The sequence below is a fragment of the Arenibaculum pallidiluteum genome, assembly GCF_017355985.1.
GTDB classification, from domain to species: Bacteria; Pseudomonadota; Alphaproteobacteria; order Azospirillales; family Azospirillaceae; genus Arenibaculum; species Arenibaculum pallidiluteum.
Window position 1 is genome coordinate 113,625 of the sequence record NZ_JAFIQU010000013.1, and the last position, 54,185, is coordinate 167,809.

Annotated in this window: 49 protein-coding genes (1 of these 49 only partly in view); 32 read left to right on the forward strand and 17 right to left on the reverse strand. The window is 69.4% G+C overall.

The features are described from left to right. Window positions 1-155 carry the 5' portion of a MarR family winged helix-turn-helix transcriptional regulator gene (locus JUB13_RS22085; protein ID WP_236025133.1) on the reverse strand. 232 nt of this gene lie to the left of the window's left edge, so only the first 155 of its 387 coding nucleotides appear in the window; its start codon is at window positions 153-155; the stop codon falls past the left edge of the window. Window positions 156-533: 378 nt separating this feature from the next. Between JUB13_RS22085 and pflB the strand changes: the two genes are divergently transcribed. The 10 genes from pflB to JUB13_RS22135 all read left to right on the forward strand — a co-directional run bounded on the left by pflB (window position 534) and on the right by JUB13_RS22135 (window position 13,888). Next, window positions 534-2,819 (forward strand): formate C-acetyltransferase, encoded by a 2,286-nt coding sequence (gene pflB / locus JUB13_RS22090; protein ID WP_207482810.1) that lies wholly within the window; start codon window positions 534-536, stop codon window positions 2,817-2,819. Further along, window positions 2,806-3,642 (forward strand): pyruvate formate-lyase-activating protein, encoded by an 837-nt coding sequence (gene pflA, locus JUB13_RS22095; RefSeq protein ID WP_207482710.1) that lies wholly within the window; start codon window positions 2,806-2,808, stop codon window positions 3,640-3,642. The genes pflB and pflA overlap by 14 nt, the downstream gene beginning before the upstream one ends. Window positions 3,643-3,837: 195 nt before the next feature. Next, window positions 3,838-4,719, forward strand: a complete 882-nt coding sequence (locus JUB13_RS22100) for a helix-turn-helix domain-containing protein (RefSeq protein ID WP_236025134.1) — start codon at window positions 3,838-3,840, stop codon at window positions 4,717-4,719. Between the two features lie 220 nt (window positions 4,720-4,939). Continuing rightward, window positions 4,940-7,033 carry a TonB-dependent siderophore receptor gene (locus JUB13_RS22105; protein ID WP_236025135.1) on the forward strand — a complete coding sequence of 698 codons (2,094 nt, stop codon included), beginning with the start codon at window positions 4,940-4,942 and terminating at the stop codon, window positions 7,031-7,033. Further along, on the forward strand, window positions 7,006-7,845 hold the full coding sequence (locus JUB13_RS22110) for an ABC transporter ATP-binding protein (protein WP_207482714.1): 840 nt from the start codon (window positions 7,006-7,008) through the stop codon (window positions 7,843-7,845). Before JUB13_RS22105 ends, JUB13_RS22110 begins: the two co-directional genes overlap by 28 nt. Then, window positions 7,842-8,768, forward strand: coding sequence for an iron-siderophore ABC transporter substrate-binding protein (locus tag JUB13_RS22115; protein ID WP_207482716.1), 927 nt, complete (start codon window positions 7,842-7,844; stop codon window positions 8,766-8,768). The genes JUB13_RS22110 and JUB13_RS22115 overlap by 4 nt, the downstream gene beginning before the upstream one ends. Next, on the forward strand, window positions 8,761-10,752 hold the full coding sequence (gene fhuB, locus JUB13_RS22120; RefSeq protein ID WP_236025136.1) for a Fe(3+)-hydroxamate ABC transporter permease FhuB: 1,992 nt from the start codon (window positions 8,761-8,763) through the stop codon (window positions 10,750-10,752). The genes JUB13_RS22115 and fhuB overlap by 8 nt, the downstream gene beginning before the upstream one ends. 48 nt (window positions 10,753-10,800) lie before the next feature. After that, a complete protein-coding gene (locus JUB13_RS22125) occupies window positions 10,801-12,486 on the forward strand; it encodes an ABC transporter ATP-binding protein (RefSeq protein ID WP_207482718.1) in 1,686 nt (561 codons plus the stop codon). 167 nt (window positions 12,487-12,653) lie between these two features. Next, window positions 12,654-13,466, forward strand: coding sequence for a cyclase family protein (locus JUB13_RS22130; RefSeq protein ID WP_207482720.1), 813 nt, complete (start codon window positions 12,654-12,656; stop codon window positions 13,464-13,466). A gap of 29 nt (window positions 13,467-13,495) precedes the next feature. Continuing rightward, window positions 13,496-13,888, forward strand: a complete 393-nt coding sequence (locus JUB13_RS22135; protein ID WP_207482722.1) for a carboxymuconolactone decarboxylase family protein — start codon at window positions 13,496-13,498, stop codon at window positions 13,886-13,888. A 63-nt stretch (window positions 13,889-13,951) separates the two neighbouring features. Here the strand turns inward: JUB13_RS22135 and JUB13_RS22140 are convergent, their stop codons facing one another. From JUB13_RS22140 to JUB13_RS22150, 3 genes are all read right to left on the reverse strand, one after another. Continuing rightward, a complete protein-coding gene (locus JUB13_RS22140) occupies window positions 13,952-15,289 on the reverse strand; it encodes a right-handed parallel beta-helix repeat-containing protein (RefSeq protein WP_207482724.1) in 1,338 nt (445 codons plus the stop codon). Between the two features lie 447 nt (window positions 15,290-15,736). Continuing rightward, a complete protein-coding gene (locus JUB13_RS22145; protein ID WP_207482726.1) occupies window positions 15,737-16,825 on the reverse strand; it encodes a WD40 repeat domain-containing protein in 1,089 nt (362 codons plus the stop codon). Next, window positions 16,809-17,765: a CobW family GTP-binding protein gene (locus tag JUB13_RS22150; RefSeq protein WP_207482727.1), complete on the reverse strand. Its 957-nt coding sequence runs from the start codon at window positions 17,763-17,765 to the stop codon at window positions 16,809-16,811. The genes JUB13_RS22145 and JUB13_RS22150 overlap by 17 nt, the downstream gene beginning before the upstream one ends. A 279-nt stretch (window positions 17,766-18,044) precedes the next feature. Between JUB13_RS22150 and JUB13_RS22155 the strand changes: the two genes are divergently transcribed. Together JUB13_RS22155 and JUB13_RS22160 are read left to right on the forward strand one after the other, a co-directional pair. Continuing rightward, window positions 18,045-20,117, forward strand: a complete 2,073-nt coding sequence (locus JUB13_RS22155) for a carbon starvation CstA family protein (RefSeq protein WP_207482729.1) — start codon at window positions 18,045-18,047, stop codon at window positions 20,115-20,117. A gap of 13 nt (window positions 20,118-20,130) precedes the next feature. Then, the gene (locus JUB13_RS22160) at window positions 20,131-20,310 is read left to right on the forward strand and encodes a CstA-like transporter-associated (seleno)protein (protein ID WP_207482731.1); all 180 of its coding nucleotides are present in this window, start codon (window positions 20,131-20,133) and stop codon (window positions 20,308-20,310) included. A gap of 67 nt (window positions 20,311-20,377) precedes the next feature. Here the strand turns inward: JUB13_RS22160 and JUB13_RS22165 are convergent, their stop codons facing one another. The 7 genes from JUB13_RS22165 to JUB13_RS22195 all read right to left on the reverse strand — a co-directional run bounded on the left by JUB13_RS22165 (window position 20,378) and on the right by JUB13_RS22195 (window position 27,644). Further along, on the reverse strand, window positions 20,378-21,379 hold the full coding sequence (locus JUB13_RS22165) for a Gfo/Idh/MocA family protein (RefSeq protein WP_207482734.1): 1,002 nt from the start codon (window positions 21,377-21,379) through the stop codon (window positions 20,378-20,380). A 54-nt stretch (window positions 21,380-21,433) separates the two neighbouring features. Beyond that, window positions 21,434-22,609, reverse strand: a complete 1,176-nt coding sequence (locus JUB13_RS22170; RefSeq protein ID WP_207482736.1) for a Gfo/Idh/MocA family protein — start codon at window positions 22,607-22,609, stop codon at window positions 21,434-21,436. 3 nt (window positions 22,610-22,612) lie between these two features. Continuing rightward, window positions 22,613-23,380: a sugar phosphate isomerase/epimerase family protein gene (locus tag JUB13_RS22175; RefSeq protein ID WP_207482738.1), complete on the reverse strand. Its 768-nt coding sequence runs from the start codon at window positions 23,378-23,380 to the stop codon at window positions 22,613-22,615. Between the two features lie 70 nt (window positions 23,381-23,450). Then, window positions 23,451-24,530 carry an ABC transporter ATP-binding protein gene (locus tag JUB13_RS22180; RefSeq protein WP_207482740.1) on the reverse strand — a complete coding sequence of 360 codons (1,080 nt, stop codon included), beginning with the start codon at window positions 24,528-24,530 and terminating at the stop codon, window positions 23,451-23,453. A gap of 3 nt (window positions 24,531-24,533) precedes the next feature. Beyond that, on the reverse strand, window positions 24,534-25,433 hold the full coding sequence (locus JUB13_RS22185; RefSeq protein WP_211115615.1) for a carbohydrate ABC transporter permease: 900 nt from the start codon (window positions 25,431-25,433) through the stop codon (window positions 24,534-24,536). Then, window positions 25,430-26,365: a carbohydrate ABC transporter permease gene (locus tag JUB13_RS22190; RefSeq protein ID WP_211115616.1), complete on the reverse strand. Its 936-nt coding sequence runs from the start codon at window positions 26,363-26,365 to the stop codon at window positions 25,430-25,432. Before JUB13_RS22190 ends, JUB13_RS22185 begins: the two co-directional genes overlap by 4 nt. 43 nt (window positions 26,366-26,408) lie before the next feature. Continuing rightward, window positions 26,409-27,644, reverse strand: a complete 1,236-nt coding sequence (locus tag JUB13_RS22195; RefSeq protein WP_207482742.1) for an ABC transporter substrate-binding protein — start codon at window positions 27,642-27,644, stop codon at window positions 26,409-26,411. Between the two features lie 156 nt (window positions 27,645-27,800). Here JUB13_RS22195 and JUB13_RS22200 point away from each other — a divergent pair, with 156 nt between their 5' ends. The 16 genes from JUB13_RS22200 (at window position 27,801) to JUB13_RS22275 (ending at window position 44,653) form a co-directional block, all read left to right on the forward strand. Beyond that, window positions 27,801-28,895 (forward strand): LacI family DNA-binding transcriptional regulator, encoded by a 1,095-nt coding sequence (locus tag JUB13_RS22200; RefSeq protein WP_207482746.1) that lies wholly within the window; start codon window positions 27,801-27,803, stop codon window positions 28,893-28,895. Window positions 28,896-29,033: 138 nt separating this feature from the next. Beyond that, window positions 29,034-30,245 (forward strand): amino acid ABC transporter substrate-binding protein, encoded by a 1,212-nt coding sequence (locus JUB13_RS22205; protein ID WP_207482748.1) that lies wholly within the window; start codon window positions 29,034-29,036, stop codon window positions 30,243-30,245. 25 nt (window positions 30,246-30,270) lie between these two features. Next, complete coding sequence (locus JUB13_RS22210) at window positions 30,271-31,134, forward strand: branched-chain amino acid ABC transporter permease (RefSeq protein ID WP_207482750.1); 864 nt, start codon at window positions 30,271-30,273, stop codon at window positions 31,132-31,134. After that, window positions 31,134-32,096, forward strand: coding sequence for a branched-chain amino acid ABC transporter permease (locus tag JUB13_RS22215; RefSeq protein WP_207482752.1), 963 nt, complete (start codon window positions 31,134-31,136; stop codon window positions 32,094-32,096). Before JUB13_RS22210 ends, JUB13_RS22215 begins: the two co-directional genes overlap by 1 nt. Continuing rightward, the gene (locus JUB13_RS22220; protein WP_207482754.1) at window positions 32,093-32,902 is read left to right on the forward strand and encodes an ABC transporter ATP-binding protein; all 810 of its coding nucleotides are present in this window, start codon (window positions 32,093-32,095) and stop codon (window positions 32,900-32,902) included. The genes JUB13_RS22215 and JUB13_RS22220 overlap by 4 nt, the downstream gene beginning before the upstream one ends. Then, the gene (locus JUB13_RS22225; RefSeq protein WP_207482756.1) at window positions 32,899-33,621 is read left to right on the forward strand and encodes an ABC transporter ATP-binding protein; all 723 of its coding nucleotides are present in this window, start codon (window positions 32,899-32,901) and stop codon (window positions 33,619-33,621) included. Before JUB13_RS22220 ends, JUB13_RS22225 begins: the two co-directional genes overlap by 4 nt. Window positions 33,622-33,662: 41 nt before the next feature. Further along, window positions 33,663-34,322, forward strand: coding sequence for a 2-hydroxychromene-2-carboxylate isomerase (locus JUB13_RS22230; RefSeq protein WP_207482758.1), 660 nt, complete (start codon window positions 33,663-33,665; stop codon window positions 34,320-34,322). 125 nt (window positions 34,323-34,447) lie between these two features. Then, window positions 34,448-35,416: an NAD(P)-dependent oxidoreductase gene (locus tag JUB13_RS22235; protein ID WP_268914402.1), complete on the forward strand. Its 969-nt coding sequence runs from the start codon at window positions 34,448-34,450 to the stop codon at window positions 35,414-35,416. 94 nt (window positions 35,417-35,510) lie between these two features. Beyond that, window positions 35,511-36,905, forward strand: a complete 1,395-nt coding sequence (locus JUB13_RS22240) for an MmgE/PrpD family protein (protein WP_207482762.1) — start codon at window positions 35,511-35,513, stop codon at window positions 36,903-36,905. Between the two features lie 152 nt (window positions 36,906-37,057). Then, window positions 37,058-38,017 carry a branched-chain amino acid ABC transporter permease gene (locus JUB13_RS22245; RefSeq protein WP_207482764.1) on the forward strand — a complete coding sequence of 320 codons (960 nt, stop codon included), beginning with the start codon at window positions 37,058-37,060 and terminating at the stop codon, window positions 38,015-38,017. Between the two features lie 2 nt (window positions 38,018-38,019). Beyond that, on the forward strand, window positions 38,020-39,810 hold the full coding sequence (locus JUB13_RS22250) for a branched-chain amino acid ABC transporter ATP-binding protein/permease (protein ID WP_207482766.1): 1,791 nt from the start codon (window positions 38,020-38,022) through the stop codon (window positions 39,808-39,810). Further along, window positions 39,803-40,510: an ABC transporter ATP-binding protein gene (locus JUB13_RS22255; RefSeq protein WP_207482768.1), complete on the forward strand. Its 708-nt coding sequence runs from the start codon at window positions 39,803-39,805 to the stop codon at window positions 40,508-40,510. Before JUB13_RS22250 ends, JUB13_RS22255 begins: the two co-directional genes overlap by 8 nt. A gap of 63 nt (window positions 40,511-40,573) precedes the next feature. Next, window positions 40,574-41,824 carry an ABC transporter substrate-binding protein gene (locus JUB13_RS22260; protein WP_207482770.1) on the forward strand — a complete coding sequence of 417 codons (1,251 nt, stop codon included), beginning with the start codon at window positions 40,574-40,576 and terminating at the stop codon, window positions 41,822-41,824. 73 nt (window positions 41,825-41,897) lie between these two features. Beyond that, complete coding sequence (locus JUB13_RS22265) at window positions 41,898-42,275, forward strand: carboxymuconolactone decarboxylase family protein (protein WP_207482772.1); 378 nt, start codon at window positions 41,898-41,900, stop codon at window positions 42,273-42,275. A gap of 85 nt (window positions 42,276-42,360) precedes the next feature. Continuing rightward, window positions 42,361-43,839, forward strand: a complete 1,479-nt coding sequence (locus JUB13_RS22270) for an aldehyde dehydrogenase (protein WP_207482774.1) — start codon at window positions 42,361-42,363, stop codon at window positions 43,837-43,839. Between the two features lie 13 nt (window positions 43,840-43,852). Further along, window positions 43,853-44,653, forward strand: coding sequence for an N-acyl homoserine lactonase family protein (locus tag JUB13_RS22275; protein WP_207482776.1), 801 nt, complete (start codon window positions 43,853-43,855; stop codon window positions 44,651-44,653). Window positions 44,654-44,702: 49 nt separating this feature from the next. Here JUB13_RS22275 and JUB13_RS22280 read toward each other — a convergent pair whose 3' ends face one another. Next, window positions 44,703-45,440, reverse strand: a complete 738-nt coding sequence (locus JUB13_RS22280; protein ID WP_207482778.1) for an SDR family oxidoreductase — start codon at window positions 45,438-45,440, stop codon at window positions 44,703-44,705. Between the two features lie 156 nt (window positions 45,441-45,596). Here JUB13_RS22280 and JUB13_RS22285 point away from each other — a divergent pair, with 156 nt between their 5' ends. Next, window positions 45,597-46,607 (forward strand): LysR substrate-binding domain-containing protein, encoded by a 1,011-nt coding sequence (locus JUB13_RS22285; RefSeq protein WP_207482780.1) that lies wholly within the window; start codon window positions 45,597-45,599, stop codon window positions 46,605-46,607. Between the two features lie 62 nt (window positions 46,608-46,669). Here the strand turns inward: JUB13_RS22285 and JUB13_RS22290 are convergent, their stop codons facing one another. The 4 genes from JUB13_RS22290 to JUB13_RS22305 are packed head-to-tail and all read right to left on the reverse strand — an operon-like array spanning window position 46,670 to window position 50,872. After that, window positions 46,670-47,620, reverse strand: a complete 951-nt coding sequence (locus JUB13_RS22290; protein ID WP_207482782.1) for a LysR family transcriptional regulator — start codon at window positions 47,618-47,620, stop codon at window positions 46,670-46,672. A 53-nt stretch (window positions 47,621-47,673) separates the two neighbouring features. Then, window positions 47,674-48,783 carry an alpha/beta fold hydrolase gene (locus JUB13_RS22295; protein ID WP_207482784.1) on the reverse strand — a complete coding sequence of 370 codons (1,110 nt, stop codon included), beginning with the start codon at window positions 48,781-48,783 and terminating at the stop codon, window positions 47,674-47,676. Next, window positions 48,780-49,865, reverse strand: a complete 1,086-nt coding sequence (locus tag JUB13_RS22300) for an ankyrin repeat domain-containing protein (protein ID WP_207482786.1) — start codon at window positions 49,863-49,865, stop codon at window positions 48,780-48,782. Before JUB13_RS22300 ends, JUB13_RS22295 begins: the two co-directional genes overlap by 4 nt. Beyond that, window positions 49,865-50,872, reverse strand: a complete 1,008-nt coding sequence (locus JUB13_RS22305) for a hypothetical protein (protein ID WP_207482788.1) — start codon at window positions 50,870-50,872, stop codon at window positions 49,865-49,867. Before JUB13_RS22305 ends, JUB13_RS22300 begins: the two co-directional genes overlap by 1 nt. A gap of 85 nt (window positions 50,873-50,957) precedes the next feature. Between JUB13_RS22305 and JUB13_RS22310 the strand changes: the two genes are divergently transcribed. The 3 genes from JUB13_RS22310 to JUB13_RS22320 all read left to right on the forward strand — a co-directional run bounded on the left by JUB13_RS22310 (window position 50,958) and on the right by JUB13_RS22320 (window position 53,805). Beyond that, window positions 50,958-51,575: a TetR/AcrR family transcriptional regulator gene (locus tag JUB13_RS22310; RefSeq protein WP_207482790.1), complete on the forward strand. Its 618-nt coding sequence runs from the start codon at window positions 50,958-50,960 to the stop codon at window positions 51,573-51,575. 240 nt (window positions 51,576-51,815) lie between these two features. After that, complete coding sequence (locus JUB13_RS22315) at window positions 51,816-52,751, forward strand: MBL fold metallo-hydrolase (protein WP_207482792.1); 936 nt, start codon at window positions 51,816-51,818, stop codon at window positions 52,749-52,751. 16 nt (window positions 52,752-52,767) lie between these two features. Then, window positions 52,768-53,805 carry an alpha/beta hydrolase gene (locus tag JUB13_RS22320; RefSeq protein ID WP_207482794.1) on the forward strand — a complete coding sequence of 346 codons (1,038 nt, stop codon included), beginning with the start codon at window positions 52,768-52,770 and terminating at the stop codon, window positions 53,803-53,805. Between the two features lie 33 nt (window positions 53,806-53,838). Here the strand turns inward: JUB13_RS22320 and JUB13_RS22325 are convergent. Continuing rightward, the coding region (locus tag JUB13_RS22325; RefSeq protein ID WP_207482796.1) for an SIS domain-containing protein at window positions 53,839-54,185 on the reverse strand (347 nt) is incomplete at its 5' end.

Here is a 54,185-nt window from a genome sequence, read left to right on the forward strand (position 1 = left end):
TCCAGCCCATCCAGCAGGCGCACGAGCGTCGGCCCCTCGATTTCCAGCGCCTCGGCCAGTTCACGCTGCGTCATCCCGTCGCGCGCGGCGAGATGAAAGAGCGTGCGCGCCCGCGCCAGGGTCAGCCCGTTCGCACGCACCCTTGCATCGAACAAGGTCCGCAACTTCCGGCTGACTTTTGACAGTTCTTCCGAGAACTCCCGGCGAACTGTGCCTGCGCGTGCTTTCGATGATGTCATTTGACACAATCATGTCTTTATAGCTTTCCGTATAGTCTCCCGCTGCGCAAGTTTGCAAGCCTCTCGCTTGCCATAGACGGCACTCCGCAACCGCCTCCGGACCATCCGCAGGCGCCACCGCAGGTCCGGATCGCGGCGGCGGAGGAGAACCGTTGATCTCGGTCAAGGCGCCCCCGCGAAAAGCGGCGCAAGAAGAGACAAAGAAACGGCCAGGACCCGAGGCACGTTCCGCCGAAGCCGCGATCGCGGCGGGATCCGGAGCGGGCTTCCTCCCCCCTTGCGAAAGGCATGACCATGGACACCCTGTCGACGCAGAAGGTCGCCGAACCGCCGGTGCGGACGGCGACGCCCGAGCCGTGGCGAGGCTTCGCCGCCGGCCCCTGGCGGCGCGAGGTCGACGTCCGGGACTTCATCCTGCGCAACTTGCGTCCCTACGAGGGCGACGCCGCCTTCCTAGCCGGTCCCAGCGAGCGCACGAAGGCCCTGTGGACCCGCGTCGCCGACCTGCTGAAGCAGGAGCGCGCGTCCAAGGGCGGCGTGCTCGAGGCCGATACCGAGGTCATCTCCTCGATCACCTCCCACCCGCCGGGCTATATCGACCGCGCGCTGGAGGTGATCGTCGGGCTGCAGACCGACCGGCCCCTGAAGCGCTCCATCATGCCCTTCGGCGGATGGCGCATGGTCAAGTCCGGGCTGGAGGCCTACGGCTTCACCCCGTCGCCGCGCATCGAGGAGACGTTCCCCAAGCTGCGCAAGACGCACAATGACGGCGTCTTCGACGTCTACACCGACGAGATGCTGCGCTGCCGCAGGTCAGGCGTCATCACGGGCCTTCCGGACGCCTACGGCCGCGGCCGCATCATCGGCGACTACCGCAGGCTGGCGCTCTATGGCGCCGATTTCCTGATCGCCGACAAGAAGGCGCAGCTCGCCTCGCTCGAGCTCGACCGCATGGACGAGGAGACGATCCGCCTGCGCGAGGAGATCGCGGACCAGATCGCGGCGCTTGGCGACTTGGTCGCCATGGCCGGGACCTACGGGTTCGACGTGACCCGTCCCGCGGCCACGGCCCAGGAGGCCGTGCAGTGGACCTATCTCGCCTATCTCGCCGCCGTGAAGGAGGCGAACGGCGCCGCCATGTCGCTGGGCCGCGTGTCCACCTTCCTGGACATCTATCTGGAGCGCGACCTGCGCGAGGGACGCATCGACGAGGCGGCGGCGCAGGAGCTGATCGACCAGCTCGTGATCAAGCTGCGGCTGGTCCGCTTCCTGCGCACCCCCGAATACGACCAGCTCTTCTCGGGCGACCCGACCTGGGTGACAGAGTGCCTCGGCGGCATGGCCTTGGACGGGAGGACGCTCGTCACCAGAAGCAGCTTCCGCCTGCTGCAGACGCTGCGCAACCTGGGGCCCGCGCCCGAGCCGAACCTCACCGTCCTGTGGTCCGAGCGCCTTCCCGAGGGGTTTAAGACCTTCTGCGCCGAGACCTCGATCGGCACCTGCTCGATCCAGTACGAGAACGACGACCTCATGCGGCCCTTCTGGGGCGACGACTACGGCATCGCCTGCTGCGTCTCGGCCATGCGGATCGGCAAGCAGATGCAGTTCTTCGGCGCGCGCGCCAACCTTGCCAAGACGCTGCTCTACGCCATCAACGGCGGGCGCGACGAGGTCTCCGGCGAGCAGGTCGGCCCGGCCCTCGCACCGATCACGGGCGAGGTCCTGGACTACGAGGAGGTGAAGGCCCGATTCGTGCCCATGATGGAGTGGCTGGCGCGCGCCTACATGAACACGCTGAACGCCATCCACTACATGCACGACAAGTACATGTACGAGCGGCTGGAGATGGCGCTGCACGACCGCGACGTGCTGCGCACCATGGCCTGCGGCATTGCCGGGCTGAGCGTGGTCGCGGACAGCCTGTCGGCGATCAGGCATGCCCGGGTGAGGGTGGTCCGCGACGCATCGGGTCTCGCAACGGATTTCGTGATCGAGGGCGAATATCCGGCCTTCGGCAACAACGACGACCGCGTGGATTCGATCGCCGTGTGGATCGTCGAGACCTTCATGGCCATGCTGCGCAAGCAGAAGGCCTATCGCGGGGCGGTCCCGACCCAGTCGGTCCTGACCATCACCTCCAACGTGGTCTACGGCAAGAAGACCGGCAACACGCCGGACGGCCGCAAGGCGGGCGAACCCTTCGCGCCCGGCGCGAACCCGATGCATCGCCGTGACCTCAAGGGGGCCCTGGCCTCCATGGCATCGGTCGCGAAGCTGCCCTACGTCCATGCCCAGGACGGCATCTCCTACACCTTCACCATCGTCCCGAGCGCACTCGGGCGCGGCGAGGACGAGCGGGCGCCGAACCTCGTCGGCATGCTGGACGGCTACTTCGCCCAGGGCGGCCACCACATCAACGTCAACGTCTTCGACCGGCAGACGCTGCTGCACGCCATGGATCATCCGGAGCTGTACCCGCAGCTCACGATCCGGGTGTCCGGCTATGCCGTGAACTTCATCAAGCTCACGCGCGAGCAGCAGCTCGACGTAATCTCGCGGACCTTCCATGGCCAGCATTGATCCAAGACACCGCGTCGTCCCGGCCGCTCCGGAAGGAGCGGCCGGGTGCGCCGCCCCCACCACGCACCCGGCCGCGCAGCACGCATGCCATGACGGGCGCGAGGGCTGGGTGCACTCGGTCGAGACCGGCAGCACGGTGGACGGGCCGGGACTGCGTTACGTGCTGTTCCTGTCCGGCTGCCCGCTGCGCTGCCTCTACTGCCACAACCCCGACACCCGCCACATGCATGACGGCACCTGCACCCCGGCGGCCTCGATCCTGGCGGAGATCGAGTTGCTGTCGGGCTTCCTGCGGCACGGCCATGGCGGCGTGACGCTGAGCGGCGGCGAGCCGCTGGTGCAGCCGGCCTTCTGCGCCCGGATCTTCCGGGGCTGCAAGGAGCTCGGGCTGCACACCGCGCTCGACACCTCGGGCTTCCTCGGCAGCCATGCCGACGACGCCCTGCTGGCGGACACAGACCTGGTGCTGCTGGACATCAAGGCCTTCAGGGAGGCGACCTACCGCACGCTGACCGGCGCGACGCTGCGCCCGACGCTCGAATTCGCGGAGCGGCTGTCGCTGATGGGAAAGCCGATCTGGCTGCGCTACGTTCTCGTGCCCGGCCTGACCGACAACGCCGACGAGATCGCCGGCTTGGCCGAGTTCGCGGCGGGACTGGGCAATGTGGAGCGCGTGGACGTTCTGCCCTTCCACAAGATGGGCGAGCCGAAATGGCGCGCCCTGGGCCTGCCTTATCGGCTGGGGGACACGCAGCCCCCCTCCGCGGATCTGACCGAACGGGTCTACGGCATGTTCCGCGCCGCCGGGCTGAAGACGCTCTGACACCCGGAATCCGGGACCCGGATTCCGGGAGACGCGGCGCATGGCGTCACGCATGCCGTGCCGCATCAATGCGACTTGTTCGCATTCTCAGACTACCGTATACGGGAGACGCGTCGCAGGTTGCCGGCAGCGGGCCGGCCGCCGCGACCATCCCGTGACGGGGCGGCGGAGCATCGGGGGACAGGAAGCGGTTCGATGGCGACGTTCCATCCCAGAATGCAGAGCGCGATCGAAGGCATCACCGTCCTGGGCGAGCTCCGCTGGCGCGCCTGGGACGGCGTCATCGCCGATGTCTGGGACGTTGCCTGCGCGCCCGGCGCACGTGGCGAGTATGTCTCCGAAGCGCCGCGCCTGGTCGTGGTGCTGGACCAGGACGGGCCCGGCGGCATCCGCGTCGCGGACTCGCCGCCGTGCAGCTCGGCCCCGCTGGATCGCGCGCCGCTGACCTATGTTCCGGCGGGGCTGCGGGTCTGGGCGCGGGTCGAGGAGATCCAGCGCCTCCGTCATCTCGACCTGCATATCGACGTGGCAGCGCTCCACGGCCGGCTTTCCGACGAGATCGATGCCGAGGCCCTCGAGACCCCACGGCTGAAATTCGCGGACGAGCGCCTGTCCACCCTGGCCCGCCTGGTCGCCGCGGAATGCGTCGAGCCCGGCAGCCTCCACGATCTCTACGGCGACAGCCTGATCTCGGCGATGCTGGTGGCGCTCCTGCGCGTCGGACCGCTGACGCGCCGCCGGCGCGGCCGCCTTCCGCCACGCCAGCTCAAGCGCGCGATCGAGTACATCGAGGACAACTGCAGCCGGACGATCCGGCTGCAGGAACTGGCCGAGCTGACCGGGCTGTCCCAGTCCTACTTCTGCTCCGCCTTCAAGGCCTCCACCGGCATGCCCCCGCACAAGTGGCAGATGCGGGCGCGAATCGACCGGACCAAGGCGTTGCTGGAGAAGCCCGAAATGACCCTCGCCGCGGCGGCGGCGGCGGCCGGCTTCTCCGATCAGGCGCATCTGACGCGCGTCTTCCGGCAGGTGGTCGGGACGACGCCGGCGGCCTGGCAGCGCAACCGGGCCGCGTGAGTGCAGGCGCCCACAATGTACAAAGATCATCCAAGGAAGCGAAAAACGGTTCAATCCACCATTTGAAAGTTATGTTAGCTAACAGCCCTCGTCCGGAGAAGTCCGGCCTGATCATCAACAGTCAATCCCGTCCCAAGGGATGAACAGCCAGCACGGGGGCAAGGACATGGCGGTTAGTCGCCGAAGCGTTCGCGCATCGATCCTTCTGGGCAGCACCGCCATGGCCGCGCTTTGGTCTGCCGCGTCTTATGCGCAGAACGCGAACGGACCGGTCGTTCTTGACCGGCTTGTGGTCGGCACCACCGGGGCCGGCGAAACCGCGACCAGCCCGGTCCAGGGATACGTTGCCAAGCGCACCGCGACGGGCACCAAGACCGACGCGCCCATCGACGCAGTTCCCCAGTCCGTTTCGGTGGTTGGACGCGAGGAGATGGACAACCGGGGCGCGCGCAAGACGGACGAGGCGCTGCGCTATACCGCCGGCGTCTTCGCCCAGCCCTTCGGTCCCGACAGTGACACCAACTGGCTGTTCATCCGCGGCTTCCAGGCGACGCAGACCGGCATCTTCCAGGACGGGCTGCCGCTCTACAGCTACGGCTTCGGCGGGATGTTCGTGGACAGCTATACGCTGGAACGGATCGAGGTGCTGCGCGGCGCGTCCTCGGTTCTCTACGGCGGCAGCAACCCCGGCGGGCTCGTCAACTACGTCAGCAAGCGCCCTGACGGTACGCGCCTGCGCCGCGTCGAGACCGGCGTGAACTCCAACGGCACGGGCGAGCTCGGCTTCGACGTCGGCGACAAGGCGACGGACAACCTGTCCTACCGGCTCACCGGCCGGATCGCCGGCGGCGACGGCTACACCGATTTCGAAGACGGCTTCCGCGGCACGATCTCGCCGAGCCTGAACTGGTCGAACGGCAGCACCAGCTTCACCTTCCTCTCGAACTTCACCTCGATCGACGAGACGCACAACGGCGGCGCCTTCCTTCCCTATGTCGGGACGGTCGTCGACGCGCCGTTCGGCCGCATCGAGCGCGACGCCAACTTCACCGAGCCCGACCTCGACGACTACGAGCGCCGGCAGGCCTCGGTCGGCTACGAGATCGAGCATGTCTTCGAGAACGGGCTGACGGTGCGCCAGAACGCCCGCTACGGCTACTCCGACGTGCACGAGGTTAACCTCTATCCCTTCGGCTATGCCGGCTTCTCGCCCGTTCCGACCGATCCGGACAACCTGCTGTCGCGGATCAACTTCGAGCACGAGACCACGGTCAACACCTTCCTGATCGACAACCAGGTGCAGGCCAAGATCCAGACCGGCCCCGTCGAGCACACGGCGCTGGTCGGCATCGATTACAAGTTCTTCGACATGGACCAGGTCCAGCTCTCCGGCACGGCGACGCCGATCAGCGCGACCAATCCCGTCTACGGCGCACCGCAGGGCGTGCGCTCGGCCTATATCGACCAGACCCTGCGCATGCATCAGGTCGGCATCTACGCGCAGGACCAGCTCCGCTTCGGCCAGGGCTGGCTGGTCACGCTGAACGGCCGCTACGACCGCGCCTCGACCAGCGCCGAGGGCAACCCGGCCTACGACGGGACCGACGGCAAGTGGAGCGGCCGCGCCGGGCTCGCCTACGAGTTCGCCAACGGCCTGACCCCCTATGCCAGCACCTCGACCTTCTTCAATCCCACGCTCGGATCGTCGCTGGTGGCCGGCGTCTACAAGCCGGAGACCGGCAAGCAGTACGAGGTGGGCGTGAAGTACCGGCCGACATGGCTGGACGCGCTGTTCACCTTCGCAGCCTTCGACCTGACCCGGAAGAACGTGGTGACCGGCCCGTTCCTCGCCGAGACCCAGATTGGCGAGGTCAATTCGCGCGGCGTCGAGTTCGAGGCGAAGGCGAACGTCACCCGCAACCTGCTGGCGACCGCCGCCTTCACGGCCTTCGACCTGGAGATCACCGAGGACGCGAATCCCAGCCTGATCGGCAACACCCCCTTCATCGTGCCCGAGCGCCAGGCCTCGCTGTCGCTCGACTACACCTTCCGCGACCCGATGCTCGACGGCGTGGTGGTCGGCGGCGGCGTGCGCCATGTCGGCTCGTCCTGGGTCGACAACGAGAACACGCTGAAGGTGCCGTCCGCGACGGTGTTCGACGCCCGGCTGGGCTACCAGAAGGAGGGATGGGGCGTCGACCTGACCGTCGACAACCTGTTCGACAAGGAGTACGTGGCGAGCTGCCAGACGCAGTTCTCCTGCGGCTATGCCGAAGGGCGGACAGCATGGCTCAAGGCCTACATGACGTGGTAAGCGGCACCGTGGCCGGGGTCGGGGCGTCCGGCCCGACCCCGGCCCTTTACGAGCTCGACGGGGTAGCCTTCGCCATCGGGCGGCAGACCATCCTGCCGGGCCTGTCGCTGCGCCTGGAACAGGGGCGCATCTACGGGCTCGTCGGCCCCAACGGGTCCGGCAAGAGCACGCTGGTACGAATCCTCGCCCGCCAGCAGCCGCCAAGCGCCGGCAGCATCCGCTTCCTGGGACAGAACCTGGCAGGCTTTGGCGCACGGCCGCTCGCGCGCGCCGTCGCCTACATGCCGCAATTCACGCCACCCGCCGAAGGCATGACCGTGCGCGAGCTCGTGACGCTCGGACGCTTTCCCTGGCATGGCGCGCTCGGCCGCTTTGGGGAGCACGACGCCGCCAAGGTGGCCGAGGCCCTGGCCGAGACCGGGCTCGAGCGCTTCGCCGACCGGCTTGTGGACACCCTTTCCGGCGGCGAGCGTCAGCGCGCATGGCTCGCCATGATGCTGGCGCAGGATACGCGCTGCCTGCTCCTGGACGAGCCGACCTCCGCCCTCGACATCGCTCACCAGGCCGAGATGCTGGACCTCGTGCGCGCGCTGAGCCGGGCGCGCGGGATCGGCGCCGTCATCGTCCTGCACGACATCAACATGGCCGCGCGCCTGTGCGACGAAATCCTGGCGCTGCGCGGCGGCAGCCTGGTCGCCCGGGGCGCCCCGGAGGCGATCATGAGGCCGGATGTGCTCTCGGACCTCTACGGCATCGCCATGGGCATCGTGCCCCACCCGGCAACGGGCGAGCCCATCGGCTTCCTGCAATGAGCGCGCGGCCATCCGTCGCGCTATCGCCGCCCCCCCCGTCGCGACGTCCCCTGTCGCGGCGGCAGGCGCTGGGGCTGGCGGCCGCGGTGATGGCGCTGCCCGCGCGGGCGCGGGCCGGCCAGCCGCGAATTGCCGCGATCGACTGGGCCGCGCTGGAGACCGCGCTGGCGATCGGCGTCGTGCCCGTCGCCGCGACGGAGCTGATCCAGTTCCGCCGCATCGCGGTGGAACCCGAGGTGCCGGACGCGGTCATGGATATCGGGCTGCGCGGCACACCGAACTACGAGGCGCTGCGCCTCGCGGAGCCGGACCTGATCCTGATCTCCGACTTTTACGAGCGCCAGCGCGCCGCACTGGAACGCATTGCCCCGCTGCTGTCCCTGACCGTGTACAGGCCCGGCGTCCCACCCTATGCGCGCGCGGCCGAGGCGACGCTCACCCTCGCTCGCGCGCTGGACCGGGACGCCCAGGCGCAGGACGCCATCGCCCGCGCCGACCGCGAGATCGCGCGCATCCGGGCGGCGCTGGAAGGCGTCCCGCGCCGCCCGGTCTTCGTGATCAACATCGGCGATGCGCGTCACTTCCGGGCCTTCGGCACCGACAGCATGTTCGGGGACGTGCTCGGGCGGCTCGGCTTCGAGAACGCCTGGACGACGAGCACCAGCTACGCGGCGGCGGCCCCGCTCGGCGTCGAACATCTGGCGGGGGTGCCGGATGCCGGCGTCCTGGTGGTCGGCCCCGTCCCCCCCGAGGCACGTCGGACGCTGTTCGACGGCGCCCTCTGGAACGCGCTGCCGATGGTCCGCGACGGCCGGGTGAGCGTGATCGAGCCCATCAATCATTTCGGCGGCCTGCCAGCCGCGACACGATTCGCGCGACTTGCGGCCGACGCCCTGCGCCTGATCGGACAAGGCCATGGCTGAGCGCGGGGTGCCGATGCCGCGGCGGCTTCTCCTCTGGGGCGGGCTGACGCTGGCCGCCGCCTGCCTTTCGGCCCTGCGCATCGCGGACCCGGTGGCCGGGGCATCGGGGACCTGGGCGCAGGCGGAAGCGCTGGAGCAGGTAATCCTGTTTCACAGCGTGCTGCCGCGCATGGCTATGGCGATCGTCTGCGGCGCGGCACTGGGTCTCGCGGGGGCGCTCCTTCAGCGCGTGCTGCGCAATCCCGTTGCCGAGCCATCGACCCTCGGCGTCTCCGCCGGCGCGCAGCTCGCACTGACGGTCGCGACGCTCCACGCGCCCGGCCTGATGGAGGCTGCGCGCGAGGGCGTGGCGCTCGCCGGCGGGCTGGGAGCGGTCGGCCTGATCCTGGCGCTGACCTGGCGCCGCGGGCTGGAGCCGGTAGCCGTGGCGCTGGCCGGCATGATGGTGGCGCTGACCGCCACGACGGCGAGCGCGGCTCTCATCCTCGCCAATGGCGAGTACATGTTCTCGCTCTTCATCTGGGGCGGCGGCTCGCTGGCCCAGCAGAGCTGGGGTCCGTGCATCGCGATCGCCGGACGGCTGGCGCTCGGTTTCGCGGCGGCCCTGCTCCTGCTGCGGCCGCTCGCCATCCTGGGTCTCGACGATTCGCGCGCGCGCAGCCTGGGCGTCGCGACCGTCGCGACCCGGCTCGCAGTGATCGGCATCGCGGTCTGGCTGGCGGCCAGCGTGACCGCCGAGGTCGGCGTGATCGGCTTCGTCGGCCTGGCGGCGCCGGCGCTGGCCTCCCTGGGCGGGGTGCGCAGGCTGGGCGCGAAGCTGGTCGCCGCCCCGCTGGTCGGCGCGCTTCTGCTGTGGCTGACGGATGGGCTCGTCCAGCTTCTTGCCGGGGTGGGGGGAGAAAGGGTGCCGACGGGCGCCGCCACGGCGCTGCTGGGGGGGCCGCTGCTGCTCTGGCTGCTCCTGCGTGCCCGGATGTTCGAATGGCCCAGGTTCGATGCGCGGCCAGCCCCGGTGCGGCGGGCCCGCAACCCCGCGGGGATGATCGCCCTTCTCGGCGCCCTCGCGCTGGCAGCGGCGGCCCTGGCGCTGGCCCTGGGCCGCGGTCCCGAAGGTTGGACGCTGGCGGGCGGGCCGCTACTGGCCGACCTGCTCGGCTGGCGCGGGCCGCGGGTGGCCGTCGCGGCCGCCGCGGGCGCCATGCTGGCCGCGGCGGGGACCGTGCTGCAGCGGGTGACCGGGAATCCGCTTGCAGGGCCCGAAGTCCTGGGCGTCGGCACTGGGGCCGGCGTCGGCCTGGCGGTGGCGCTGTTCGCGCTGTCGGCCCCCGGTTTCGCGATCGAGCTGGCAGCATCCGCGGCCGGGGCCGTCGCCGTCCTGGCAGGCATCCTGGTGCTGTCCCGGCGTCCCGGCTTCGGGGCCGAGCGGCTGCTGATGGCGGGCATCGCCGCGGGCGCGCTGTGCAGCGCCGTGCTGACGGCCGTCATCGCAACCGGTTCACCGCAGGCTTTCCAGCTTCTGCGCTGGCTCAGCGGGTCCACCAACGACGCGACCCCGGCCAAGGCCTGGCTGTGCCTCGGGACGGCCGCAGTCCTGCTGGCGCCCCTGCCCTTCATGGTGCGCTGGCTGACCGTCCTGCCGCTGGGGGACGAGACGGCGCGCGCCGTCGGCCTGCCCGTGCACCGATGCCGCACCATCCTGGTGGTGCTTGCCGCACTGCTCACCGCGACGGCCGCGCTGGTCGTGGGGCCGCTGAGCTTCGTCGGGCTGATCGCCCCCCACCTGGCGCGGCTTCTCGGGCTCGGGCGGCCGGCGGCGCAGACCGGCGGCGCGATCCTGATCGGCATCGGGCTGATGGTGATGTCCGACTGGCTCGCGCGGACGGCCGCTTTCCCGTATCAACTGCCGCTCGGCCTGTTCGCCTCGCTGCTGGCCGGACCCTACCTGGTCTGGCTGCTCGGCCGGACCGGCCCCCGTTCACGCTAGCGCCCGGCACCGGGCTCGACCGCCGCCGCGACCGTCGAGATTGAAAGCATGATCCGTCGTTTCCTCGCCTACTACCGCCCGCACAAGGGCCTGCTGATCCTCACGATCTCCTGCGCGATCCTGTCCGGTCTGCTGGAACTCGGCTTCCCGATGGCCGTCCGGTCCTTCGTGGACGAGCTCCTGCCCACCGAGGACTGGCCGCTGATCGTGATGGCCTCGGTCGGCCTGCTGGCGATCTACGCCGCCAATGCGGGGGTTATGGCCGTGGTGGTCTATTGGGGCCACAAGCTCGGCATCAACATCGAGACGGAGATGCGCCGGAAGAGCTTCGACCATCTGCAGAAGCTCTCCTTCAGTTTCTACGACAACAACAAGACCGGACACCTGGTAGGGCGCGTGACCCGCGACCTCGAGGAGATCGGAGAGGTCGCCCATCACGGTCCCGAGGATCTGCTGATCTCGGTGATGACCTTCGTCGGCGCCTTCGTCCTGATGCTGATGGTGCACACGCCGCTGGCCCTGATCACCGCGACGATCGTCCCCATCGTGGTCTGGCTGACCAGCCGCTATGGCGGGCGCATGACGCGCAACTGGCAGGCGCTCTATTCGCGCGTCGGCGACTTCAACGTCCGCATCGAGGAGAATGTCGGCGGGATGCGGGTCGTGCAGGCCTTCACCAACGAGGAGCACGAGCGCCGGCTGTTCGCGCAGGACAACGACAAGTACCGCCGGACCAAGCTGGAGGCCTACCGGATCATGGCCTTCTCGACGACGCTGAGCTACATGAGCATGCGGCTGATCCTGATCGTCGTCATGCTGGCGGGCGCGCATTTCGTGCTGGCGGGCGAGCTCAGCCATGGCGGGTTCTTCGCCTGCCTGATCCTGGTCAACGTGTTCTTCCGGCCCATCGAGAAGCTCAACGCCGTCATCGAGACCTATCCCCGCGGGATCGCCGGCTTCCGCCGGTACCTCGCGCTGCTGGACACGCAGCCCGACATCAAGGACACCCCGGACGCGAAGCCGGCCCCGCGGCTGCGCGGCGACATCCGCTATGCCGGCGTGGCCTTCGGCTACGACTCCGGGCGCCCGGTGCTCAAGGACGTCGACCTCGCCATCGAGGCCGGAACGACGGTCGCCTTCGTCGGCCCGTCAGGGGCCGGCAAGACGACGATCTGCTCGCTGCTGCCGCGCTTCTACGACGTCCAGGGCGGCGCCATCACGATCGACGGCATCGACATCCGCGCCATGACGCTGGCCTCGCTGCGCCGGCAGATCGGCGTCGTCCAGCAGGACGTGTTCCTGTTCGGCGGCACGATCCGCGAAAACATCGCCTATGGCCGGCTGGAGGCGCGCGAGGACGAGATCCGGGAGGCTGCGCGGCGCGCGCGCCTGGACACGCTGATCGATTCCCTTCCCGAGGGGCTCGACACGATAATCGGCGAGCGCGGGATCAAGCTGTCGGGCGGGCAGAAGCAGCGCCTGACGATCGCGCGCATGTTCCTGAAGAACCCGCCGATCCTGATCCTGGACGAAGCCACGTCGGCGCTGGACACCAGGACCGAGCGGGAGATCCAGCAGTCCCTGGTGGATCTCTCCAAGGGCCGGACGACGCTCGTCATCGCGCACCGGCTCGCGACGATCCGGAACGCCGACCGGGTATTCCTGGTCGGGAACGGCGGCGCGGTCGAGGAGATCATGCACGCCGACCTCGCCGCGCGCGAAGGCACCTCCTGACCGCGAACCGCTTCAGGCACCCTCGCGCGGGCCTCCGGTTTCAGATGTAACCGTCCGGCACATGAAACGGTCATCCGGTACGGCAAGGGTCGCTGCGCGATAGGAACGTCGCGGCAACTCGCCTGCCGCGATAGGATCCCTGTGCTTGTCCGCAAAGGAGAACTGCCATGTGCGTTCCAGGTTGCCAGGAAGCCCTCGCCCGCCGCCTGTCGCGTCGCACCTTCTTCGGTGGCGCCGCCGCGGTGGCCGGCGTCGCGACGCTGCCCGTCACTTCGGCGGCCGTCGCCGCCCCCATGCGCTTCGAGCGGGCGGTCGACCTCACTCACCCGCTCGGGCCGGACTTCCCGACGTTCGGCGGCACGCCCGGCATTGCGGTGAAGAAGAAGTACGACCTCGCCAAGGACGGCTACAACCTGAATGAATGGGTCATCGAGGAGCATACCGGGACCCACATGGACGCCCCGCTCCACTTCACCAAGGACGGACTTTCCGCCGACGCGCTCGGCGTGGACAAGCTGGTGGTTCCGCTGGCCGTCATCGACGTCACCGCGAAGGCCGCCTCGAACCCCGACTACCAGGTGAGGGTCGAAGACATCGCGGCCTACGAGCGCGAGCACGGCGCCCTGCCGGCCGGCGCCTGCGTCGCCATGCGCTCGGGCTGGGACAAGCATGTCAGCGGCCCCAAATTCCGCAACGCGGACGGGGCCGGCGTCATGCATTTCCCGGGCTTCCATCCCGAGGTCGCGCGGGCGCTGCTCGGCCGCAACGTATCCGGCGTGGCCGTGGACACGCTGTCCCTGGACCATGGCGCCTCGAAGGACTTCGCCTTCCATCTCACATGGCTGGGCGGCGGCCGCTGGGGTCTCGAAGGCGTGGCCAATCTCGACCAGGTTCCCGCCTCGGGGGCGACGCTCGTCGTCGGCGGGCCGAAGATCAAGGGCGCGACCGGCGGCCCGAGCCGGCTGATCGCCCTGGTCTGAGCACGCATCGGCAAGGAACGGAAGCTGCGATGACGAAGCTGATGGAGTATGCGGAAGCGACACCGGAGGTGCGCGCGGTCTTCGACGACATCATGCGCACCCGCGGCGTCGCGGACGTGAACAACTTCTGGAAGGCTCTCGCCGCGCACCCGCCGACGCTGGCGCGCACCTGGGAGAGCCTGAAGGCGGTGATGGCGCCCGGAGCGCTGGACCCCGCCGTGAAGGAGATGCTGTACCTGGCCGTCAGCATCACCAACGGCTGCTCCTACTGCATCGCCTCGCACGGCGCCGCGGCCCGCAAGGCCGGGATGACCGAGGAGATGTGGGGCGAGTTGATGGCCGTCGTCGGCATGGCGAACGAGACCAACCGGCTTGCCTTCGCGCTGCAGGTCCCCGTGGACCCGCAGTTCCGCACGCCCTGAGCCGCGGCGCAGGCACCTGCGCAAGGGCGGCTCCGGAGACCCGGAGCGGCCCTTGCGTCGCCGTCAGGACGCGGAGACGTAGCTGTCCTGCCACGCCATCTCGCCGGCGGCCGGCACGGCGTCGGTCAAGGACACGTCCATTGCCAGCGCCGGCATCGGCGCCGGGGCCAGGGGCTCCACCGTCGCCGCCGGCTCGACGGCCGGAAGGAACGCCGGCTGCGCCACCTGCGCGATGCCGAGATTCACCGCAGCGGGATCCACGACCGCCGCCGGAGCGACGATGATTGAGGCCAGCTCCGGCGGAAGCTGCTGGTTGAACACCAGCGCCGCGTGGGCGGCCTTGGCCAGCGCGGCATCGGTCCCGGCGTCGGGCGCGCCGCCGCCGACCGTGTTCCCGCTGACGACGTAGCCCTTGTCCTGGCCGGCCTTGGGCTTGAAGAAGCCCTCCTTCTCGACCGAATTGTTCAGGATCTGGTTGTCGTGGGAGCCGTAGTCGAAGAGCCCCCTGCCCTCCTCGCGGTGGTTCACCGACCTGACGGCGCCGGCGAGCTGGTTGCTCGCGAGCACCGAGTCCCTGGCGCCGATGAAGCTGACGCTGGTCGAATGCCCGTCGCCGATGACATTGCCGTGGGCATGCACCCGCGCGGCGTCGTAGCCGCCCCACTCCTTGGCGTCGAAGGACCGCACTCCGGTCGCGTGCGAGTTGCCGAAGCCGCCGATGAACAGGCCGGTGCCGCCCTTGCCGTCGATGTCGTTTCCGACGATCTGCACGTCGCGCGAGCCCGTCTTCACCGTCAGGCCGGTGTAGCCGAAGCTGCCGCGGATCGTGTTGAAGGCGTAGGTGACGTCCTCGATGGAGACGTTGTCGATGGCCTCCTGCCGCCAGGTGCCGTTGATGGTGTTGCCGACGATCAGGCAGTCCTTGGCGCCGTTGAACAGCTTGAAGCCGTCCTGGCCCTTGCCGGTGATCAGGTTACCGGCGATCGCCAGTCCGGTGGCGGGGGCGCTCCAGGGGCCCCAGAGCTTGAAGCCGCCGATGTCGCCGCTGCTGGTGTTGGAGACCACGTGGAAGTCGTAGATGCCGACGTGGCTGATGCCGTAGCCGGTGATCGTCGCGGCGTCCGGGCCACCGACGATCTTCGCGGCCTGCGGGCCGTCCGCCGAGATCAGCTCGATCGGCGCCTCCTTGGTCCCGTGCAGCCCGTTCAGCTTCAGGTTCTCGTGATACGTGCCGGCCTTCACCATGATGGCGGTGCCCGGGTGGCCCTTGGCCTGGTTCACGGCCTCCTGGATGGTCCTGAGGGGCGATCCCTCGGCGCCGCTGTTTCCGTTGTTCCCATCCGGAGAGACCCAGATGGTGCGGGTCGGTGCAGCGTTCGAGAAGGGGAGGCTGAGCGTCATTGAACTTTTCCTCGTTGCGTGATGGACGGGCAGGCCCGCCGTTCGCCGTAGGCAATGCGAGGGTGTCGGCGCATGGTTAATGAGATATTACCTAAACTCCCGCGGGTTCTGCGCCGGAGCCCCGACGCTCCGCGCTGCGCCAGGGCGTGCCGGCCGCAACCGCAGGGAAACCCTGCGCCCCGGGAAAGCGGCGAATGTCCCGCAAACTGTTGTGATCCTTTTTGCCGGGTACCCTCGCCGCAGTGTCCGGGCGCGCGACGACAGCCCGCCAGGGATGTTGTCCCTGCCCGGAGCCAATCGGCATCGGCACGGAAGGAGACGGAGATGAAGCGGACGACGACCCGGATCCGGTCCAACAAGCGCAAGGCCAAGCTGGGCGCAAAGCGGCTCCGGCAGAGGCGGCGGTCCGATCCCGGAGCGCGGTAGCCGCGGGGCCGCGGGGCGCCGTCAGGCGGCCCGCGGCAGCAGGCGCCGCATCAGGCGTTCCAGCAGCCCAGCGGCCCGCGCGCGCCGAAACTCAAGCCGGCCGTCCTCCATCGCAGCGGCCAGCCACCGGCCGTCGGGCGACCAGATCAGAGCCGCCACGGCGCTTCCCGAGGGCGGACGGACCTCCTCGATCGGGACGTCCTCGAGCCCGCCGCGCAGGATGCAGCCGTCCCGGTATCCGAAGACCAGGAGGTCCCGGGCGGGATGGCAGGCCACCACGGAGACGAGTTCGCCGCGCTCCGGCCCGAGCGCGATGGGCGGCCTGCTTGCCGGCCCCTCGCCCCGGAAGCTCCAGAGCATGGCGCCATCCGCGCCGCTGCTCGCGAGATAGGCCCCCCTGGGCCCCCAGGACAGCGAGCGGGGCTTCGCGCCATAGCCCGCGAGCTGGAAGCCGGCTCCGTCGGCCAGACGCCAGGCATGGATTTCGTTGTCCTGGGTCGCCGTCACGACATGGCGGCCGTCGGGGCCGAAGACGACCCGCAGATGGGATCCCGGCCAGTCGAGACGCCTCGGCTCGCCGGCTGGCAGCGGCCAGAGGGTGACGCCCCGGTAATGCGCGACGGCGAGCGTGCCGCCCGAAGCCGAGAAGGCCAGGTCGGCGACGGTGCTCGGATGGCCGTCGAGCACCGCGATGGGTTTCCCGGCCGCATCCATGACATGGACGGACCGCCCGACGGCGGCGGCCACGAGCCGGCCGTCCGCCGACACCGCCAGGGCGTCGATCCAGGCACCGGAGAACGTCGCGAGCGCCCGTGGGGCCGCCGTTGACGAATTTGCCCCGTCCAGCGCGACGACGCGCCCGTCGTCGCCGCCGGTCACGAAGCCGCCGCCGGGCCCGCCCGGACGGAGCTGGAGCACCGGGCCTTCATGGGCCTCGACCGCTGGCCCCGCGGTCACCCCGGCGCGGCCGAGCGCGTAGAGGCGGAGGGCGCCGTCGCCCGTCGCGACGGCCAGCGTGCCGCCCGCGGCATCGAAGCAGGCATCCGTCACGGGCACGCCGAGTTCGAAGGCCGCGGCGATGCCCGGCGGCACGTCAGGCGAGGCAGGCATCGAAGCCCTCGCGCAGCGCGTGCCGGTCGAGATCCCGCCCGATCAGCACGAAGCGGCTGTCCGCGCGCTCGCCCGCGCGCCGTGGCATGCGGGCGGTCTCCACGACCATGTGAACGCCCTGGACCACCATGGATTCCGCCCCGTCCGGCAGGGCGAGGAGCCCCTTGTAGCGCAGGAGGTCCCTGCCCTTCTCCGCGGCCAGGGACCGGACCCAGGCCTCGAACCGCTCCGGCGCCGCGGGCCGGTCGGATGTCAGAGACAGGCTCGATATGCCGTCCCCATGATCGTGGTGATGCCCGGGATCGAGGAATCCGGGGTCCTCCGCCAGGATCCTCTCGAGGCTGAAGGCCCGGCGGTCCAGCACGGCGGACAGGTCGACATCCGCCCGCACGCTCCGGTGGAGCGCCGCGAAGGGGTTGATCCGCCGCACCTCCCGCTCGACCGCGGCAAGGCCGTCCTCGTCCACGAGGTCGGTCTTGTTGACGAGCACGACGTCGGCGAAGGCGATCTGCTCGCGCGCCTCGTGTCCCGTGGCGAAGGCCTCGGCCAATTGCCTCGCGTCAACCACCGTCACCACCGCGTCGAGCGTGGTGCGCGATGCGATCTCCTCGTCGACGAAGAAGGTCTGCACCGCGGGCCCGGGATCGGCGAGGCCGGTCGTCTCGACCAGGATGCCGTCGAAGGGACGCGGCCGCCGGAGCAGGCCCGAGACGATACGGATCAGGTCGCCGCGCACGGTGCAGCAGACGCAGCCGTTGTTGGTCTCGAAGATCTCCTCGTCGGCGCCGACGACGAGGCCGCCGTCGATCCCGACCTCGCCGTACTCGTTGACGATGACCGCGAAGCGCCGGCCATGGGGTTCGGTCAGGATCCGGTTCAGCAGCGTCGTCTTTCCGGCGCCGAGGTAGCCGGTCAGGATCGTGACGGGTGTCTTCTGCATGATCGTATTCCACTCGCGGGGCAAATCGCCGGCCTTCCGGAACCATGCGCCCGCCAGGACCCCATCCCATTGACGTGGGTCAACGCGCCCCTTCTAAAAATTACCTAGAAAGTACCCGTGTAATCGGGACCGTATCTGGTCATGGCTGCCAGCGACTCGCGTGATGTCCTGACCGCTGCATGGCAGCCTGCTTCTCGGGATCCTCGGATCCGACCGCCCCAGATCGGCCTCTGATTCTGTCCATGTCGCCCACTCCCCGGGCGAGATCAGAGGTGCGTCATGACCCACAAGCTGAAGCCACTCCTATGGGTGGCGATCGCCGTCTTCGGCGCGGCCTGCCTCGGCGGGATCGCGCTGAACCGCGGCGAGTCCATCAACGCCTTCTGGTTCATCGGCGCGGCGTTCGGCGTCTATGCGCTGGCCTACCGCTTCTATGCGGGCTGGATCACCGCGAAGGTCCTGACCGTCGACGAGAACCGCGCCACTCCTTCCGAGCTCCGCAACGACGGCCGCGACTACGTGCCGACGCATCGCTGGATCACCTTCGGCCATCATTTCGCGGCGATCGCGGGCGCAGGCCCGCTGGTCGGCCCCACGCTCGCGATGCAGTTCGGCTACCTGCCCGGCACGCTCTGGCTGCTGGCAGGCGCCGTCTTCGGCGGCTGCGTCCAGGACATGGTCGTCTTGTTCTGCTCGACCCGCCGCGACGGACGCTCGCTGGGCCAGATGGCGCGCGACGAGCTCGGCCCCGTGGCCGGCTCGGCGGCGCTCCTGGGCACGCTGATGATCATGGTCCTGATCGTGGCCGTCCTCGGCCTGGTCGTCGTCAACGCCATGAAGCACAGCCCCTGGGGGACCTCGACCGTCTTCGCGACGATCCCCATCGCGATCCTGGTCGGCATCTACATGCGCAACATCCGGCCCGGCCGCGTGCTCGAAGGCTCGCTGATCGGCCTCGCGCTGCTCCTGCTCGCGACCGCCGGCGGCGGCTGGATCGACCATAACCCGCTCCTGCGGTCGTTCTTCGACTACGACGGCACGACGCTCGCCGCCTTCGTGATCGGCTACGGCTTCGTCGCGGCCATCCTGCCGGTGTGGCTGCTGCTTGCGCCGCGCGACTACATCTCCACCTTCATCAAGATCGGCGCGATCCTGCTCCTCGCCTTCGCGGTCATCATCCTCCAGCCGGAGATGAAGATGCCCGCGCTGACGAAGTTCATCGACGGAACCGGCCCCGTGGTGGCGGGAAACCTGTTCCCGTTCCTGTTCATCACGATCGCCTGCGGCGCGATCTCGGGCTTCCATGCCCTGATCGCATCGGGCACCACGCCCAAGATCATCGCCAACGAGAAGGACATCCGCCTCGTCGGCTACGGCAGCATGGTCATGGAGTCCTTCGTCGGCCTCATGGCGCTGATCGCGGCGGGCGTGCTCGACCCCGGCGTCTACTTCGCCATCAACACCCCGGCCGGCATCGTCGGCAAGGAGGTTGCGCAGGCCGTCGCCACCATCTCGAGCTGGGGCTTCCCCGTCACGGCCGAGACCATGGAGGGGCTGGCCCGAGCCATGGGCGAGACCACGCTGCTGGCCCGTACCGGCGGCGCCCCCTCGCTGGCGGTCGGCATGGCGACCATCTTCGCCAGCGCCTTCGGCCAGAGCCTGCTGGCGCTCTGGTACCACTTCGCCATCATGTTCGAGGCGCTCTTCATCCTGACGGCGGTGGACGCCGGCACGCGGGTCGGGCGCTTCATGCTCCAGGACATGCTCGGCAACCTCTACGCGCCGCTGGGCAACACCAAGTCCTACCCCGCGACCGTGGCCGCCTCGGCCATCTTCGTGGCCATGTGGGGCTATTTCCTCTACATCGGCGTGATCGACCCCTATGGCGGCATCAACATTCTGTGGCCGCTCTTCGGGATCTCGAACCAGATGCTCGCCGCCATTGCGCTCGCGGTCGCCATGGGCATCATCGTGAAGTCCGGCAAGACAAGATACGCCTGGGTCGTCGGCGCCCCCATGGCCGCGCTGGCGGTGATCACCACCGTGGCGTCCTACGAGAAGCTCTTCTCGGCGGATCCGCGCGTGGGCTTCCTCGCGGGTGCCGACGCGCTCGCGCAGAAGCTGGCCGCCGGGCAGCTCACCGGCGCCATGGCCGAAGCCGCGCCCAAGCTGATCTTCAACCAGCGCCTGGACGCGGCCCTGACGGTCTTCTTCGTGATCGTCCTGTGGACCGTGATCGTGGAAGCCGTGCGCCTGTCCTGGCGTCACCAGCTCGGGCGGGCGGTCCTCCCGAGCACCGAGACCCGCTGGGCCCCGCATCCCGAAATGCCCATGGCCCAGGGCGACGACTGAAGGAGCCGTCCCGATGCTGTCTCGCCTCCGCGCCTTCTGGAGCGGCTTCCGCCAGGTCATCGGCGACGACGCCTATGACCGGTACCTGGAGCGGCATAACCGCCTCCACGCGGATGCACCGGCCCTCGACCGGAAGACATTCTTCCGGTCGGAGCTGGAGCGGAAGTGGAACGGCATCCGCCGCTGCTGCTGAAGGCAGTCCGGCACGGTGAAGGAAACCGCCCGGCCCGCAAGGGCCGGGCGGTCCTCTTTCGGGGAGCCTACGGCTTCTCCCAGGCGCCGCTCGATTCGGAGCGGCGCAGCGCGTCAAGGACGCGCATGTTCACGATCGCATCCTCGACCCCGCCGACCAGCGGCCCTGCGCCGCGGATCGCACGGGCGAAGGCCTCGCCCTGGAGCGTGTACTGGTCGCAGGCCGGCAGCTCCAGGCTCCGCGCCTGCGCATCGCCATGCACGCGCCCCTCATCCACCAGGATGCGGGTCGGCTCGTCCGGCGGGGCGTTGAAGGGGATGCGGATCTCGATCCGCCCGCTCGTGCCCAGCGCCTGGACCCGCTGGAACGGCACGAGCTGCGTCGAGACCGTGAAGATCAGGTGGCGGCCGCCTCCGAAATCGACGAGGCCGCTCGTCAGCCGGTCGGTGCCGAAGCCTGGGTCCCTGTCGATCAGCGCGATCGCGCGGACGGGGTCCGCCCCGAACAGGAGACGACCCGACATGACGGCGTAGCAGCCGATGTCCATCAGGCCGCCGCCGCCGATCTCCGGTCGGTTGCGGATATTGGCGGGATCGAGGTTCGTGTAGGAGAAGGCGACGTTCACCGCCCGCACCTCGCCGATCTCGCCGGCGCGGATCAGTTCCTGGGCCCGGATCCATTGCGGATGGTGGCGGATCATGAACGCCTCCGCGACCAGGATCCCCGGCGGCAGCTCGTCCTGCAGGCGGTGCGCCTCCGCCGAGTCCAGCGCGATCGGCTTCTCGCAGAGCACGTGCTTGCCGGCGCGCGCCGCCGCCAGGGTCAGCGGCACGTGCAGGTGATTCGGCACGGGATTGTAGACGGCCTCGATCCCGGGGTCGGCCAGCAGCTCCTCGTAGGATCCATAGGCTCGCGGGATGCCGAGCTCGGCCGCCATCGCCGCCGACGCCTGCCCGTCGCGGGAGGTGACCGCGACCACGTCGCAGAGGGGGCTGCGCATAATGGCCGGAACAACCTTCAGCCGCCCGATCTTGGCGGTGCTCAGAATTCCCCAGCGAACCGGCTTCATGGTTCCCCCCTTGGCTTGGCCCCGGGCGGCCTTTCGCCGCCCGGGGGCGCCATTTCAGGCCGCCGAGGCCGCTTCGGGCAAGCCCTTCCAGAGCTTGGCCGCCTCGGCGTCCTCCAGCGCGGCCGGGCGCTCCGGCGCAGTGGCGATCGCCACCGGCTGTCCGCCGGCCGCGCTTTCGAGGATCGCGTGCATCACCTCGAGCACGTGCAGGGCGAGCCGGCCCGTCGAGCGATGGGGCGTCCCGTGCAGGACGGCACTGGCGAGATCCGCGAGGCCGAGCGCCCGGTAGTTCGCCCGCGACGGCGCCTCCGCCGGCCAGGCGGGCGAGCGCCAGTTGGGCACGCCGAGCGGCAGGCCGCCCGCATCCATGGTGCGCCAGTCCCCGCCGCGCTCCGTCAGCTCGACCGCGCCGCCGAAGAAGTTGGGATCGGGAACCCGCATGGACCCCTCGGTGCCATAGAGCTCGATGGGCGGATGGCCGTGCTTCCAGACATCCCAGCTCATGCAGAAGGTGACCTGCGCGCCCGATGCGAACTCCAGCAGCGCCATCACGGTCGTCGGCGTCTCGACGGTGATGCGATGGCCCCTGCGCGGCGAATCCGCCGTCACGACGCGTTCCGGAAAGCCGATCCCGGCCATGGCCGAGACGCGCCTGACCGGGCCGATCAGGTTCACCAGCGTTCCGAGATAATAGGGCGCCATGTCCAGGATCGGTCCGCCGCCGGGTTTGAAGAAGAACTCCGGGTCGGGATGCCAGTGCTCCATGCCGTGGGACATCAGGAAGGCCGTGCCGGAGAGGATCCGCCCGACGGCGCCCTCGTCGACCAGCCGCCGGGCGAGGCGACCGCCCGCCCCCAGGAAGGTGTCGGGCGCGCAGCCGAGCCGCAGGCCGCGCGCCTCGGCCTCGTCGACCAGAGCGCGGCCCTGCTCGACGTCGACCGTCAGCGGCTTCTCGGAGAAGACGTGCTTGCCCGCCCGCAGCGCGGCCATGGAGACGCCGAAATGCGCGCCGGGGACCGTGAGGTTCACGACGAGGTCGATATCCGCGCGCGCCAGAAGGTCCTCGACCGGCATCGCGTCGATCCCGTAGCGCTCGGCCTGGGCCCGGGCCGCCTCGTGGCGCAGGTCGGCGCAGGCCGCCAGCCGCAGCCCGCGATAGGCCGCGATGTTCTGGAAGTAGATGCCCGAGATGTTGCCGCAGCCGACGACGCCGACATTCACGGTGTCCATGGATCAGTCCTCGATCTTGCTGAGGAAGGCGAAGCTGGCCCGTGCGGTGGTCACCGGGTCGGCGGGCCTGTCGTGCTCGACCACCATCCAGGCGGCCCCGGAGCGGCGGCAGGTCTGCCAGAGATCGCGCCAGTCGAGGATCCCGGACCCGACGTCGGCCCATCCGTCCTGGTCCTCGTTCCGACCCGCCGGCGCGATGTCCTTCACATGGGCCGAGGCGATGCGCCCGCGATAGTGCTCGATCCACGCCTTGGGATCCGCCCCGCCGCGCGCCAGCCAGGCAACGTCGACCTGCCAGGCGAGCGGGCTGTCCCCGGCGGCCTCGAAGATCAGCTCCAGCGCCGTCTTCGAGTCCGCCTTGGGCCTCAGCTCCCAGTCGTGGTTGTGATAGCCCAGGGTGATTCCCTGGTCGTGGAACCGCAGCGCCATCTCGCCGAGCTCGCGCCCCAGGGCGCGCCAGCCCTCGGCGTCCATGTCGCGCTGCTCGGGCGGAACCGAGGGCATGAAGAGCTGCGTGAAGCCCAAGGTCCGGCACGCCTCGGCGACGAATTCTGGGCGCTCGCGCAGCGCGGCCAGGCTGACATGGCTCGAGGAGGCGGCAAGCCCCCGCGCATCGAGCTTGGCCCTTACGCCGACCGCGCCCTCGAGATGGGATCCCACCGTCTCGACGTAGCGGAACCCCGCCTCGGCGACCGTGTCGAGGATGCGGTCGAGGCTCTCCAGCGAGCGCAGGGTATAGAGCTGGATCGACAGGATGTCCGTGACGCCCATTTGGACCTCATGATTGGGGATGAGCCGCAGGACCGGCGGGGTAGTGCCGGCCCGGGTCGGCAGGGCCGCGCTAGAGGCGTTCGCCCGTGTCGGCGGCGAAGAGCGAGACCTGGGCGGCATCGAGGCCGAGCGACAGGCCCTCGCCGGGAGCGACCCGCCGGGTGCCGCTCGTGCGCACCTGGATCGTCTCGGTCCCGTCGCTGCACCAGACGACCGTGTCGGCCCCCATGGGCTCGACGATGTCGATGGTGAAGCCGGGCCAGACGCCGCTCGCGCCGGGCTCCACATGCTCCGGCCGCACGCCGAGGACCACCTCGCGGCCGGGCTCCGGCCGGTCCGAGAAGGCGTAGGCGTCCAGCGGCAGACGATGCCGGCCAGCCGCGAAGGCGAGCCGGTTGCCCTCGGCCTCGAGCCGACCCCTGACGAAGTTCATCTGGGGCGAGCCGATGAAGCCGGCGACGAACAGGTTGGACGGCCGCCCGTAGATCTCGGCGGGGCTGCCGATCTGCTGGACCTTCTGCTCCTTCATCACGACGATCCGGTCGGCCAGCGTCATCGCCTCCACCTGGTCGTGGGTGACGTAGATCATGGTCGCCTTGCCCAGCCGGGCATGCAGGCGCTTGATCTCGACGCGCAGCTCGTTCCTGAGCTTGGCATCGAGGTTCGAGAGCGGCTCGTCGAACAGGAAGACCCCGGCATCGCGCACCAGCGCCCGGCCGATCGCGACGCGCTGGCGCTGCCCGCCCGAGAGCTGGTCGGGCCGGCGGTCCAGCAGATGCGTGATCTGCAGCAGATCCGCCGCCTGCGTCACGCGCCTGTCGATCTCGGCCTTCGGCGTGCGCGCCATCCGCAGCCCGAAGGACATGTTCTCGCGCACGCTCATGCGCGGGTAGAGCGCGTAGGACTGGAAGACCATGGCGATGCCGCGGTCCTTCGGCTCGTCCCAGGTGACGTTGCGCCCGTCGATCCAGATCTGCCCCGCCGACACGTCCAGCAGCCCGGCGATGGCGTTGAGGAGGGTCGACTTGCCGCAACCCGAGGGCCCCAGCAGGACGACGAACTCGCCCTCCTCGATGTCGAGCGACAGGCCGTCGAAGACCCGCAGCATGCCGAAGGCGATCGATACGTCACGAACGGAAACCGCTGTCATGGCTCACCCCTTCACGGCGCCGGCGGCGATGCCGCGCACGAACCAGCGTCCGGAGACGAAATAGACCGCGAGCGGGACCAGGGCCGCCAGCATGGTGGCCGCCATGTCCACGTTGTAGGCGCGCTCGCCCTGCGTCGAATGGACGATGTTGTTGAGCTGGACAGTCATGGGCAGGTTCTCCCGGCCCGCGAAGGTCAGCCCCAGGATGAAGTCGTTCCAGATGCCGGTGACCTGCAGGATCGTCGCCACGACCAGCATCGGCGTCGACATCGGCAGGATCACCCGCAGGAAGATCGTCCAGAAGCCGCCGCCGTCGACGCGCGCCGCCTTGAACAGGTCGGCAGGGATCCCCGCGTAGTAGTTCCGGAACAGCAGAGTCATCGTCGGCAGGCCGAAGATGGCGTGGACGATCACGATGCAGCTCAGCGAGTTGTAGACGCCGACGGCCGAGAAGATGCGCACGAGGGGATAGAGGAAGACCTGGTACGGGATGAACGCGCCCATCAGCAGGATGCCGAACAGCAGGTTGGCCCCCCGGATCCGCCACAGCGACAGCGCATAGCCGTTCACCGCCCCCAGCGCGATCGAGAGGATCACCGAGGGAACGAGGATGCGGACGGAGTTCCAGAACCCCACGCTGATCCCGTCGCAGGCGAGCCCCGTGCAGGCAGAGGACCAGGCCTTGCCCCAGGCCTCGAAGGTCAGCGCCGCCGGCAGCGCCACGATGTTGCCGAGCCGGATCTCCTCCATGGGCTTCAGCGAGGTCACCAGCATGATCCAGAGCGGCAGCAGGAAGAACAGCGCCGCCGTCAACAGGAAGGCATAGAGGCCGATCCGCCCCGCGGTGATGCGGCGCGGGCGGCGGCCCTGCGGTTCGGTGGAACCACCCGAACGGGACCTCATACCCGGCCTCCTTCCTCGCGGACGTAGCGGGCATAGACCCAGGGGGCGAGGATGGAGACGACGGCGATCAGCATGATCGTCGCGGCCGCCGTGCCGAGCCCGATGTTGTTGCGCTCGAACAGGTGGTCCATCACGAACTTCGCCGGCACCTCGGTGGAGATGCCGGGACCGCCCAGTGTCATGGCGACGACGAGGTCGTAGAGCTTCACGACGCCGGTCGCGAGCAGCACGGTGGCCGTGACCACCATGGGCCGCAGCAGCGGCAGCACGACCGAGAGGTAGTAGCGCCAGGCGGGAACCCCGTCGACGCGCGCGGCCTTCCAGAGATCGGAATCGACGCCGCGCAGGCCGGCCAGCAGGATCGCCATGGTCAGACCGGCGCCGTGCCAGATCCCCGCGATCACGATCGTGTAGATCGCCATGTCGGGGTTCACGAGCCAGTCGAAGGTGAAGCCCGGGAAGCCGGTATCGCGCATGAGCTTCTGAAGCCCGAGGCCGGGGTTCAGGAACCACTGCCAGGCGACGCCGGTGACGATGAAGGACATCGCATAGGGATAGAGGAAGATGGTTCGCAGGACCCCCTCGCCCCGGACGTTCTGGTCGATGAAGACCGCCAGGAGAAAGCCCAGGATCAGGCAGCCCGTGATGAACAGGATGCCGAAGATCACGATGTTCCCGGCCGATGTCAGGAACCGGTCGTTGGCAAAGAGGCGGACGTACTGGGCGAAACCGACCCAGTCGTAGCGCGGCAGCAGCGTGGAGCCCGTGAAGGACAGGCGCACGGTCCACAGCATGCAGCCGACATAGACGACGAGGACGACCAGCGCCGTCGGCAGCAGCGCGAGCGCCGCCGGCAGGCCCCGGCCGACGCGGCGCCGACCGCGGCGCACCAGGACGCCGGCGCGGGGCGCCTGGATCGAGATGCTATTCACTGGAAACCCCTCTCTTGGGAGAGATGCCTGGGTCTGCGGCGGATCAGCCGGCGTCGCGCATGGCCGCCACGACCTTGTCGACGAAGGCCTCGGCGGGCATGCCCGGCGTGTTCCAGTACTGCGTCACCGCGTCCTGCATGGCGCCCGAGAAGTTCGGGATGCTCAGCAGTTCCATGGCCTCGATCTGGTTCGCGGGGTCGCGCAGGACGTCGTGGGCCTTCCGGGCGCAGGCGTCCATGGACGACACGTCGAGGTCCATGCGCACGGGGATCGATCCCTTGCGCTTGCTGAACTCGATCTGGGCGTCGGGGTCGAGCAGGATGCCCGCCAGCCTGTCCTGGGCTGCAAGGACCGCCTTGTCGCCCGTCGCCGGGAAGACGAAGACGTCGCCGCCGATCACCAGCCCGCCGGACTCGCCCACGATGGTGCAGCCGTATTCCTTGCCTGCCGTCTGGCCGGCCGCGACGAACTCGCCCTTGGCCCAGTCGCCGTTGAAGTGCATGGCCGCCTTGTTCGTGATCACCAGCGAGGCGGCGTCGTTCCAGTTGCGCCCAGGGCTGCCGGGATCGACGAGAGCGCGCATGCGGCCGAAGATCTCGGCGGCCTCCTTGAACCTGGCGCCCTTCGCGACGGCCGGATCGCGCGTGCCGTAGACGCCGCGGAACACGTCGGCGCCCGCCTGCCCCACCAGGACGGCGCGGAACAGGTTGTGCTCCCAGTTGGGCTGGCCGCCGAGGGCCAGGGGGATCACGCCACGCGCCTTCAGCTTCTCGCCGGTCTCGAGCAGCTCCGGGAATGTCCTCGGCGGATCGAGGCCGGCATCGGCGAAGATCTTCGTGTTGTAGAACAGCCAATTCTGGCCGTGGACGTTGACGGGAACCGCATAGGCCTTGCCGTCGCGCGTGATCGCCTCGACGATCGCCTTTGGCATGAGGTCGCGCCATTTGCCGGCCTGCGCCTGCGCGTCGACGTCGCGCAGCAGCTCGTTGCTGACGAGCTCATCGAACTGCTTGCCGGTGTTGAACTGCGCCATGGTCGGAGGGTTGCCGCCGACCATGCGGTTGATAGCGGCCGCCCGGGCATTGATGCCGCCCGCGATGGCATTGTCGACCCAGGTGCCGCCGGCCTTGGCGAAGGCGTCGGCGAAGACCTTCACGGCCGCGGATTCGCCGGCGGAGGTCCACCAGTGCAGGACCTCGGCCTTGTATTGCTGGGCTGCAGCACCCGTGCTCCAGACCAGGGCAAGGGCGAGCACAGGCACACATGTCCTTGAGAGCATTGCTTCCTCCCAGAAGCAAATTGAAACCGATGATGTAATCGATTACATTTTCAGGCAGCTTGCTGCTGTCCTGAGATGAGAGTCAAGGCTTAAAACGGTGTCTGCGCGCCACCTCGGACATGCGAACAAATCAGCAGAAACAATGGGGTAATCTCTATGGCGGGGGATCGCCGACGCACGCAGAAGGAGGTGCGGATCGCCGATGTCGCGCGGCTGGCCGGGGTCTCGACCGCCACGGTGAGCCGCGTGCTGGCAACGCCGGACAAGGTGACGCCGCTGACCCATACGCTGGTGATGGAGGCGGTCCGGCGCAGCGGGTACATCCCGAACAGCGCGGCCAGGAACCTGCGTACCCGGCGCACCATGATGGTGCTGGCGGTGGTGCCGAACCTCGCCAACCCGGTGCTCGCCCAGATCCTGCGCGGCATCGACGACGAGCTGACGCGCTCCGGCTACGGGCTGGTGATCGGCAATCTCGACAACCGCCGGGAGCGCGAGGCGCGCTATGTCGACCTCGCCCTGTCCCGCCAGGTGGACGGGGTCCTGCTGATGAACGGGCACATCCCCGAGAACGGCCAGCGCGACATGACCGAAGCCGGCCTGCCCATGGTCGCCCTGTGCGCGGCCATGCCCGTCGAGGGCATCCCGCACGTCGTCGTGGAGGACCGCGAGGCCGCGCGCGAGGCGGCGCGCCACCTGACCCGGCTGGGCCATGAACGCCTGGCCTATATCTCGGGCCCGGCGGGCCACGTGATCGAGACCGAGCGCTACGCCGGCTTCATCGAGGGACTGCGGGAGGCCGGGCTTTCGGAGCGGAACTGCCTGCGCTGGGAGGGAGTCTTCGGCTTCTCGGCGGGCCTCACCGCAGCGGCGGACTTCCTGCGCATCGATGAGCGGCCGACCGCCGTCTTCGCGGCCTGCGACGAGAGCGCGCTGGGCTTCATAAAGGCGGTCCGCGCGGCCGGCGTCGCGGTCCCCGGCGACGTGTCGGTGCTCGGCTTCGACGGCATCGAGTTCTCGGACTACTCCGATCCGACGCTGACGACATTCCGCCAGCCCATGCACGAGATCGGACGCGCCGGCGCCGACATCCTGCTGCGCCTGATCCGCAAGGAGCAGCGGCCGGAGGGCTGGAACCTGCGCCTGCCCGTCGAGCTGCTGGAGCGCGGCACGACCGGCCCGGCGCCGCGCGGAAAGGCACACCCCACCGCTTCGCTCGCCCGCACTGCCGGAAGTGCAGGCGAGGCCTAGCCACCCCACGCCTCGAACATATTATACAATTCATTATAGTGCAATAAAGGGCCTAGCATACACCTTGATGTAGATTTCTATTGCGTCCTAAGGGATTTGGTGTGATTCATCTCAAAGATCACACGGAAGGGCGCTGTCGTGCATATCTCTCGTCGCAAGATCCTCGCCGCCAGCGGTGCCGTGGGCGTTGCAGCACTGATCCCGCTGCGGGCCTCGAAGGCGGCTGGTGACGTCCTGCGCATCGGTGCGCCCCTGCCCCTGACCGGCGCCCTGTCGCCCGAGGGAACCAAGCTGCGCCAGGGCTACGAAGTCTGGCTCGAGGCCGTGAACAAGGCCGGCGGCATCAAGGCCGGCAGCAGCACCCTGAAGGTCGAGCTCGTCTTCAACGACTATCAGTCGAACACTCCGAAGGCCGTCCAGCTCGCCGAGAAGCTTGTCGTCGACGACAAGGTCGACTTCCTGTTCTCGCCCTTCGGCTCGGGCGCGGCGAAGGCCGCGAGCGCCGTGGCCGAGAAGCACGGCGTGCCGATGCTTGCCTCCTCCGCGTCCTCGGCCGAGGTCTTCGACCAGGGCTACAAGAACCTGTTCGGCCTCTACACCGACAACAGCACGCTCTCGGAGCCCCTGGCCGATCTGGTCGCTCAGCGCCTGCCCGCGGTCAGGCGCGTGGCGATCCTGGCGCGCAACGACCTCTATCCACTCTCGCTCGCGGGTGAATTCGAGAAGTCCGCGAAGAAGCGCGGGCTCGAGGTCGTGTATTTCGAGAAGTACGCGATCGGGGCACTCGACCATTCGGCGGCCCTGGCGCAGATGCGCGCCGCCAAGCCGGATTGGATCGTGGTCACCGGCTACATCAACGACCTGATCCTGGCGCGCAAGCAGATGGGCGATCTCGCCCTCTCGGCTTCCGTCGTGACCATGATCAACGGCCCTGCCTACCAGGAATGGATCGACGCCGTCGGGCCGCTTGCCGAGAACATCACCACCGCGAGCTGGTTCCACCCGGTCCTGCGCTATCGCAGCGAGGACATCTTCGGATCGACGGAACGCTTCGTCGAGCTCTTCAAGGCCCGGCACGGAAGCGAGCCGGACTTCACCCAGGCGTCCGGCGCCGCCGTGGGCGTGATCCTTCAGCAGGCGGTGGAGCGCGCCGGTTCGGCCGACCGCGCGGCCGTCCGCGCCGAGCTGGCCAAGGGCGGCTTCAAGACGTTCTTCGGCCCGATCTCCTTCGGCCCCAGCGGCATGGCCAACTCCTACGTCCCGCCGGCCTATCAGATCCAGGACGGCAAGGTCCGGGTGCTGCTGCCCGACGAGGTGCGAACCAGCGATTTCCGGGCGGGCGTGAAGTAGGCCGGACGACCGGGGAGCTTCGAGCGTGATCGCGCAGATCCTCGCAAACGGACTGCTCCTGGGCGGGCTCTATGCCGCCATCGCGGCCGGGTTCTCGCTCGTCTGGGGCGTGCTGAACATCATCAACCTGCTGCACGGCTCGTTCATCGTGCTCGGCGCCTATGGGGCGTTCTTCCTGCACACGGCCGCAGGTGTCAGCCCCTTCGCGGCCGCGCCGGCGGTCGGCGCCCTGATGTTCCCGCTGGCCTATGCGCTGCAGACCATGGTGATCAACCGGGTGGTCGACCGTCCGGTCCTGATCACCCTGACCCTGACCTTCGGCCTGAACCTGATCCTGAACAATCTGATGCTGCTCGCATTCAAGGCCGATTATCGCAAGGTGGTCCTGGATCCGCCCCTGGGCATCCTGGACCTGGGGGCGATCGTCCTGCCGGTGGACAGGCTGGTCGCCACGGCCTGCTCGCTGCTTCTGGTGCTCGCCCTCTGGTCCCTCCTGCGCCTGACCCGGATCGGCCGCGCGATCGTCGCGGTTCGCATGGACCGCGACGCCGCTGCCCTGATGGGGATCGACGTCCGCGCCACCTACGCCCTGACCTTCGCGCTCGCGGCCTCCCTGGCGGCGGCGGCCGGGTGCCTGCTGGCACCGCTCTTTCCGATCTCGCCCGTCGCCTCGGCGACCTATCTCGGCAAGGCCTTCGTCATCTGCGTCCTCGGCGGGCTCGGCAGCGTTCCCGGCGTCGTGGTCGGCGGCTTCGCCCTCGGCGTGATGGAGAGCCTCGGCGCCCTGTCCCTGGGCCCCGAGCATGCCGGGACGCTTGCATTCCTGCTGCTCCTGCTGCTGCTGCTGGTCAGGCCGTCCGGCCTGCTGGGGCGGCGGGGCTTCGACTGATGCGCGGCCTCCTCCTGCCCCTGCTGTCGGGGGTCGCGCTGCTGGCCGCCGCGGCCTTCGCGACCCTTGCGGGCGATGCCTACGCCCTGCGCCTCGCGACGACGCTCTGCCTCTACATCGGGCTTGCATCGTCCTGGAACGTCATCGGCGGCTTCGCCGGCTACCCGTCCTTCGCCACGGCGGCCTTCTTCGGGATCGGCGCCTATGCCGGATCGGTCCTGCAGGCCGGCTACGGCGTGGCCGCCCCGCTCGCTTGGCTCTCCGGCGGGATCGTGGCCGCCCTCCTGGCGGCGGGCCTCGGCTACTGCATCCTGCACTTGCGCGGCCACTATTTCGCGATCGCCAGCCTCGTCGTCGCCGACGTGCTGCGGGAGGTCGCGAACTCGTGGATAAGCCTGACCAATGGCGGCATGGGGATCAGCCTGCCGCTGCTCTCCATCGGGGTCGAGGACCAGGCGCGCCTCTATTTCTGGGTGTTCGGCGCCGTCGCGGCCTTGTCCGTGGCCGCCGCATGGCTCGTCGATCGCGGGCGGCTGGGATTTGCCCTTCGCTGCGTCGAGCAGAACGAGACGGCCGCCCTGATGCTCGGGGTCGACACCCGCAGGGCCAAGCGCGCGGCGCTCGTCCTCTCCTCCCTGGCTCCGGGGATCATGGGCGCCGTCTACGCATCCTGGGTCAGCTACATCGACCCGACGGATGCCTTCGACGTGCTGCTGTCGGTCAAGCCCATCATCATGGCCTTGCTGGGCGGCGTCGGCACCGTCGCGGGCCCGGTCTTCGGCGCAGCGGCCTTCCTTGCCCTCGAGGAACTGTTCTGGCGCAACCTGCTGGAGCTGCACGAGGGCGCCCTCGGCCTGCTCGTGGTTCTTCTCGTCCTGTTCCTGCCGGGAGGAATCCGGCTCGTGCGCCCGCGGCGCCTCCTGGCATTCCGCCCGCTCGCCAAGCCCGGGAGGACGCCATGACGCCCGCCCTCTCCGACGCATCTTCCACGGTGTTTCGGGACCCGCCGCTGCTCGAGCTGCGCGGCGCCACCAGGCGGTTCGGCGGCATCCTCGCGCTGAACGACGTGTCGCTCAGCATCGGCAAGGGCGAGGTGGTCGGGCTGATCGGCCCCAACGGCGCCGGCAAGACCACCTTCGTGAACGTCGTCAGCGGCCTTGTCCGGCCCGATGCCGGACAGGTGCTGCTGGAGGGGCGCCGGATCGACGGCCTTCCCGCGGACCGTATCGCGCGGGGCGGGATCGCCCGCACCTTCCAGGTCGTCCAGCCGTTCCCGCGCATGTCGGCGATCGACAACGTCGCGGTGGGCGCGATGTTCGCGGGCGGGATCGGCGACCCGGCGGCGGCCCGGCACGAGGCGCGCGAGCTTTTGGCGTTCGTCGGCCTGGAGAGCGTGCAGGACCGGCCGGCGGCGGCCCTGACGCTTGCCGACCGGAAGCGCCTGGAATTCGCGAAGAGCCTCGCGATGAAGCCGCGTTTCCTGATGCTGGACGAGGTCAATGCCGGGCTCAACGCGGCCGAGCTCGACTCCGCACTGGAGCTGGTCGCCCGGGTGGCGGGCACCGGCATCACGATCCTGCTGATCGAACATCTCATGAAGGTCGTGCGCCGGGCCTGCCCGCGCACCGTCGTCCTGCACCAGGGACGCGTCCTGGCCGATGGCCCCACCGCCGAGATCCTGGCGGATCCGCGGGTCGTCGACGCCTATCTGGGCGTGCGCGACCGCGCCCGCCGCCCCGGCATCGAACCGCGACGGGACCTGGCATGAACGCCCCGCTCCTTTCCGTCGTGCAGGCCCAGGGCGGCTACGGCGACGTCCAGGTGCTCTGGGGCGTCGACATGAAGATCCGCCAGGGCGAGCTGATCGCCCTGATCGGCTCGAACGGCGCGGGAAAATCGACGCTGCTGCGGCTTCTCTCCGGCCTCGTCCGGCAGACCGGCGGCCAGATCTGGTTCGCCGGCGACGACCTCTCGGGCACCTCCGCCCGCCGCCGCGTCGCCTCGGGCCTGATCCATGTGCCTGAGGGCCGCCGTCTGTTCGCGGGCTTGAGCGTCCGGGACAACCTGCTTCTCGGCGCCCATCTGCGACAGGCCTCCCGGGCCGAGCTCGCCGCCGATCTGGACCGGGTCGCCGCGCTCTTCCCGCGCCTGGCGGAGCGCTGGCGCCAGGACGCCACGACCATGTCCGGGGGCGAGCAGCAGATGTGCGCCATCGCCCGGGGCCTGATGGGACGGCCGCGCCTCCTGATGATCGACGAGCTGTCGCTAGGCCTCGCGCCGAAGGTCGTCGACCAGCTCCTCGACGCGCTCGATGCGATCCGCAGGACGGGCGTGACGCTGCTTGTGGTGGAGCAGGACGTGGCCGTCGCCCTGGCCTGCGCGGACCGGGCCTTCGTGCTTGACCACGGCCGCGTCACCATCGCCGGCGACGCATCGGCCCTTGCGGACGATCCGCGCATACGGGCGAGCTATCTCGGCGAGGATTGATTGAGGCCCGGACGGCAGCCGCCCGGCGGAAGAGGATGATCATGGAACGGACCGTCGAATACTATTTCAGCTTCATCTCGCTGTGGTCCTACATCGGATCGCGCACGTTCCAGGAACTCGTGGAGCGCCGCGGCCTGCGCGTGGTCTACAAGCCAGTGAACCTGCTGTCCGTCTTCGCTTCCGGCGGCGGAAAGCCCGTCGACGAACGACCGATCCAGCGCCGGATCTATCGCGTGATCGAGATGAAGCGCTGGCGCGATCTGCGCGGCATCCCGTTGACGATCTCGCCGAGGTACTATCCCGCCGACCCGTCGCTCGGCCACCGGATGCTGCTGGCGGCCATCGCCGAGGGATCGGAGGTCGGCCCCTTCGTGCAAGCCGCGCTGAAGGCCGTCTGGGCCGACGAGCTGGACGTCCAGGACCCCGAGACCCTGCGTCGCCTGGCCGAGGAATCCGGGCTCGACGGCGCGCGGCTTCTGGGACGCGCCCAGCAGGAGCCGGAGCTGGCGGAGACCGCCGACGGGCTCACGCAGGAGGCGATCGAGCGCCAGTTCTTCGGTGCGCCGGTCTATGTCTGGCAGGGGGAGCCGTTCTGGGGACAGGATCGGCTGGACCTGCTCGATCACGCCATCGCGACCGGCCGGGCCCCGATCCTCCCGGAGCCTCCGCCGCCGTCCGGGGGACGGTCCGCGCTGCGTTAGACCGCACCGAAAACACCTTGTGGAACAAGTTCTTGCACCACTCCACAGGCGTGCTGCAGCTGCCGGGGCGGGAAATTCTGTTATGCCGATTACGAGGCTAATGCCCGGAGCCCCGGCACTATAGCTTGACCTCCGAACAATGCGCTTCCGCCGCGATCCAAGAAGAAGACCGGAAGCGCTTGGGAGGAGACCAGATGATTCCCAGGACACTCGGCTTCGTCGGATTGGGCCGCATGGGCGCGCCCATGGCGGCCAGGCTCATCGAGGCCGGCCATTCGCTCGTGATCTTCGACACCCGCGAAGACGCGGGGGCCGACCTCGAGAGGCGCGGCGCCGAGCGCGCCCGCACCCCCGCCGAGGTCGCCTCGCGGGCCGAGATCGTCTTCTGCAGCCTTCCCACGCCGGCCATCGTCCGTGACGTCGCGCTGGGCCAGGACGGCATCTCCGCGGGCTCGAAGGTGCGGGTCCTGGTCGATCTCTCGACGACCGGCCCCGGCATGGCGAAGACGATCTCCGCCGGCCTCGCCGAAAAGGCCATCGCCTGGGTCGATGCCCCGGTCTCCGGCGGCATCGCTGGCGCCACCAACGGCACGCTGGCCGTCATGGTGTCCTGCCCCAGGGATCTCCATGCGGAGATCGAGCCGATCCTGCAGGTCTTCGGCAGGCAGTTCTACTGCGGCGAGACGCCCGGCGTCGCGCAGGTCGCGAAGCTCGGCAACAACATGATCGCCGCCGCCGTGATCCTGCTCTCCGCCGAGGCCGTGGCCATGGGCGTGAAGGCCGGGCTCGACCCGAAGATCATGTGCGACATCATCAACGCGTCGAGCGGGCGCAACAGCGCCACCCAGGACAAGTTTCCGAAGGCCGTCCTGACCCGCAGCTTCGACTTCGGCTTCGCGACGGCGCTTTCCTACAAGGACGTGAAGCTCTGCGTCGACGAGGCCGAGGCCCTGGGCGTGCCCATGATCGCGGGCTCGCTGGTGCGGCAGATGCTGGCGGCCACCAACGCGAAGTACGGCCCCGAGTCCGACTTCACCTCGATGGTGAGGATCGTCGAGGACTGGGCCGGCATCGAGATCAAGAGCCAGGCCTGAAGCCCCGTCCCGGCGGCCGCCCTCAGGGATGGGCCGCCGGGGCACGGCGCGGATCGCGCGCCCGTCTGACCGCACATGCCGGAAGGATCAGCCGATGCCGACGACATCACGGACCCCTACCCTGTCGCAGAGCATGGCCGAGGCCGTCGCGTCCTTCGACCTGTCGATGGTCGGGCCTGCGCCGGTCGCCAAGGCGAAGGCCTGCCTGCTCGACTTCCTGTCCTGCGCGTTCGAGTCCATAGACCTACCCTGGGGCCGCCAAGCGCGCGCAGTCGCGCCCGCTTCTGGCGGCGCCCATATCGTCGGGTCCGCCGAGGCCGCGACGCCCGGCGACGCGGCCTTTGCCAATGCCGTCCTGGGGCACGGGCTGGTCCGCGAGGACATGCACGCGGCCTCGCTCTCGCATCACGGCGTCGTCGTCTGGCCGGCGCTGCTGGCGCTCGCCGAGCGCCACCCGGTGCACGGGGCTCGGCTGCTCGGCGCCGCGATCCTGGGCTACGAGGTCGGCTGCCGCGTCGGGCGGGCGCTCTTCGATGCCGGGCTTGCGCGCCTTTTCCGGCCGACGGGCCTCGTCGGCCCGATCGGCGCCGCGGCGGGCGGGGCCTATCTTCTCGGCCTCGATGCCGAGCGCACGGCGGCCGCCATCGCCTTTGGCACGAACGCGGCGGCCGGGCTGAACCAGTGGCCGCACAGCGGCGGCTCGGACATGTATTTCCATCCCGGCTTCGCGGCCCGGAGCGCGTTGACCGCGGTCGAGCTGGCCGCGCTCGGCGCCTTCGGATCGCCCGACATCCTCGAGGGTGAGGCCGGCCTGTTCGCCGCATTCGGGCGCAAGCCGGCGCCTGCGGACATTCCGCTCTTTCCCGAGGGAAAGGCTGACATCCTCGGGGTCTACAACAAGCCCGTCGCCGCCTGCAATTTCGCGCAGACCGCCTGCCAGGCCGCGCTGCGCCTGGCCGCCGAGCTGACCGGGGACGCGGCTCCGGTGGAATCGGTGTCGGTCCGCGTGGCCCAGGCCGCCGTGCGCTATCCCGGATGCGATTTCCAGGGACCCTACGAGCGCGCCCTGCAGGCCAAGATGAGCATCCAGTTCGGCGTCGCCGCGGCGCTCGTCCACCGCCGGCTCGGCGAAGCCAACTACCAGAGGCTCGACGACCCGGAGGTGCTGAGGATCGTCCGCGCCTGCGAGCTGCAGCCCGACCCGGAATTCACGGCCGCCTTCCCGGCGGCGCAGGGCGCCGAGGTCGAGGTCTCGCTGAAGGACGGCCGGCGCCTGAAGACGAGCCTGCGCGACGTGGTGCCTGCGACCGAGGCGGACATCCGCGCCCGCTTCCGGGAATCGGCCGGCGCCGTGCTGGGGGCGGAGCGCGCCGATGCGATCGAGGAGTTCGTCGACGGCATCGAGACGAAAGGCGACGCCGGACAGCTCATGCAGCTCTGCGCCGCGACGGCGAAGAACGCCCGCACGGCCGGCCGCAGGCCGGCCTGAGCCACGGGCAATACCGCCGGGGATGCCGGCGGGACTCATATCGGGAGCCTCCCCACCAAGAGGAGGCCGGAGGAAGGGAGGATCGAGATGACCAGGAGCCCGGAACCGACAGGGGCGCGCGGCGGGAACCACCGGCCCGCCGGGAGGGGATCATGACCGGCATCATCTGGACCGAGAACATCCTTCAGGCGCTCGCCGCCGGTCTTCTGGTCGGAACGATCTACGGCCTGATGTGCGTCGGGCTCGCGCTCATCTTCGGCGTCATGCGCGTCATCAACTTCGCGCAGGGCGACTTCATGATGCTCGGCATGTACGCGGCCTTCTACATCTTCGGCGCGCTCGGCGTCTCGGCCGTGTTCGGGACCTCCGCAGGCCCATATGTCGCGGCGATCCTGGCCGGTCCCGTCCTGTTCTGCATCGGGTATCTCACCCACAAGGTGCTGATCTCCCATGTCAGCGGCACGCGCACCGCCCATCTCGAGGGCGAAGGCCACTACGCCCAGCTGATCCTGACGCTGGGCATCGCGCTGATCCTGACCAACGGCGCGATGCTGTTCTTCGGCTCGTTCCTGTACTCGCTGCAGACGCCGCTGTCGACCAGCGCATGGGAGCTCGGCCCCTTCTGGGGCGACTACGTCTCGGTCTTCGTCAACAAGGCGCGCGGGATCTCGGCGGCCATCTCGCTGGGCGTCATCGCCGTGCTGGCCTGGATGATCGGCAATTCCCGCATCGGCAGGGCGCTGCGCGCCTCGGCCGACAACCCGACCGCGGCGATCTACATGGGGGTCAACGTCGACAAGAGCCACCGCATCGCCTTCGCGCTGGGCGTCGCCATCACGGCCGTCGCGGGCGGACTGCTGGCCACCAACTACCCGTTCCACCCCTATGTCGGGCTCGAATACGTCATCGTGATGTATGCCGGCGTGGTGCTCGGCGGGATGGGATCGATCATCGGCGCCTTCTGGGGCGGCATGACGATCGGCCTGGTGCAGCAGATGTCGACGCTGATCCTGCCGACGCAGCTCCAGAACACGGCGATCTTCGTGTTCTTCCTGTTGATCGTCTTCTTCCGGCCGCAGGGCTTCTTCGGCCGCGTCGTGGAGAGGACCTGATCATGGCGCTCCTTCGATCCCTGGCCCCCGCCCTCGCATTCGCGGCTGTGTACTTCGCCGCCTCGCTGGCGGTCACCAACTCCTACTACCAGCTCATGATGACGCTGGTCCTGGTCTGGGCCGTGATGGGCCTGTCCTGGAACATGATCAGCGGCTACACGGGGCTGGTCTCCTTCGGCCACGCGGCCTTCTTCGGGCTCGGCGCCTATTTCACCGTGCTGGCGCACGTGTTCTTCGGTATCAGCCCCTGGATCGCGATCCCGCTGGCGGGCGTCGTCGGTGCGGCCGCTGGGCTGGTGGTCGGCATTCCGACCTTCCGCCTGCGCGGGCACTATTTCGCGCTCTCGATGCTCGCCTACCCGCTGGCGCTGCTCTACGTCTTCGAATGGCTGGGCTTCCAGGAGGTCTCCGTCCCGATGGAGCGGACGAGCCCGGTCGCCTACATGCAGTTCCAGGACCACCGGGTCCATACCTGGCTGGCGCTCGCGATCCTGGTCGGCGTCATCGCGGTCACGCGCATGGTCGAGCGCTCGCGCTTCGGCATGGCGCTGATCGCGATCAAGCAGAACGAGGCCGCGGCCGAGGCGGCGGGCATCGACACGCTGGCGTGGAAGCTGCGCGCCATGATGCTCTCGGCGGCCATCGCCGGCGCCATCGGGGGCTTCTACGCGGTCGTCCTGCTCGTCGTCACGCCGGTCGCGGTCTTCGGCATGCTGGCCTCCGCCCAGGCCCTGACGGTCGCGATGTTCGGCGGCGTCGGCACCGTCTGGGGGCCGGTGATCGGTGCGCTGATCCTGATCCCCACCAGCGAGACGCTGCATGCCGAGCTGGGGGCCAGGCTGCCCGGCATCCAGGGCGTGATCTATGGCCTCGCCATCGTCGCGGTCGTGCTCCTGGCGCCGGAGGGCGTCTATTGGAAGGTGCGTGACAAGCTGCGCCAGCGCCGCAGCCGCGGCGAGGCCGTCCGGCCCGCCGATGCCCAGGCGGCGACGGCAGCCGCGGCGGATGCCGCGGCCCCCGCCGCTGTCGCCGAGCTGCCGCGCCGGCGCGTGACGCACGGCCGCACCCTCCTCGATGTGCGCAACCTGTCGAAGTCCTTCGGCGGCCTGAAGGCCGTCCAGAATGTCAGCTTCTCCGTCATCGAGGGGCAGATCCTCGGCATCATCGGGCCGAACGGCGCCGGCAAGACGACGCTCTTCAACCTGCTGAACGGCTTCCTGAAGCCGGATGCCGGCGAAGTGCTGCTCGACGGCACCGACATGGTCGGAAGGAAGCCGCACGACCTCTGCGCCGCGGGCATGGGACGGACCTTCCAGGTGATGCGCCCCTTCGCGCGCATGACTGTCGCCGAGAACGTCATCGTCGGCGCCTATGTGAAGGCGAAGACCGAAGACGAGGCGCGGGCGCTCGCCGCCCAGGCGATCGCGCGGGTCGGCCTCGAGGCCCATGTGGACCGGGTCGCCGGCGGGCTCACGACGAAGGAGCTGCGCCTGATGGAGCTGGCGCGCGCGCTGGCCGGCCAGCCGCGCCTGCTCCTGCTCGACGAGACGCTGGCGGGCCTCGGCCGCGGCGAGGTCGGCGACGTCATCGCCGTCGTCCGCAGGCTGGCGGCCGAAGGCACGACCATCGTCATCATCGAGCACACCATGCACGCGATGGTGCGCCTCGTGGACAGCTTCGTCGTGCTCGACCACGGCAAGGTCCTGCTCGACGGCGCGCCGGAGGAGGTCACCCGCGACCCCCTCGTGATCGAGGCCTATCTCGGTTCCAAGTGGAGCAACGCCCATGCTTAGGATCTCCGGCCTCAGCGCGGGCTATTCCCGGATTCCCGTCCTCAACGACCTGTCCGTGGAGGTGGGCGAGGGGCAGTTCGTCTCGATCGTCGGTCCGAACGGGGCGGGCAAGTCGACGCTGTTCAAGACGATCTCGGGCACCGTCACGCCCATGGCGGGGTCGGTCACCTTCGAAGGCAGGGACCTGCTCTCGGTCGCGCCCGACCGCCGACCCCATCTCGGCATCGCCCATGTGCCGGAGGGCCGGCAGGTCTTCGCCTCCCTCTCCGTGATGGAGAACCTGCAGATGGGCGCCTACACCGAGGCCGGGCGGCGTGACTGGAAGGACAACCTCGACAGGATCCTGACCTGGCTGCCGGTGCTCGCGGAGCGCCGGAACCAGCCCGCGGGCACCCTGTCGGGCGGCGAGCAGCAGATGGTGGCCATCGGCCGGGGACTCGCCTCCTCGCCGAAGCTCCTGATGCTGGACGAGCCCTCGATGGGCCTCGCCCCCGCGATCGCCGACTTCATCTTCGACAAGCTGATCGAGATCAGGCGGCAGTCGAAGCTCACCATCCTGCTGGTCGAGCAGCGCGTCGCCGAGGCGCTGGACTCCGCCGATCACGGCTACGTGCTCGAAGCCGGGCGGGTCGTTCTCGAAGGCAACACCCGGACGCTCCGCGCGGACGACCGGATCCGGCAGGCCTATCTCGGCATGTGAGGGCGCCGCGCGGGACGCGCCCGACGACGCGACAAGCACCAATAAGCCAGTGGAGGAAACGTCATGGAAGCTCTCAAGATCAACCGCCGCGATCTCCTGAAATCGACCGCGGCGACGGCCGCCCTGGCCTACGGCATGGCCGGCGCCAGCGCCTTCGCCCAGACCCCGGCCGAGGTCGAGGTCGGCCTGATCGTCCCGCTCTCGGGCATCTACGCCCGCCCGGGCCAGGTGATGCGCATGGGCGCCGAGATGGCGATCGAGGACATCAATGCCGCGGGCGGCATCGGCTCGCTCGGCGGCGCCAAGCTGAAGCTGGTGATCGTGGATGCCGGAGATTCGACGGAGAAGTCGAAGAACGCGGCCCAGCGCATGGTGGCCGAGCACACGAACCTGGTGGCGGCGAGCGGCGCCTATCTCAGCTCCTTCACCCTTGCGGTCACCGAGGTGACCGAGCGGGCGGGCCTGCCCGTGCTGACGCTGTCCTATTCCGACCTGATCACCAGCCGCGGCTTCAAATACGTCTTCCAGACCTCGGCGACGGCCGCCTCGCAGGCCGAGCAGTCGCTGCCGGTCGTCATCGACCTGGCGACGCGCGCCACCGGCTCCAAGCCGAAGTCCGTGGCCATCGTCACCGACAACACGGCCGCCTCGGTCGCGTCGGTGAAGCCGATGCGCGAGCGGCTGCTGAAGGAGCTCGGCATCGAGCTCGTGGTCGACGAGACCTTCACCCCGCCCCTTGCCGACGCGACCCCGCTGGTCCAGCGGATCCGCTCGGCCCGGCCGGACCTCGTTTTCTTCCTGCCCACGGTAATCTCCGACGCGAAGCTGATGCTGGAGAAGCTGAACGAGTTCGGCCTCGGCCAGGGCCGCATCCCGCTGATCTCCTTCGGCATCGCCATCGCCGAGCCGGACCTCCTGAAGACGATGAACCCCGCCCTGGTCGAGGGCGTCATGACCTGCGTCGGAAACTGGGGCTTCAAGGGGCACGAGGCTCTGATCAAGCGGATCAAGGACAAGTACAACGAGCCCTGGATGACGCAGAACGCCATTTCGACCTACGGCGACATGTGGATCATCAAGGAAGCCCTGGAATCCGCGAAGAAGGCCGACAAGGAGGCCGTCGCCCAGGCGCTGCGCACCGTCGACATGGACGGCGGCCCGGCCAGGTACTTCCCCGGCGGGAAGCTGAAGTTCGACGAGAACGGCCGGCGCGTCGGCGCGGGCCTCACCATCGTCCAGTGGCGCAACGGCATCCCCTCGACCGTGGCGCCCGCGAACATCGCGATGGCCGAGCCCTACTGGCCGAAGAAGTGACGTCTTCACGGCCCGGTGGCCGTGCCGCCGGGCCGCCCGAGTTCCTCTCAACCGAAATTCCGGGAGTTCTGAAATGGACAAGGAAGTCTTCGAGCGTGGCCTGTCGATCCGCAAGGACACGCTCGGAAAGGAGTTCGTCGAGAAGTCCTTCGCCAGCGCGGACGAGTTCAACCGGCCGATGCAGGAGCTCGTCACCGAGTACTGCTGGGGCGCGGTCTGGGGCCGGGAGGGCCTGTCGCGCAAGACCCGCTCGATGCTGAACCTCGCCATGATCAGCGCGCTGAACCGGCCGCACGAGCTGAAGATGCACGTGAAGGGCGCGCTGCGGAATGGCGTCACGAAGGACGAGATCCGCGAGATCTTCATGCAGGTCGCGATCTATGCCGGCGTCCCGGCCGGCGTCGATTCCTTCCGCATCGCCAGGGAAGCCTTCGCCGAGATGGGCGAGTAGCTGGGCGAGTAGCCCGGGGGCGGGTTCGCAGCGGAAGGGCGGGCCGCCGCGTGCCGGCGGCCCGCGCATCATGGGGACGGGGGACATGAAGACATACCGGATGCTGATCGGCGGAGCCTGGGTCGAGACCGAGAGCGGGCAGACCTTCGAGACCGAGAATCCGTTTCTCGGCAAGCCCTGGGCGGCGATCCCGCGCGCCGGCGCGGCCGATGTCGACAGGGCCGTGGCTGCGGCCCGGGCCGCCTTCGCCGCGCCCTCCTGGCGCGGCCTGAGCGCCAGCGCCCGCGGCGCGTTGCTGCGCCGGTTCGCCGACCTGCTCGCCGAGGATGCCGAACGCCTGGCGCAGATCGAGACGCGGGACAACGGCAAGCTGATCGCCGAGATGCGGGCGCAGCTCCGCTACATGCCGCAGTGGTACCATTACTTCGGCGGCCTCGCCGACAAGATCGAGGGCCGCGTCATCCCGATAGACAAGCCCGGCGTCTTCAACTTCACCCGGGAGGAGCCCCTGGGCGTGGTCGCCGCCATCACGCCGTGGAACTCCCCGCTCATGCTCGCGACGTGGAAGCTGGCGCCCGCGCTCGCCGCCGGCAACACGGTGGTCTGGAAGCCCTCAGAATACTCCTCGGCATCGGCGCTGGAGTTCGGGGAGCTGTTCGAAAAGGCGGGCTTCCCGCCCGGCGTCGTCAACATCGTCACCGGCTTCGGCAACGAGATCGGCGAGCGGCTCGTTTCCCATCCCCATGTCGCCAAGGTCGCCTTCACCGGCGGCGACCGCACCGGGCAGGGCGTCTACGAGCTGGCGGCCCGCTCCATCAAGCCGGTGACGCTGGAGCTCGGGGGCAAGTCCGCCAACATCGTCTTCGACGACGCGAAGCTGGACGATGCCGTCAAGGGCGTGGTCTCCGGCATCTTCGCGGCGACCGGGCAGACCTGCATCGCAGGCTCGCGCGCGCTCGTCCACCGGCCGATCTACGACGAGTTCGTCTCGAAGCTGGTCGCATTCGCGCAGACGGCGCGCATCGGCGATCCCTCGATGGACGACACGCAGGTCGGCCCCATCACCACCCGGCCGCAGCTTTCCAAGGTGCTGGACTACATCGAGATCGCGAAGTCCGAGGGCGCCAGATGCGTGCTCGGCGGGCAGCGCGCCACCGCCGCCCAGTGCGGCGACGGCTGGTTCGTCGAGCCCACGATCTTCGTCGACGTGAAGCCCTCCATGCGCATCGCCCAGGAGGAGGTCTTCGGGCCGGTGCTCGCCATCATCCCCTTCGAGACCGAAGAGGAGGCCGTCGAGATCGCGAACGGCACGGTCTACGGCCTCGCGGCCGGAGTCTGGACCACGAGCATCGAGCGCGCGCTGGGCATGTCGCAGCGGCTGGAGGCCGGAACGGTCTGGGTCAACACCTACCGGGCGACGAGCTACATGTCGCCCTTCGGCGGCTACAAGCGCTCGGGCATCGGGCGGGAGAGCGGGCTGTCGGCGATCCGCGAGTACCTCCAGGAAAAGAGCGTCTGGATCGACATCAGCGGCAACGTGCCGAACCCGTTCGTCCAGCGCTGAGACGGAGGCAGCAATGATCGACGATGTCTACGAGGTCTATGCGCTGCGTTACGCCCACTCCGACCGGCGCTCGCCCGAGAACTTCATCGGCGGCGACAGCCACGACGTCGCCATGCCGCTGGCCTATTACGTGTGGGTCGTCCGCAACGCGCAGCGGACCTTCGTGGTCGACACGGGGTTCGATCAGGCCTCCGCCGACAGGCGGCGCCGCGACCTGCTGCGGCCGGTCGGCGAGGGGCTGAGGACGCTCGGCATCGATGCCGACACGGTGCAGGACGTGATCATCACCCACATGCACTACGACCACGCCGGGAACGACGACCTGTTCCCGCGCGCCCGGTTCCACGTCCAGGACTGCGAGATGAGCTACGCCACGGGGCGCTGCATGTGCCACGGGCCGCTGAACCATCCCTACGACGTCGACAACGTCGTCGCCATGGTGCGGCGGGTCTATTCCGGGCGCGTCACCTTCCATGACGGCACGGACGAGCTGGCGCCCGGCATCACGCTCCACAGGATCGGGGGGCATTCGCGCGGGCTCCAGTCGGTGCGGGTCAGGACACGGCGCGGCCATGTCGTGCTCGCCTCGGACGCCGCCCATTTCTTCGCCCATCTCGATCGCAAGAAGGTGTTCCCCACCGTCGACAGCGTCGCCGACGTGCTCGAGGGCTACGAGACCGTGCTGAGGCTCGCCACCTCGCGCGACCACGTGGTGCCCGGGCACGATCCCGCTGTGCTGGAGCTCTATCCCGCGCCCAGCCCGTCGCTCCAGGGCTGGGTCGCGCGGCTCGACGCGGATCCGGCCGGCCGCTGAGGGGATGCGGGCCCTGCCCCAGGGCCCGTGCTCTCACCAGCGCCCGCCTTCACCACCGGTTGACGGGCAGCACGACCATTTGCGCCATCTGCACGTGCGGCGGCTGATCGATGGCGAACAGGATGCAGCGGGCCACATCCTCGGGGTCGAGGGCCATCCTGAACTGATCGAAGTAGCGGCGGGTCTCCTCCTGGTCGCCGCGGTAGCGCGCGGCGATGATGCCCGTGCGGGTGAGGCCCGGCATGATCTCGGTGACCCGGATAGCCGTCTCGGCCAGCTCGCCCCGGATGATGTCCGAAAGCATGTGGACGCCCGCCTTGCTGGCCGAATAGGGCGCCATGTCGGGCACGTAGCGCAGCGCGCTGATGGATCCCATGGTGACGACGTCGCCGCGATTGCGCGCAACCATGCCCGGCAGGATGGCGCGCGTGACGCGCATGGTGCCGATCAGGTTCGTCTCGATGATCGCGCTCCAGTCGTCGGCGGAGCCGATGTCGAACCGCTTGCGGCCGCCGATGTCATGGCCCGCGTTGTTGATGAGGACGTCGATCGTGGCGAAGTCCGGCGGCACCCGCTCCAGGCAGGAGTCGACCGCGGCGGCGTCGCAGATGTCCAGCGCGAGTGCATGGCTCGCCGGCCCCAGCTCCGCCGCAAGGTCCCTGACGCCCTGCTCGTCCCGATCTGCCAGGACGACCCGCCGTCCGCTGTCCACAAGCGCCCGGCTGATCGCGCGCCCCATGCCGCCGGCCGCGCCCGTCACGAATGCGGTGCCCCTGGATTCCTGCATGCTGTCCTCCCGGTCGGTAGCGGTATTCACCGCCTTGCCCTCTGGTTTCGTCAGCCTGCCAAACATTTCTTCGGCGGTCCCCGCCGGGATCGTGCTAACAGTTATGTTGAATGCGACGGTTGCCGCGCCGCCGGCTGTTGGGGAGCATTCCCGACGATGATTGAGACCAGGCAGCTCAAGCTCTTTTCGACTGTCGCCGAGTTCGGGAATTTTTCCCGGGCCGCGGTGGCGCTGTCCATCGGCCAGCCGGTGCTGAGCCGGCAGATCAAGGCGCTCGAGGCCGAGCTCGGCGTCGACCTCCTCTATCGGAACGGCCGCGGCATCGTCCTGACCGAGGCCGGCAAGCTCCTCAACGAATACTCGAAGGGCATCCTCGAGCAGATCTCGCGGGCGACGACCGAGATCGCGGCGCTGCGCTCCAACCCGCGCGGAACGATCGTGATCGGCATGCCTCCGTCGGTCGGCGTCGTGCTGACGGCGCCTCTCGTGCAGCGCTTCCGCACGGATTTCCCGCTGGTCTCGATGCGGGTCGTCGAGGGCTTCAGCGGCCATGTCCTCGAATGGCTGATCAACGGCAAGATCGACGTGGCGGTGCTCTACAACGCGCCGCGCATGAGCAATCTCCTGTCGGAGCCGCTGCTGCGCGACGACCTGTTCCTGCTCGGCGCGGCTGAGGACCCCTGCAGGCTGCCGCCGGGCCCCATCCAGGCAGCCCAGCTCGGCGAGCTGCCGATGATCCTGCCCAGCCGACCCCACGGCCTGCGCCTGGTCGTCGACCATACCCTGGCCGAGGCCGGCATCACGCCGCGCATCGACCTCGAGGTCGAGGCCATGCCCTCGACGCTGAGGCTGGTCGAGAGCGGCATGGGATACACGATCCTGTCCTATTCGAGCGTGCATCGCCTCGTCACGCAGGGCCGCATCAAGTACTGGCGGATCGAGAACCCCTCGCTGAGCCGCGAGCTGCTCCTTGCGACCTCGAGCCAGCGTCCGGCGACCGTCGCCATGCGCGCCCTGACCGGCTGCGTCCGGGCGGAGGTCAAGAACCTGAAGAAGCAGGGCCTCTGGGAGCCGCCATCCGGCACCGAGGTCCCGCCCCGGGCCGAGGGGGATGCGGTCGGGGCGCCTGCGCCGGACGCCGCTGCCGCTGTGGAGCCGGCGGTCTGAGCCGATGCCGGGCCCTTGGAGAGGGGTGCGGCGGAGACGGGTGCGGCGGAGACGGACGGGATTCAGGCGCCGGCAGCCGCCTGGTACAGGCAGTCGCGCAGCCAGGCGTGGCCCCGGTCCTCCTGGCTGCGCGGGTGCCACAGCGCGACGAGCCGCGCCGGCGGCAGGTCGAGCGGCGTGGGCGCGAGGTCGAGCTCCTGGGCGAAGCGAGACAGGAACCGCCGGGGCAAGGTGCAGACGCACTGGCTGCGCGCGAGGATGACGGGCGCAAGCGCATAGGTCTGGATCGAGACGGCGACGCGCCGGGACCGGCCGAGCGCTGCCAGCGCGTCGTCGACGAGGCCCGAGAAGCCGCCGCCGTCGGCCGAAATCAGCAGATGGTCGAGCGCGCAGAAGGTGTCGAGATCGAGGGGCCCCGTGCCGCGCGGATGGCCCTTGCGCTGCGCGGTCACGAAGCTGTCCTCGAAGAGGGGCCGCTGCATCAGCTCGCCCTTCGCCACGTCCGGCGCCGTCACCAGCACGTCGACCTCGCCGCGCTCGAGCCGCTCGACGATGTCGCGCGAGGGATGGACGAGGGCGAGGCGCGCATGGGGCGCGATCTCGGTCAGCCTTGCGACGAGGCCGGGCGCCAGCGCGACCGCCGGGTTCTCGTGAATGGCGATGACGAAGGTGCGCCGGGTCCAGGCCGGGTCGAACGCCGCCGGCCCCTCCACCATGCGGCGCAGCCTGCCGAGCACGTCGGCGAGTTCCGCCTGCAGCTCCATGGCCCTCGGCGTCGGCACCACGCCGCGCCCGGTCGCCGCTGGCACGAAGAGCGGGTCGGCGAAGATCTGCCGCAGCCGATTGAGGCGCGCCGACAGGGCGGGCTGGCCGATGCCGAGGCCCATCGCCGCGCGCGTGACGTTGCGCTCCCGCAGCAGGGCCTCCAGGGCCAGCAGCAGGCCGAGATCGATCTCGGCGAGATCCGTGCCACCGGCCGCCGGCCGTCCCGGACCGTGTTCCCCATCCAGCATCGGGCGCACCCCCATTCAAGGCAGAAGACCGCAGCCGGACCGGCATGCGGGGGTCAGCGCGACGAATAGCGCCTCTCCAGCCAGGAGATCATCAGCCGGTTCAATTCCACGGGCTTCTCCTCGGGCGTCCAGTGCCAGCAATCCTCGACGACGTGCCTCTCGAGATCCCTGACGTAAGCTTCCATGCCCTCCGCCATCCCAGGTCTGAGAACCACGTCGTTGGCACCCGAGACCATCAGGGCCGGGACGCGGACAGTCTGGTCGATATCGAGGCCCGCCTTCCAGTTCCGCGATAGGTTGCGATACCAGTTGATTCCCGGCGTGAAGCCGGTGCGCTCGAAATGCCTGACGTAGAAGTCCAGCTCCTGCGCGTTCAGCACGTCCTTTCCGGGAAGCCGTTCCGGCAGGGGCTGCCCGTAGTATTCCATATGCGCGATCTTGGGCTGCAGCGCGTCCCATTCCGCGGATGTGAAGAGACCCTTGCGCATCGCGGCCCGCAGCGTGCCGCGGGGATCGCGGTTCATCGCATCGTCGGCCACCCTCCCGTCCTGGAACAGCAGGACGTACATGTTCGGGCTGTAGACCTCGCGCATCTGGGCGATCGGGTCGATCCCCGGATCGGCGATGAAGGTCCGGCCCTCCGGCAGGACGGCACCGACCAGCTCGGGATGCAGCCAGAGCATCCAGTGCGGGATGAACGGCGTATTGACCCCGATCACCCCCGCAACGCGCTCGCCGTGGAGCAGCGGCATCTGCCAGGCCAGCAGCCCGCCCCAGTCATGCCCCGCAAAGACAGCCTTTCCGACACCGAGCGCGTCGAGCAGGCCGACGAGATCGCCCGTCAGATGGGCGATGTCATAGACCTCGACCGCCTCCGGCGCGTCGCTGAGGCCGTAGCCGCGCAGATCGGGGACGATGACGCGGTATCCTGCAGCGGCAAGCGCCGGGATCTGATGGCGCCAGCTGAAGGCCAGCCCCGGAAAGCCGTGCAGGAGGACGACGGCCGGGCCTGAGCCTGCCTCGTAGACGGCCAGGTCGATGCCGTTCGTCCTGATCCTGCGGACGGGCGGCATGACGGGCTGCTGGGCCAGCGCGGGCATGGCGGCGATCAAGGCGGCCGCACCGGTTCCGGCCAGCAGTGCCCTGCGGGAAAGCGGGATCATGGCTTCACCTCGGAGGTTTCGGGATGATCGATGGTGGCGGGACCGGCCTGCGCCTGTTCGGCGTCGGCGAGGAACCGGGCGAGATCGCTGTAGCCGTAAAGGACGGCCAGTTCGCGGGGCGTCAGGCCGGCATGCGTCCTGAGATGCAGGGGATGCCCCGCCTCGACCAGCGCCCGCGCGGCTTCCAGATGCCCGTGCCAAACCGCATCGTGCAGCGGCGTCATGCCGTTGTACGCACCCTGCGCGTCGAGCTCGGATGCTGGCGTCCCGGCACGCGCGCACCTCTCCGTCATCGCCCGGACGACGTCGGCATGCCCGAAATAGCTGGCCTCGTGCAGCGCCGTCCCCAGGAACAGTCCGATCACCCGGCGGGGGTTCGCCCCCGCTTCGAGCAGCGCGCGGACGATGTCGGCATGCCCTTCGCGGGCGGCGATGGCGAGCGGCGTATAGTCGTCGTCGGGGCTCCCCATCATCGGCAGCCGCGCGTTGACCGGCGCGCCCTGCGCGATCAGCCGCTCGACCTCGCCGAGGTCGCCCGCCTTGATGGCCGGGACCAGCGTCTGCGCGCCGACCTCCTCGGCATCGGCCTCGTTCCTCGCCTCGATCAGCCCTGCGATCGCGTCGAGCCCGTCGCGCCGCGCAAGGTCGAGCGCCGTCTCCTGCCAGTGGTTCCTGATCGCCGTTCGCGCGCCGCGTCTCAGGAGCAGCCGGACAACGTCCCCGTGCTTGTACACGACTGCGTCCATCAGCGCGGTGTGCCCGAGAATGGGGGATTGCTGGTCGATGAAGGCTCCGTGGTCGAGGAGCAGGCCAACGACGTCAGGACTGCCCGACAGAGCCGCCTTGTGGAGCGCCGTCGCCCCTGCGCGGGGCTCGACCGCGAACACCTGCGCCCCGGCCGTCAGCAGCAGCTCCACCATCTGCGGCTGGCCGAGGCCCGATGCGATCATCAGGGGCGTGAGGCCATCGGGGGCGGAACGGCTCACATCCGCGCCCGAGCGGATGAGATCGGCCGCCGCTGCAAGCCTGCCGGCCCGGACCGCGGCCGAGAGGGACGCGGACAGCCAGGGATCCCCGTGCATCACGGCACCTCCAGCTTTCGCACCGTTCCTCCGATCTCCCGGAGACGCGCGAGATAGGCCTCCGGTTCGAGAAGCTGATGGGGGAAGTAGAGTCCGGCCGGGATCGGAGGACTGCCGTCGAGCCCTGCGAGCCGTTCGAGAACGAGGGCCACGCCGAGCCCGGTCAGCGGCATCTGCCCCTCCGGGTGGACAACGGCATGGCGGGTGCGGAGCGGTCGCCCCGCGTGATCCTCCCCGGCGAGTTCGATGATGATCTCGGTCGACATCGGCTCGCCGCGCCGGCGCGAGGAGCTCGTCCCGACCGCGAGGTTGAACTGGACGTTCGGCGCGCCGAGCGCGAGAGCGAGGCCGAGAACGTCGTTGGGGGATAGGGCGGAAGCCTCCATCTCGGTCCCGTCCACGGCGCGGAACCTGGCCCTGGCATCGTCCCCGACGCGCCAGACGAAGGCGCCGTCGCGGCGCGCGAGCGCGGCGGGCATCGTTTTCGTCTGGCGCTCCAGGTCCGTTTCCGCGGCCGGTCCGAAGGCGTCCTGCTCGTCGACGAGCGCGCCGATGGAGATCTCGTCGACCCGGCCGAACGCCTTTGCGAATTCGAGGGTGGGAACCGAGGTGGCGCCCACGAGCCATTCCGTCCCGAGGACGACCGGTGCCGAGGCGGGCCGGTGGATATAGGCCGCGACTTCCGGGCCGATCTCGATGATGCCGGGGGAGATGCTGACATGCGGCACGCCGCGCGACAGCGCGAAGCGCAGCCCGGCGATCCTGTCGTCCGTGAAGAGGACGGCGACGGCACCGACCCTGCGGTCGCCGAGGCCGAGGTCATCGGTGGACAGGTCGAGCGCGACGCCCTCCGCATTGCCGATCTCGGCCGCAGCCTTCCGGGCCCTGCCGCGATCGCGGCCTCCGATCAGGAGCGGGGCGTCGGGGTGATGGGCGCGCAGAAAGCGTGCCGTCCAGCGACCGACAATGCCCGAGCCTCCGACAAGGAGAATGGGATCAGCCGGCATTGTCATACCTCCTCGCGCAGCGTAAGTTACCATTGGTAGCTTAACAAAGCTACTCTTGGTAGGTTCCGCAAGGGGGTGATGCGAGTTGGGCCAAGAAACGGATGGGGCTGCCCGGGACACGGTGTCGCGCAGGCTTTCCAGGGACGAGCGCCGGCGCCAGTTGCTCCAGACGGCCCTCGCGATCGTCAGGGAGGAAGGCGCGGACCGGCTGACCCTCGGGCATCTTGCCGTGCGCGCCGGCATTTCCAAGCCGGTCGCCTACGATCACTTCGGCACGCGCTCGGGACTGCTGATCGAGCTCTACAGATGGATCGATCTCGAGCGGGTGAATGCCTTCCGCGACGCGATGTCCACCGGCGAGCGGAGCATCGGCGAGACGGCCGATGCGCTGGCGGCCGCCTATATCCGCTGCGCCGGCGACATGACAGACGAGTTTCATGTGCTGGGTGCCGCGCTGGCGGGGAGCGACGAGAAGGCAGCCGTCTTCCAGGAGCTTCTCGACAACTGCGTCCAGATGTTCGTCTCGGTGCTGAGGCCGCACACCGCCCTGCCGCCAGCCGATCTGGAGCGGTGCTGCGTCGGCCTGGTCGGCGCGGGCGAGGCGCTCTCGGCCCTGATGGTGCGCGGTCGGTGCACAGAGGCCGAGGCCATCGAAGCCTTCGCTTCGCTGATCCGCGGCGGCCTGCAGGGGGCGTCGCGCTGAACTCCGAAGCTGCCGGGCCTGCCCGGCAAAGGCCCTGACGACGGGCAGACCCGCGCAAGGCGCCATCACGCGCAAGGCGCCATCACGCGCAAGGCGCCATCAACGGCATCGATGGGACCTATCGAGCCCGCGGCCCTCCTGGCCGCGGGGCGGGCTCCGTACCTTCCGTCCATGCCGGCACGTCCAGGACGTGCCGGCCGGCTCCATGTCCCGGAGCCGATCGGAACGGAGGAAGCCCCAGTGGCAACGGATACCAGGACCTACCGCATCGGCGATGCGACCATCACGCGGATCGACGAGCTGGCGCTCGCCGCGTTTCAGTTCGGCATGCTCTACCCCGGGGCGGATCCGGAGGCGCTGGAGCGCCATCGGGAGCGCTTCGGCCCCGGCTCGCTCGATCCCGGGACCGGCACCTTCGTCCAGAGCGTCCATAGCTGGCTGGTCCGGACGCCGCACCACACCATCCTGATCGACACGGCGACCGGCAACGACAAGCTGCGCCCCGACGTTCCGGCGCTCCACCGGCTCAACGAGCCCTTCCTCGCACGCCTGGCGGCGGCCGGCGTCGCGCCGGAGGAGGTGGACCATGTGCTCCTGACCCACATCCATGCCGACCATGTCGGCTGGAACACGCGCCTCGTCGACGGCCGCTGGGTGCCGACCTTCCCCAACGCGACCTACGTCTTCTCGCGCATCGAGCAGTCCTACGGCGAAAGCCTCGCGGACGGCGCGGAGCCCGCGGATGCCGTCCGGTCCGACCGGGCGCTCGGCCCGGCGGTGCGCCGGCCCTTCGACCGCGTCTACGACGACAGCGTGCGGCCGGTGATCGAGGCTGGCCTCGCGCGGCTCGTCGAGGTGGACGGCAGCGAGGTCCTGGAGGGCCTCTCCTTCATCCCGACCCCGGGCCACAGCGTCGACCACGCCTCGATCCGCCTCGTCTCACGCGGCGAGCAGGCGCTGTTCGCGGGCGACGTGATGCACCACCCGCTGCAGGTCTACGAGCCGTCGCTGAACTCCTGTTTCTGCGAGTTCCCCGAAGCCGCCGTGCGCTCGCGCGCCCGCGTCCTGGAGGACGCCGCGGAGAGCGGGGCGACGGTCTTCACCACCCATTTCGCGGAGTCCTCGGCCGGCCGCATCAGCCGGAACGGCGAGCGCTTCGCCTGGCAGTTCCTCTGATCCTCGGAGACCGACCATGAACCAGCGATTCCCCGCACCCCTCCCTGCGCCCGCGCCGGACCTCGTCGTCGAGGACCTCATGATCCCGAGCGACACCCCCGGCATCTCGCTTCACCTCCGCAACAAGCGGCCCAGGAGCCTCGAGGCCTTCTCGGCCGAACGAACGGTCCTGCTGATGCACGGCGCGACCTATTCCTCGGAAAGCCTCTTCGACGTGCCTCTCGGCGGCTTCTCGCTGATGGACGACCTCGCCACGCGCGGGTACGAGGTCTATGCCGTCGACGTGCGCGGCTATGGCGGCTCGACCCGGCCGCCGGAGATGGACGCGCCGGCGCAGGACAATGCCCCGCTCGTCCGCACCGAGGTCGGTGTGCGCGACCTCGCCAGCGCGGTCGATTTCATCCTGAAGCGCCGCGGTATCGCGCGCCTCAACCTCCTGGCCATGTCCTGGGGCGGTTCGGTCGCGGGCGCCTATACCGCCGGCAACAACGACAAGGTGCTGAAGCTCGCGCTGGTCGCGCCGCTGTGGCTGCTGGACGGCCCCGCCCCGATCGATTCCGGGGGAAGCCTCGGCGCCTATCGCCGGGTTCCCGTGATGGAGTTCAGGGAGCGCTGGCTCTCGGCCGCGCCCGAGGCGGCCCGGGCGAGCCTGATCCCCGAGGGCTGGTTCGAGCGCTGGGCGGAGGCCTCGCTCGCGACCGAGCCGCGCACTGATCCACTGGGCGATGCCGGAGGTTCCCGCACGATCCGCGCGGTGAACGGCCCGCTCCTCGACATCCGCGAGTTCTGGGCAGCGGGCAAGGCGCTCTACGATCCCGGCGAGATCCGTGTCCCGGTGCTCCTGACCCATGCCGAATGGGACCGGGACGTGCCCCTCGCCTCGGCGCAGGACTTCTTCCTGTCGCTCAGGGGCGCGCCCTACCGGCGCTGGTTGGAGGTCGGCGAAGGCACGCATATGGTGCTGCTGGAGAAGAACCGCCTCCAGGTCTTCGACGCCATCCACCAGTTCCTGGCCGAGGACTATGCCCCGGACGGGTCCCGCAGGACGGGCTGAGGCCCCTTCCGCTTCCCCGCGCGGGGCTGGTGCCTACTCGACGGTGACGCTCTTGGCGAGGTTTCTGGGCTGGTCGACGTCGGTGCCCTTGGCGACGGCCGTGTGATAGGCCAGGAGCTGCATCGGGATGGCGTAGAGGATGGGGGCGACGAACGGATCGACGGCCGGCAGCTCGACCTTCCAGCGGGCCCGGCCGTCCAGCCGCGCCAGACCCTTCTCGTCCGACAGCAGCAGCACCTTGCCCCCGCGCGCCACCGCCTCCTGGATGTTCGAGGCGACCTTCTCGAACAGGCTGTCCGAGGGCGCGATGCACACCACCGGAACCGCCTCGTCGATCAGCGCGATCGGCCCGTGCTTCATCTCCCCCGCCGCATACCCCT

Bases quoted from the DNA above. Each gene is read 5' to 3' on its own strand.
- pflB (WP_207482810.1), top strand. From the start codon at position 534: ATGGACACCCTGTCGACGCAGAAGGTCGCCGAACCGCCGGTGCGGACG.
- pflA (WP_207482710.1), top strand. From the start codon at position 2,806: ATGGCCAGCATTGATCCAAGACACCGCGTCGTCCCGGCCGCTCCGGAA.
- JUB13_RS22100 (WP_236025134.1), top strand. From the start codon at position 3,838: ATGGCGACGTTCCATCCCAGAATGCAGAGCGCGATCGAAGGCATCACC.
- JUB13_RS22105 (WP_236025135.1), top strand. From the start codon at position 4,940: ATGGCCGCGCTTTGGTCTGCCGCGTCTTATGCGCAGAACGCGAACGGA.
- JUB13_RS22110 (WP_207482714.1), top strand. From the start codon at position 7,006: ATGGCTCAAGGCCTACATGACGTGGTAAGCGGCACCGTGGCCGGGGTC.
- JUB13_RS22115 (WP_207482716.1), top strand. From the start codon at position 7,842: ATGAGCGCGCGGCCATCCGTCGCGCTATCGCCGCCCCCCCCGTCGCGA.
- fhuB (WP_236025136.1), top strand. From the start codon at position 8,761: ATGGCTGAGCGCGGGGTGCCGATGCCGCGGCGGCTTCTCCTCTGGGGC.
- JUB13_RS22125 (WP_207482718.1), top strand. From the start codon at position 10,801: ATGATCCGTCGTTTCCTCGCCTACTACCGCCCGCACAAGGGCCTGCTG.
- JUB13_RS22130 (WP_207482720.1), top strand. From the start codon at position 12,654: ATGTGCGTTCCAGGTTGCCAGGAAGCCCTCGCCCGCCGCCTGTCGCGT.
- JUB13_RS22135 (WP_207482722.1), top strand. From the start codon at position 13,496: ATGACGAAGCTGATGGAGTATGCGGAAGCGACACCGGAGGTGCGCGCG.
- JUB13_RS22140 (WP_207482724.1), bottom strand. From the start codon at position 15,289: ATGACGCTCAGCCTCCCCTTCTCGAACGCTGCACCGACCCGCACCATC.
- JUB13_RS22145 (WP_207482726.1), bottom strand. From the start codon at position 16,825: ATGCCTGCCTCGCCTGACGTGCCGCCGGGCATCGCCGCGGCCTTCGAA.
- JUB13_RS22150 (WP_207482727.1), bottom strand. From the start codon at position 17,765: ATGCAGAAGACACCCGTCACGATCCTGACCGGCTACCTCGGCGCCGGA.
- JUB13_RS22155 (WP_207482729.1), top strand. From the start codon at position 18,045: ATGACCCACAAGCTGAAGCCACTCCTATGGGTGGCGATCGCCGTCTTC.
- JUB13_RS22160 (WP_207482731.1), top strand. From the start codon at position 20,131: ATGCTGTCTCGCCTCCGCGCCTTCTGGAGCGGCTTCCGCCAGGTCATC.
- JUB13_RS22165 (WP_207482734.1), bottom strand. From the start codon at position 21,379: ATGAAGCCGGTTCGCTGGGGAATTCTGAGCACCGCCAAGATCGGGCGG.
- JUB13_RS22170 (WP_207482736.1), bottom strand. From the start codon at position 22,609: ATGGACACCGTGAATGTCGGCGTCGTCGGCTGCGGCAACATCTCGGGC.
- JUB13_RS22175 (WP_207482738.1), bottom strand. From the start codon at position 23,380: ATGGGCGTCACGGACATCCTGTCGATCCAGCTCTATACCCTGCGCTCG.
- JUB13_RS22180 (WP_207482740.1), bottom strand. From the start codon at position 24,530: ATGACAGCGGTTTCCGTTCGTGACGTATCGATCGCCTTCGGCATGCTG.
- JUB13_RS22185 (WP_211115615.1), bottom strand. From the start codon at position 25,433: ATGAGGTCCCGTTCGGGTGGTTCCACCGAACCGCAGGGCCGCCGCCCG.
- JUB13_RS22195 (WP_207482742.1), bottom strand. From the start codon at position 27,644: ATGCTCTCAAGGACATGTGTGCCTGTGCTCGCCCTTGCCCTGGTCTGG.
- JUB13_RS22200 (WP_207482746.1), top strand. From the start codon at position 27,801: ATGGCGGGGGATCGCCGACGCACGCAGAAGGAGGTGCGGATCGCCGAT.
- JUB13_RS22215 (WP_207482752.1), top strand. From the start codon at position 31,134: ATGCGCGGCCTCCTCCTGCCCCTGCTGTCGGGGGTCGCGCTGCTGGCC.
- JUB13_RS22220 (WP_207482754.1), top strand. From the start codon at position 32,093: ATGACGCCCGCCCTCTCCGACGCATCTTCCACGGTGTTTCGGGACCCG.
- JUB13_RS22225 (WP_207482756.1), top strand. From the start codon at position 32,899: ATGAACGCCCCGCTCCTTTCCGTCGTGCAGGCCCAGGGCGGCTACGGC.
- JUB13_RS22230 (WP_207482758.1), top strand. From the start codon at position 33,663: ATGGAACGGACCGTCGAATACTATTTCAGCTTCATCTCGCTGTGGTCC.
- JUB13_RS22240 (WP_207482762.1), top strand. From the start codon at position 35,511: ATGCCGACGACATCACGGACCCCTACCCTGTCGCAGAGCATGGCCGAG.
- JUB13_RS22245 (WP_207482764.1), top strand. From the start codon at position 37,058: ATGACCGGCATCATCTGGACCGAGAACATCCTTCAGGCGCTCGCCGCC.
- JUB13_RS22250 (WP_207482766.1), top strand. From the start codon at position 38,020: ATGGCGCTCCTTCGATCCCTGGCCCCCGCCCTCGCATTCGCGGCTGTG.
- JUB13_RS22255 (WP_207482768.1), top strand. From the start codon at position 39,803: ATGCTTAGGATCTCCGGCCTCAGCGCGGGCTATTCCCGGATTCCCGTC.
- JUB13_RS22260 (WP_207482770.1), top strand. From the start codon at position 40,574: ATGGAAGCTCTCAAGATCAACCGCCGCGATCTCCTGAAATCGACCGCG.
- JUB13_RS22265 (WP_207482772.1), top strand. From the start codon at position 41,898: ATGGACAAGGAAGTCTTCGAGCGTGGCCTGTCGATCCGCAAGGACACG.
- JUB13_RS22270 (WP_207482774.1), top strand. From the start codon at position 42,361: ATGAAGACATACCGGATGCTGATCGGCGGAGCCTGGGTCGAGACCGAG.
- JUB13_RS22275 (WP_207482776.1), top strand. From the start codon at position 43,853: ATGATCGACGATGTCTACGAGGTCTATGCGCTGCGTTACGCCCACTCC.
- JUB13_RS22280 (WP_207482778.1), bottom strand. From the start codon at position 45,440: ATGCAGGAATCCAGGGGCACCGCATTCGTGACGGGCGCGGCCGGCGGC.
- JUB13_RS22285 (WP_207482780.1), top strand. From the start codon at position 45,597: ATGATTGAGACCAGGCAGCTCAAGCTCTTTTCGACTGTCGCCGAGTTC.
- JUB13_RS22290 (WP_207482782.1), bottom strand. From the start codon at position 47,620: ATGCTGGATGGGGAACACGGTCCGGGACGGCCGGCGGCCGGTGGCACG.
- JUB13_RS22295 (WP_207482784.1), bottom strand. From the start codon at position 48,783: ATGATCCCGCTTTCCCGCAGGGCACTGCTGGCCGGAACCGGTGCGGCC.
- JUB13_RS22300 (WP_207482786.1), bottom strand. From the start codon at position 49,865: ATGCACGGGGATCCCTGGCTGTCCGCGTCCCTCTCGGCCGCGGTCCGG.
- JUB13_RS22305 (WP_207482788.1), bottom strand. From the start codon at position 50,872: ATGCCGGCTGATCCCATTCTCCTTGTCGGAGGCTCGGGCATTGTCGGT.
- JUB13_RS22320 (WP_207482794.1), top strand. From the start codon at position 52,768: ATGAACCAGCGATTCCCCGCACCCCTCCCTGCGCCCGCGCCGGACCTC.